General features: G+C 74.6%; 43 protein-coding genes and 1 riboswitch. Of the genes, 20 read left to right on the top strand and 23 right to left on the bottom strand.

Annotated features, from left to right (window positions below; translation table 11 throughout):
- Positions 1-55: 55 nt before the first annotated feature.
- The 12 genes from Q7L73_RS24185 to Q7L73_RS24130 form a co-directional block, all read right to left on the bottom strand.
- Positions 56-1,222, bottom strand: coding sequence for an ROK family transcriptional regulator (locus Q7L73_RS24185; protein WP_304695719.1), 1,167 nt, complete (start codon positions 1,220-1,222; stop codon positions 56-58).
- Between the two features lies 1 nt (position 1,223).
- Positions 1,224-3,101: a glycoside hydrolase family 2 protein gene (locus Q7L73_RS24180; protein ID WP_304695717.1), complete on the bottom strand. Its 1,878-nt coding sequence runs from the start codon at positions 3,099-3,101 to the stop codon at positions 1,224-1,226.
- Between the two features lie 3 nt (positions 3,102-3,104).
- Positions 3,105-3,905, bottom strand: coding sequence for a sugar phosphate isomerase/epimerase family protein (locus tag Q7L73_RS24175; RefSeq protein WP_304695715.1), 801 nt, complete (start codon positions 3,903-3,905; stop codon positions 3,105-3,107).
- A complete protein-coding gene (locus Q7L73_RS24170) occupies positions 3,902-4,975 on the bottom strand; it encodes a zinc-binding dehydrogenase (protein WP_304695713.1) in 1,074 nt (357 codons plus the stop codon). The genes Q7L73_RS24175 and Q7L73_RS24170 overlap by 4 nt, the downstream gene beginning before the upstream one ends.
- An 8-nt stretch (positions 4,976-4,983) precedes the next feature.
- On the bottom strand, positions 4,984-5,817 hold the full coding sequence (locus Q7L73_RS24165) for a carbohydrate ABC transporter permease (RefSeq protein WP_304695711.1): 834 nt from the start codon (positions 5,815-5,817) through the stop codon (positions 4,984-4,986).
- Positions 5,804-6,751 (bottom strand): carbohydrate ABC transporter permease, encoded by a 948-nt coding sequence (locus Q7L73_RS24160; protein WP_304695709.1) that lies wholly within the window; start codon positions 6,749-6,751, stop codon positions 5,804-5,806. Before Q7L73_RS24160 ends, Q7L73_RS24165 begins: the two co-directional genes overlap by 14 nt.
- A gap of 8 nt (positions 6,752-6,759) precedes the next feature.
- Positions 6,760-8,154, bottom strand: coding sequence for a sugar ABC transporter substrate-binding protein (locus Q7L73_RS24155; protein WP_304695707.1), 1,395 nt, complete (start codon positions 8,152-8,154; stop codon positions 6,760-6,762).
- A gap of 35 nt (positions 8,155-8,189) precedes the next feature.
- Positions 8,190-9,152 carry a sugar phosphate isomerase/epimerase gene (locus tag Q7L73_RS24150; protein WP_304695705.1) on the bottom strand — a complete coding sequence of 321 codons (963 nt, stop codon included), beginning with the start codon at positions 9,150-9,152 and terminating at the stop codon, positions 8,190-8,192.
- Positions 9,149-10,285 carry a Gfo/Idh/MocA family protein gene (locus Q7L73_RS24145; protein ID WP_304695703.1) on the bottom strand — a complete coding sequence of 379 codons (1,137 nt, stop codon included), beginning with the start codon at positions 10,283-10,285 and terminating at the stop codon, positions 9,149-9,151. The genes Q7L73_RS24150 and Q7L73_RS24145 overlap by 4 nt, the downstream gene beginning before the upstream one ends.
- A 161-nt stretch (positions 10,286-10,446) precedes the next feature.
- Positions 10,447-11,058: a bifunctional 4-hydroxy-2-oxoglutarate aldolase/2-dehydro-3-deoxy-phosphogluconate aldolase gene (locus Q7L73_RS24140; RefSeq protein ID WP_304695701.1), complete on the bottom strand. Its 612-nt coding sequence runs from the start codon at positions 11,056-11,058 to the stop codon at positions 10,447-10,449.
- 79 nt (positions 11,059-11,137) lie between these two features.
- The gene (locus tag Q7L73_RS24135) at positions 11,138-12,181 is read right to left on the bottom strand and encodes a sugar kinase (RefSeq protein ID WP_304695699.1); all 1,044 of its coding nucleotides are present in this window, start codon (positions 12,179-12,181) and stop codon (positions 11,138-11,140) included.
- A 2-nt stretch (positions 12,182-12,183) separates the two neighbouring features.
- A complete protein-coding gene (locus tag Q7L73_RS24130; RefSeq protein WP_304695697.1) occupies positions 12,184-13,320 on the bottom strand; it encodes an ABC transporter ATP-binding protein in 1,137 nt (378 codons plus the stop codon).
- Between the two features lie 116 nt (positions 13,321-13,436).
- On the opposite strand from Q7L73_RS24130, the gene Q7L73_RS24125 reads away from it, so the two are divergent.
- The 4 genes from Q7L73_RS24125 to Q7L73_RS24110 are packed head-to-tail and all read left to right on the top strand — an operon-like array spanning position 13,437 to position 16,988.
- Positions 13,437-14,159 (top strand): FadR/GntR family transcriptional regulator, encoded by a 723-nt coding sequence (locus Q7L73_RS24125; protein ID WP_304695695.1) that lies wholly within the window; start codon positions 13,437-13,439, stop codon positions 14,157-14,159.
- A gap of 41 nt (positions 14,160-14,200) precedes the next feature.
- Entirely contained in the window at positions 14,201-14,956 is a 756-nt protein-coding gene (locus Q7L73_RS24120; protein ID WP_304695693.1) for an SDR family NAD(P)-dependent oxidoreductase, read from the top strand.
- Positions 14,953-16,104, top strand: a complete 1,152-nt coding sequence (gene dgoD / locus Q7L73_RS24115) for a galactonate dehydratase (protein ID WP_304695691.1) — start codon at positions 14,953-14,955, stop codon at positions 16,102-16,104. The genes Q7L73_RS24120 and dgoD overlap by 4 nt, the downstream gene beginning before the upstream one ends.
- Positions 16,104-16,988 (top strand): SMP-30/gluconolactonase/LRE family protein, encoded by an 885-nt coding sequence (locus Q7L73_RS24110; protein WP_304695689.1) that lies wholly within the window; start codon positions 16,104-16,106, stop codon positions 16,986-16,988. Before dgoD ends, Q7L73_RS24110 begins: the two co-directional genes overlap by 1 nt.
- Before the next feature lie 28 nt (positions 16,989-17,016).
- On the opposite strand, the gene Q7L73_RS24105 is transcribed toward Q7L73_RS24110, so the two are convergent.
- Positions 17,017-17,817 carry a DivIVA domain-containing protein gene (locus Q7L73_RS24105; RefSeq protein WP_304694734.1) on the bottom strand — a complete coding sequence of 267 codons (801 nt, stop codon included), beginning with the start codon at positions 17,815-17,817 and terminating at the stop codon, positions 17,017-17,019.
- Between the two features lie 197 nt (positions 17,818-18,014).
- On the opposite strand from Q7L73_RS24105, the gene Q7L73_RS24100 reads away from it, so the two are divergent.
- From Q7L73_RS24100 to Q7L73_RS24070, 7 genes are all read left to right on the top strand, one after another.
- A complete protein-coding gene (locus tag Q7L73_RS24100) occupies positions 18,015-19,400 on the top strand; it encodes a rhodanese-like domain-containing protein (RefSeq protein ID WP_304694733.1) in 1,386 nt (461 codons plus the stop codon).
- Between the two features lie 91 nt (positions 19,401-19,491).
- Positions 19,492-19,620 carry a hypothetical protein gene (locus Q7L73_RS24095; protein ID WP_304694732.1) on the top strand — a complete coding sequence of 43 codons (129 nt, stop codon included), beginning with the start codon at positions 19,492-19,494 and terminating at the stop codon, positions 19,618-19,620.
- 74 nt (positions 19,621-19,694) lie between these two features.
- The gene (locus Q7L73_RS24090; protein ID WP_304694731.1) at positions 19,695-20,540 is read left to right on the top strand and encodes a carboxylesterase; all 846 of its coding nucleotides are present in this window, start codon (positions 19,695-19,697) and stop codon (positions 20,538-20,540) included.
- 113 nt (positions 20,541-20,653) lie between these two features.
- Positions 20,654-22,126: a hypothetical protein gene (locus Q7L73_RS24085; protein ID WP_304694730.1), complete on the top strand. Its 1,473-nt coding sequence runs from the start codon at positions 20,654-20,656 to the stop codon at positions 22,124-22,126.
- A gap of 17 nt (positions 22,127-22,143) precedes the next feature.
- Positions 22,144-22,893, top strand: coding sequence for a hypothetical protein (locus Q7L73_RS24080; RefSeq protein WP_304694728.1), 750 nt, complete (start codon positions 22,144-22,146; stop codon positions 22,891-22,893).
- Between the two features lie 43 nt (positions 22,894-22,936).
- Positions 22,937-23,794, top strand: coding sequence for a hypothetical protein (locus tag Q7L73_RS24075; RefSeq protein WP_304694726.1), 858 nt, complete (start codon positions 22,937-22,939; stop codon positions 23,792-23,794).
- Positions 23,795-23,811: 17 nt separating this feature from the next.
- Positions 23,812-24,045, top strand: coding sequence for a hypothetical protein (locus Q7L73_RS24070; RefSeq protein WP_304694724.1), 234 nt, complete (start codon positions 23,812-23,814; stop codon positions 24,043-24,045).
- Here Q7L73_RS24070 and Q7L73_RS24065 read toward each other — a convergent pair.
- The 3 genes from Q7L73_RS24065 to serC form a co-directional block, all read right to left on the bottom strand.
- Entirely contained in the window at positions 24,042-24,608 is a 567-nt protein-coding gene (locus Q7L73_RS24065; RefSeq protein WP_304694722.1) for a hypothetical protein, read from the bottom strand. The two genes, Q7L73_RS24070 and Q7L73_RS24065, sit on opposite strands and share 4 nt — an antisense overlap.
- 93 nt (positions 24,609-24,701) lie before the next feature.
- Positions 24,702-25,178 (bottom strand): hypothetical protein, encoded by a 477-nt coding sequence (locus Q7L73_RS24060; protein ID WP_304694720.1) that lies wholly within the window; start codon positions 25,176-25,178, stop codon positions 24,702-24,704.
- A 140-nt stretch (positions 25,179-25,318) separates the two neighbouring features.
- Complete coding sequence (gene serC, locus Q7L73_RS24055) at positions 25,319-26,437, bottom strand: phosphoserine transaminase (RefSeq protein ID WP_304694718.1); 1,119 nt, start codon at positions 26,435-26,437, stop codon at positions 25,319-25,321.
- Positions 26,438-26,468: 31 nt separating this feature from the next.
- A riboswitch (ZMP/ZTP riboswitch) is annotated at positions 26,469-26,555 on the bottom strand.
- 28 nt (positions 26,556-26,583) lie between these two features.
- Here serC and Q7L73_RS24050 point away from each other — a divergent pair.
- Positions 26,584-26,982 carry an RNA-binding S4 domain-containing protein gene (locus Q7L73_RS24050; protein WP_304694716.1) on the top strand — a complete coding sequence of 133 codons (399 nt, stop codon included), beginning with the start codon at positions 26,584-26,586 and terminating at the stop codon, positions 26,980-26,982.
- A 46-nt stretch (positions 26,983-27,028) separates the two neighbouring features.
- The gene (locus Q7L73_RS24045; protein ID WP_304694714.1) at positions 27,029-27,418 is read left to right on the top strand and encodes a hypothetical protein; all 390 of its coding nucleotides are present in this window, start codon (positions 27,029-27,031) and stop codon (positions 27,416-27,418) included.
- Positions 27,419-27,424: 6 nt separating this feature from the next.
- Here Q7L73_RS24045 and Q7L73_RS24040 read toward each other — a convergent pair whose 3' ends face one another.
- The 6 genes from Q7L73_RS24040 to Q7L73_RS24015 all read right to left on the bottom strand — a co-directional run bounded on the left by Q7L73_RS24040 (position 27,425) and on the right by Q7L73_RS24015 (position 36,995).
- Positions 27,425-32,143, bottom strand: coding sequence for a hypothetical protein (locus Q7L73_RS24040; RefSeq protein WP_304694712.1), 4,719 nt, complete (start codon positions 32,141-32,143; stop codon positions 27,425-27,427).
- Positions 32,140-32,952 carry a hypothetical protein gene (locus tag Q7L73_RS24035; RefSeq protein ID WP_304694710.1) on the bottom strand — a complete coding sequence of 271 codons (813 nt, stop codon included), beginning with the start codon at positions 32,950-32,952 and terminating at the stop codon, positions 32,140-32,142. Before Q7L73_RS24035 ends, Q7L73_RS24040 begins: the two co-directional genes overlap by 4 nt.
- On the bottom strand, positions 32,949-34,430 hold the full coding sequence (locus Q7L73_RS24030; protein ID WP_304694708.1) for a hypothetical protein: 1,482 nt from the start codon (positions 34,428-34,430) through the stop codon (positions 32,949-32,951). Before Q7L73_RS24030 ends, Q7L73_RS24035 begins: the two co-directional genes overlap by 4 nt.
- 49 nt (positions 34,431-34,479) lie before the next feature.
- Positions 34,480-35,214: a hypothetical protein gene (locus Q7L73_RS24025; protein ID WP_304694706.1), complete on the bottom strand. Its 735-nt coding sequence runs from the start codon at positions 35,212-35,214 to the stop codon at positions 34,480-34,482.
- Positions 35,215-35,299: 85 nt separating this feature from the next.
- On the bottom strand, positions 35,300-35,887 hold the full coding sequence (locus Q7L73_RS24020) for an ANTAR domain-containing response regulator (RefSeq protein WP_304694704.1): 588 nt from the start codon (positions 35,885-35,887) through the stop codon (positions 35,300-35,302).
- Complete coding sequence (locus tag Q7L73_RS24015) at positions 35,868-36,995, bottom strand: sensor histidine kinase (protein ID WP_304694702.1); 1,128 nt, start codon at positions 36,993-36,995, stop codon at positions 35,868-35,870. Before Q7L73_RS24015 ends, Q7L73_RS24020 begins: the two co-directional genes overlap by 20 nt.
- A 128-nt stretch (positions 36,996-37,123) precedes the next feature.
- Here Q7L73_RS24015 and Q7L73_RS24010 point away from each other — a divergent pair, with 128 nt between their 5' ends.
- The 6 genes from Q7L73_RS24010 to Q7L73_RS23985 all read left to right on the top strand — a co-directional run bounded on the left by Q7L73_RS24010 (position 37,124) and on the right by Q7L73_RS23985 (position 45,676).
- Positions 37,124-38,530, top strand: a complete 1,407-nt coding sequence (locus Q7L73_RS24010; RefSeq protein WP_304694700.1) for a cytochrome ubiquinol oxidase subunit I — start codon at positions 37,124-37,126, stop codon at positions 38,528-38,530.
- A gap of 120 nt (positions 38,531-38,650) precedes the next feature.
- Complete coding sequence (gene cydB / locus Q7L73_RS24005; RefSeq protein WP_304694698.1) at positions 38,651-39,952, top strand: cytochrome d ubiquinol oxidase subunit II; 1,302 nt, start codon at positions 38,651-38,653, stop codon at positions 39,950-39,952.
- 227 nt (positions 39,953-40,179) lie between these two features.
- A complete protein-coding gene (locus Q7L73_RS24000; RefSeq protein ID WP_304715688.1) occupies positions 40,180-42,087 on the top strand; it encodes an ATP-binding cassette domain-containing protein in 1,908 nt (635 codons plus the stop codon).
- The gene (locus Q7L73_RS23995) at positions 42,084-43,997 is read left to right on the top strand and encodes an amino acid ABC transporter ATP-binding/permease protein (protein WP_304694694.1); all 1,914 of its coding nucleotides are present in this window, start codon (positions 42,084-42,086) and stop codon (positions 43,995-43,997) included. Before Q7L73_RS24000 ends, Q7L73_RS23995 begins: the two co-directional genes overlap by 4 nt.
- Entirely contained in the window at positions 43,994-44,338 is a 345-nt protein-coding gene (locus Q7L73_RS23990) for a hypothetical protein (protein WP_304694692.1), read from the top strand. Before Q7L73_RS23995 ends, Q7L73_RS23990 begins: the two co-directional genes overlap by 4 nt.
- Before the next feature lie 150 nt (positions 44,339-44,488).
- Positions 44,489-45,676: an MFS transporter gene (locus Q7L73_RS23985; protein WP_304694690.1), complete on the top strand. Its 1,188-nt coding sequence runs from the start codon at positions 44,489-44,491 to the stop codon at positions 45,674-45,676.
- An 87-nt stretch (positions 45,677-45,763) separates the two neighbouring features.
- On the opposite strand, the gene Q7L73_RS23980 is transcribed toward Q7L73_RS23985, so the two are convergent.
- Positions 45,764-46,750: a zinc-binding dehydrogenase gene (locus Q7L73_RS23980; protein WP_304694688.1), complete on the bottom strand. Its 987-nt coding sequence runs from the start codon at positions 46,748-46,750 to the stop codon at positions 45,764-45,766.
- Between the two features lie 185 nt (positions 46,751-46,935).
- Here Q7L73_RS23980 and Q7L73_RS23975 point away from each other — a divergent pair, with 185 nt between their 5' ends.
- Complete coding sequence (locus Q7L73_RS23975) at positions 46,936-47,505, top strand: RNA polymerase sigma factor (protein ID WP_304694686.1); 570 nt, start codon at positions 46,936-46,938, stop codon at positions 47,503-47,505.
- The last annotated feature ends 146 nt before the right edge of the window (positions 47,506-47,651 follow it).

The following is a 47,651-nucleotide window of genomic DNA, read 5'->3' as shown; positions in this document are numbered from 1 at the left end:
CGCCGCCGCGCGAGGCGCCCGCCGCGCCCGCCGCCGGACGCGCCGCCGCCGCGCGCTACCCCGCGCTGACCGCGCGCGCGGCGAGCGCGTCGACGCGGGCGGGGTCGAAGAGGCCGTCGGTCGCCATCGTCGCGGCGCCGACGACGCCGGCCGCCTCGTCGAGCTGCGAGGTGACGATCCGCAGCTCGCGCGTGGCGAGCATCAGCGAGCGCTCGTAGACGGCGCCGCGGATGCCGGCCAGCAGCTCGTCGCCGGCGTGCGCGAGGTCGCCGCCGATCACGAGCGTCGCCGGGTTGAAGAAGTTGACCATCCCCGCCATCGCCTCGCCGATCGTGCGCCCGCTCTCGCGGATCGCCGCGACCGCGAGCGGCTCGCCGCGCTGGGCCGCCTCGACGACCGCGCGCGCGTCGTCGACCGCCAGCCCCTGCGCCGACAGCCGCCGCGCCAGCGCGCCGCCGGAGGCGACCGCCTCCAGGCAGCCGCGGTTGCCGCAGCGGCACAGCTCGTCGGCGTCGGGGACGCGGATGTGGCCGATGTCGCCGGCCGCGCCCTGCGCGCCGCGGTGGATCCGGCCGCCGGTGATGATCCCGCAGCCGATGCCGGTCGCGACCTTGATGAAGAGGAAGTCGCCGCACTGCGGCCAGTGCTCGCGGTGCTCGCCGAGCGCCATGATGTTGACGTCGTTGTCGACCAGCACCGGCGCGCCGAAGGCCGACAGCAGCCGCGGCACGTCGACCCCGTCCCAGCCCGGCATGATCGGCGGGTTGACCGGCCTGCCGCTGGCGAACTCGACCGGCCCCGGCAGCCCGACGCCGATCGCGCGCACCTGCGCCGGCGCGCGTCTGGCGCGTCTCAGCAGCGCCAGCAGCAGCGTCCGCACGCGGCCGAGCACCTGCTCGGGCCCGTCGGCGATCGGCAGCTCGTGCGAGACCTCCGCCAGCACCTCGCGGTTGAGGTCGGTGACGGCGAGGCGGCAGTGGGTCGCGCCGAGGTCGAGTGCGAGGATCACGCCGCCGTCGGGCTTGAAGCGGACGGTCGAGGCGGGCCGGCCGCCGGTCGACGGCCGCGGGCCGGCCTCCTCGACGTAGCCGAGCGCGCTCAGCAGCTCAAGCCGCTGGCCGACGGTCGAGCGCGCCAGCCCGGTCCGCTCGGCCAGCTCCGAGCGGCTCGCCTCCGGCTGGCGCCGCAGGATCTCCAGCAGCGCGCCCGCCCCGTTGCTCACCTCACGCCCCTCCATCGGGGGAGGATGGTGCCACGCCGCGCGTCGCGGCGGCGACCTGCTCGCGCGAGACGACCACCCCGCGCGTGGCGGCCGCGAGCACGGCGAGGTCCGCCTTCGGCTCGCGCGCGGCGGTCAGCAGGCCGTTGGCCTCCTGCCAGGTGTCGGTCAGCTGCGTGTAACAGAAGCCGGCCAGCCGCTCGATCGCGTGGACCTGCGCGAGCAGGCCGGCGTAGCGGTCGGCGAACTGCTCGGCGGAGGCGACGCGGTCGTAGCCCCACGTCGCGTCCTCGGCGGCGGCGGGCGTGAAGGCGATCCCGCCGAACTCGCTCAGCACGACCGGGCGGCCGTCGCGGCGGACGCCGTCGAGCAGCAGCCTGCGGCGGCTGAGCTGCTCCTGCTCCAGCACGCGGTCGAGCCCGTCGGCGTAGCGGGCGGCGAGCACGTCCGCGGTGCCGTAGTCGTGGATCCCGAGCAGGTCGCCGTCGGACAGCTCCCAGCCGTCGTTGCCGAGCGCGGGGCGGTCGCCGTCGAGCGTGCGCGCGAGCGCCTGCAGCGCGGTCACGAGCGCGCGCTGGCGGGGGCTGGAGGGGAGCGCCGGCACGCCCCACGACTCGTTCACCGGCAGCCACGCGACGATGCAGGGGTGGGAGCGGTCGCGCTCGATCGCCTCGACCCACTGCTGCGTCAGCCGCCGCGCCGCCAGCGGCGAGAAGCGGTAGGCGCTCGGCAGCTCCTCCCAGACGAGCAGGCCGTGCTCGTCGGCGAGCCGCAGGAAGCGGGGGTCCTCGAGCTTCTGGTGCTTGCGGACGCCGTTGAAGCCGAGCGCGAGCGTCAGCTCGACGTCGCGCTCCAGCGCCTCGGTCGAGGGCGGCGTGAGGCCGCTGTCGGGCCAGCAGCCCTGGTCGAGCACGAGCCGAAGCGGCAGCGGCTGCTCGTTGAGCAGGAACTGGTCGCGCTCGGCGCGGACGCTGCGCAGCGCGCTGTAGGACGCGACGCGGTCGAGCACGTCGCCGCCGCGGCGCAGCTCGACCGTCGCGTCGATCAGCGTCGGCGATCTCGGCGACCACAGCAGCAGCTCGCGCTCGGAGAAGATGCCGCGGTCGGGCAGCGCGATCGTGCGCGTCAGCTCGCCGTCGCGCAGGCGGCAGACGTCGTCGGCGAGCACGTCGTCGCCGACGCGCAGCGTCACCGCCAGCTCCAGCGGCTCGCGCGGGCGGCCGTCGGGGGAGGCGTCGGGTGCGGAGGGCTCGCGCGGGCGGCCGTCGAGCAGCGCGTCGAGCACGGTCGCCTCGATCGTCAGCGCCCAGTCGGCGACCGACGGGCGCCACTGGAGCGTCTCGATCCGCACGGCCGGCACGACCTCCAGCCAGACGCGCTGCCAGATCCCCGTCGTGCGCGGGTACCAGATCATGTGCGGCTCGTCCTGCCAGTCCTGCTTGCCGCGCGGCTGCTCCATGTCGAGCGGGTCGTCGACGGCGCGCACGACGACCTCCTGCTCGACCTCGCCCGCAAGCAGGGCGTCCGTCACGTCGGCGTGGAACGGCGTCCAGCCGCCGTCGTGGCGGGCGACCTGCTGGCCGTTGACCCAGACGGTCGCGAGCGCGTCGACGGCGCCGAAGTGCAGCAGCAGCCGCTCGCCGTCGCCCAGCGCCGGGGCGGCGAACGAGCGGCGGTACCAGCAGGCGCGGTGAGGGGTGACCTCACCGCGCCCGCTGGCCTCCGTCTCGGGCGCGAACGGGACCTCGATCTCGCTGTCCCAGCCGACCTGCGCCGGCGTGCGCCAGCCGGCGCCGCGATCCCACGCGAACGACCAGCGGCCGTCGAGGCTGCTCCAGTCGCGCCGCAGCAGCGGGCGCGGGTGGTCGGCGATCCGCTCCATCGGCTAGTTGAACAGCGCCGCGACCTGCCGCAGCGACTCCGTCTTGTCGCCGCGGATGCCGCACTCCATCGCGAGGCAGCCGTCGAACTCCAGCTCGCGCAGCGCCGCCGCGATCGCGCCGAAGTCGGTGTGGCCGCTGCCGGGGTGGGAGCGCTGCGAGTCGGCGAGGTGGATGTGCCCGAGGTGGCGACCGGTCTCCTTCAGAGCGGCCGGCAGGTCGTCCTCCTCGATGTTCATGTGGAAGGTGTCGGCGAGCACCTTCACGCGCGGGCTGCCCAGCTCCTCGATCAGGCTGACGGCCTGGTGGAGCTTGTTGAGCATGTGGTCCTCGTAGCGGTTGAGCGGCTCGAGGTAGATGTCGACGCCCTCGGCGTCGGCGTGCGCAGCCAGCTCGGCGAGCGCCTCCAGCAGCACCGAGCGGTCCTCCTCGACCGTGCGCGGCGACTTGAACGGCGGCAGCGCCTTGGAGAAGAGGCCGAAGGCGGCGGGCGTGATCGCGCCTTTGCCGCCGATCGCGGAGATCGTGCTCAGCAGCGTCTTCATGTTCGCGACCGCGAGCCTGCGCACGTCCGCGTCCCAGTCGCCGATGAATCTCTCCGAGATCAGGCAGACCGACGGCATCGGCACGCCCGCCGCGGCCGCCTTCTGCAGCTCCGGCAGCCGTTCGGCGAACGCCTGGTCGCGGCCGTGCAGCTCGATCCCGTGGAAGCCGACCTGCTGCAGCAGCTCCCACTTCTGCTCCAGGGACGAGCCCGGGATCTCGTACTCCTGGACGAGCAGCTTCAGCTCGTGCTGGGCGCTCACGCCGCCTCCTCCGTGAAGTCGATCACGACCTGGACGGCCTCCTGCGGCGACTCGTGCAGCAGCCGGAAGGCCTCGCCCGACTGCGACGCCGGCAGCCGGTGGCTGACGAGCGCCTCCGCGTCGACGCGCCCCTCGGCGCACATGCGGATGAACGTCTGCGCCAGCCGCAGCTCGCTCCAGCGGTGGTCGAGCTCGCGCGAGACGCCCGAGATCTGCGAGCAGCGCAGCTCGATCCGGTTGTGGTGGAACTCCTCGCCGAGGAAGAGGTCGCTCGCGCCGCCCTGGAAGAAGCCGGAGGCGACGACGCGCGAGTTGTACGCCGTCGCGCGGATCGCGTCGTTCAACGCGCCCGCGAAGCCGGTGATCTCGATCGAGACGTCGGCGCCGCGGTTGGCGGTCAGCGCCTTCACCTGCTCCGGCGCGGACTCCTGCGTGATGTCGATCGTGTGGCGGGCGCCGAGCTTGGCGGCCAGCTCCAGCCGCGCGGCGATCCCGTCGATCGCGATCACGTCGCCGCCGTTGACGCGCGCGAGCTGCGCCGCCAGCAGGCCGGGGACGCCCTGGCCGAAGACGGCGACGTCCTCGCCGACGTGGATGTCGGCGTCGAGCACGGCGTTCAGCGCGATCGCGCCGATCTGGCTGAAGATGCCGACGATCGGGTCGACGCCGGCGGGCAGGATCCGCGGCGCGGCGTAGTTCGCGCGGCAGACGTGGTGGCTGCGGTGGCCCCAGGCGCCGTAGACGATGTCGCCGACGACCGGCGACTCGACGTCGGAGCCGACCTCGATCACCTCGCCGACCTCCTCGTAGCCCCAGCCGTCGATCGGGAAGGTGAAGTTCGGCTTCGTGTCGGCGTTGGCCTCGAACAGGCGCGTGGTCTCGTTCCAACGCTTGCTGAGGTAGGGGTTGGAGCCGCGGTAGGCGGTCAGCTCGGTGCCGGCCGAGATGCCGGAGTAGAGCGTGCGGAGGCGGACCTGATGCGGCTCCAGCGGGCGCGTCGAGCGGTCGTCGGGGTCGGGGACGAGCGTGGCGTTGAGCGCTTCTTCGAAGCGGACGACGGTGGACGGCATGGGACGGGTCAGCCTTTCAGTCCGGTCATGGCGATGCCTTGGATGAAGTACCGCTGCGCGATCGCGTAGATCAGCATCAGCGGGGCCAGCGAGATCACGTCGCCAGCCATCAATCGAGCCCAGTCGGTGTTGTACGAGTTGCTGAGGTAGTTGAGGCCGACGGTGAGCGTCATCTTGTCGGGCGTGTTGGTGACGATCAGCGGCCAGAGGAAGTCGCCCCACATCCCGATGAAGGAGAAGACGCCGAAGGCGAGCAGCGACGGCTTGGCCAGCGGGATGATGATCGTGCGGTAGATGCGCCAGTAGGAGGCGCCGTCCAGTCGCGCCGCCTCCTCCAGCTCCTTCGGCAGCGTCATGAAGAACTGGCGCAGCATGAAGATGCCGAACGGGGTCGACAGCTGGGGGATGATCAGCGCCTTGTAGGTGTCGATCCAGCCGAGCTTCGAGATCAGCACGAAGGCGGGGATCAGCGTCACCTGGTACGGCACCATCAGCGAGGCGAGGAAGACGTAGAACAGCAGGTCGCGGCCTCTGAACGTCATCCGCGCGAAGGCGTAGGCGGCCATCGAGCAGAACAGCAGCTGGCCGAGCACGACCGCCGTCGAGATGAAGGCCGTGTTCAGCAGCCAGCGGTTCATCGGCAGGTCGTCCCACAGCGACGTGTAGTTGGAGAACTTCCAGTCGTGGGGGATCCACTGGGGCGGGTAGGAGAAGACGTTGCTGTTGCTCTTGAGCGAGGTCGAGAGCATCCACAGCAGCGGCGCGGCGGCGACGACGGCGAGCGCGATCAGCGCCGCGTAGCCGACCACCCGGCGCGCCAGCGACGCGTTAGCCGAGCTCATAGTTCACTCGCTTGTTGAGGAACTTGAACTGCAGGAAGGTGACGATCCCGATGATCGCGAACAGCACCCACGACAGCGCTGCGGCATAGCCCATGTTGTTGTAGCGGAAGCCCTGCTGCCAGATGTAGAAGTTGTACGTCGTGGCATGCGAGCTGGGCGTGTCGCCGAGCATCAGGTAGATCGAGTCGAACACCTGGAAGGAGCCGATCACGCCCATCACGACGAGGAAGAAGGTCGTCGGCGTCAGCAGCGGGAAGGTGACGTAGCGGAAGCGCTGCCAGGCGCTCGCGCCGTCCAGCTCCGCCGCCTCGTAGTAGTGCGCCGGGATCGCCAGCAGGCCGGCGGTGAAGAGCGTCACGCTCCAGCCGAGGTTCTTCCAGACGTCCATGATCCCGGCGGCGACGATCGCCAGTCTCGGATCGCCGAGCCAGTCGATGTTGACGTCGCCGGGGAGGATCCCGGAGAGGAACCAGTTGAGGATCCCGTACTGCGTGTTGTACATCCATCTCCACAGCAGCGCGACGGCCGCGACCGGCGCGACGTAGGGGATGAAGTAGACGAAGCGGAAGGTCGCCATCCCGCGCAGCTTCTGGTTGAGCGCGAGCGCGATCAGCATCCCCAGCACGATCCCGCTCGGGATCGTGATCAGGCAGTAGATGCCGGTCACGCCGAGCGAGGTGAAGAACTGCGGGTCGTTGACGAGCGCCGTGTAGTTGTCGACGCCGATGAACTGGTGCTCGGTGACGAGGTCCCACTGCCAGGTCGAGATCACCAGCGAGGCGATCAGCGCGCCGACGGTGAAGACGACGAAGTGGAGCGTGCTGGGGGCGAGGAACAGCCAGGCGGCGAGCGTCTCGCGCGACCGCTGGGAGCGCCCCCGGCCCCGCCCGCGCGACTGCGCGCGGGCGGGCGGGGGTGACGAGACGACGCTCATCGCTCAGGTCACTTGGCCGAGGCGAAGACGGCGTCGACGTCCTTGCAGACCTTCTCGGCCGCCGCCTGCGGCGTCGTCTTGCCGCGCCACAGCGGCAGCAGGTCCTCGTCGACTCTGTCCTGGTAGCGGTTGAAGTCGGTCAGCTGCGGGGCGCGGCGGGCCGTCGGCAGCGAGTCGAGGAACGGCTGCAGCGCGTTGTGGTCCTTGACGATCGGCTCGTCTCTCAGCTCGGCCGAGGTCGCGACCGACTTGATCGCCGGCACGCCCTGGCTCTCGGCCAGCCCCATCATCACGCCCTCTCTGGAGGTCATGAAGCGCAGGAAGGCCCAGGCGAGGTCGGGGTTCTTCGAGTTCGACGGGATCGAGTAGGCGGCGAGGTGGAAGAAGTTCGAGCGGCCGGCCGGGCCTCTCGGCAGCTCCGCCACGGCCCAGTCGAGGTCCTTCGCCTCGTTGAAGGCGTAGGCGCCCCAGCGGCCGTCGCCGACGAGCATCGCGGCCTTGCCGGCGGCGAAGATCTCGTCCGGCTCGCGGCCGAGCACGCGGTCCTCGGTCGCGCCCGGGTCGACGCCCGCTCTGCGCAGGTCGTCGAGGAAGGTCAGCGCCTCGATCCCCTCCGGCTCGGTCAGCGTGCATCTTCTGCCGGCCTCGTCGTAGACGGAGCCGCCCGCCGCCGCGACCGCGTCGGCGACCGGCACGAACCACTTCTGCCAGAAGGAGCCCCAGACCTTGTCCGGGCCCTCGCCGCTGGTCAGCTTCTCGGCGGCCGCTCTGTAATCGTCCCAGGTCCAGTCGGCGGTCGGCTCGGCGACGCCGGCTGCTCTGAACAGCGCGCGGTTGTAGTAGAGCGCCTGCGTGTCCCAGTTGTCGGAGAGCCCGACGACCTTGCCGTCGTAGGTGAGCCCTCTGAGCACCTCCGGGTACCAGTCGGAGCTGTCGAACTCTCTGTCGGCCTCCATGTACGGCGACAGGTCGAGCGCGAAGTTGCGGTTGACGAGCGTCGGGATCTGCACGTCGCCGGTGCCGATCACGTCCGGCGCCGAGCCGCCCGCGATCTGGGTCATGATCTTCTGGTCGTACCCCTGGCGCGGGATCACCTGGATGTTGACCTTGGTGCCAGGGTATCTCGCTTGAAACGCCTCCGCCTGCTTCTTGCGCAGGGCGATGTCGCCGGGCGCGTCGGACGCCGCGGCGACCGAGATCGTCCCTCTCGGGGCGGCGCTGACGTCGACTCTCACCGTGCTGGCGACCGTCTTGGTCGGCATCTCGGTGCCGTCTCCGGCAGGGCCGCCCGACGGGCCGCCGCCACTGCCGCTGCCGCAGGCGGCGAGCGCCGCGGCGCTCACGGCCAGGCCGATCGCGGCGCCGACCCGGGGGAGCCGGCGCAGGCTCAGATCGATGCTCACTTCGCTCTCTCCTCTCAGTTACGACAGCGGGCCGGTCAGGCCCACCAGATCGAGCCAGTCGGCTCGGCGGGGACGATCGCCTGCAACAGGTCGATCGCCTTCCGCAGTCCTTCGTCCTTCGACAGCAACGCGTCCTCGTGCTCGATCGAGACGACCCAGTCGTAGCCGACCAGCCGCAGCGCGCTCACGATCTCGCGCCACGTCTGCTCGCCCTGACCGAATCCGATCGTGCGGAAGTACCAGGAGCGCTCCGACAGGCGCGTGTAGCTCTTCGTGTCCAGCACGCCGTTGACGGCGACGTTGCCGCCGTCGAGAAAGGTGTCCTTCGCGTGCACGTGGTGGATCGCTCTGCCGAGCGCCTTGATCGAGGCGAACGGGTCGATCCCCTGCCAGAAGAGGTGGCTCGGGTCGAAGTTGCAGCCGACCTCCTCGCCCGTCGCCGCGCGCAGCCTCAGCAGCGTCTCCGTGTTGTAGACCGCGAAGCCGGGGTGCGGCTCGATCGCGACCTTCACGCCGTGGCGCCGCATCGGCTCCAGCTGCGCGCTCCAGTAGGGGATCAGGACATCGTCCCACTGGTAGTCGAGCGCGCGCGCGAAGTCGTCCGGCCAGGTGCAGGTGATCCAGTTCGGCGTGCGGTCCTGCGGGCTGCCGCCGGGGCAGCCGCTGAAGGCGTTGACGACCTCGACCTCCAGCAGCTCGGCGAGCTGCAGCGTCTTGACCCAGATCGCGTGGTCGTGGGCGGCCGTGTCCGGGTCGGGGTGGACCGGGTTGCCGTGCTGGGAGAGCGCCGAGATCGTCATGCCGCGCGCGTCGAGCTTGCGCTTGAAGGCGGCCGCCTTCGCCGGCTCGGCCAGCAGCTCGTCCATCCCGACGTGCTTGTCGGCGGCGCTGTTGCCGGTCCCCAGCTCCAGCGCCTCGACGCCGAAGCCGGCGAGCTTGTCGAGCATCTCGTCGCAGCCGCGGTCGGCGTAGACCGCGGTGAACACGCCGACCTTCATCGTGGCGCTCCTCCGTTGGCGGTGGTGGTGTGCGTGCGCGCGCCGATCTCGCTCCAGCCGCCGCTCTCGGCGGCCTCGAGCACGGCGTCGGTGACGGCCGCGGCGCGCACGCCGTCGGCCAGCTGCGGGGTGCCGTCGGGCAGCTCGCCCGCCGCGATCCCGGCGTAGACGTCGCGCACGAAGGCGTCGAAGCAGTCGAGGTAGCCCTGCGGGTGGCCGCCGGGGACGACCGCGAAGCGCTTGGCGGCGGGCGCCAGCTGCTCGGGGTCGCGCGTGATCAGGCGGGCGCCGTCGCGGGCGCCGAGCCACAGCGTCTCCGGCTGCTGCTGGTCGAACGCGACGCTCTGGAGCGAGCCGTCCAGCTCCAGCCAGAGGCGGTTCTTGCGGCCGGGCGAGACCTGCGAGACGACGACGTTGGCGAGCGCGCCGCGGTCGGTCCGCAGCGTCGCGACCGCGACGTCCTCGGTCGCGGCGGGCGTGCCGTCGCGCTCGGGCACGGTCGTCTCGGTCGCGCCCTGGACGGCGGTGAAGCGATGGCCGCTGACGAAGCTCGCGAGGTCGCACCAGTGCGAGCCGATGTCGGCGAAGGCGCGCGAGCGGCCGCCGAGCGCGACGTCGACCCGCCAGTTGGTGTCCGACGGCTGCAGCAGCCAGTCCTGCAGGTAGGTGCCGTGCATCAGCCGCACGTCGCCGAGCGCGCCGTCGGCGACCAGCGCGCGGGCGTGGCGGACGACGGGGTGGTAGCGGTACACGAACGGGACCGCGACGAAGCGGCCGGCGTCGGCGGCGTCGAGCGCGAGCTGCTCGGCCTCGGCGCGGTCGAGCGCGACCGGCTTCTCGCAGACGACGTGCTTGCCGTGCTCCAGCGCCAGCTTCGTCAGCGGCGCGTGCAGGTGGTTCGGCGTGCAGACGTGCAGCACGTCGACGTCGTCGGCGGTCGCCAGCTGCTCGGCGGTCGCGGCGGCGCGCTCGGCGCCCAGCTCACGCGCGGCCTGCTCGCCGCGGGCCGGCGTCGAGGCGGCGACGGCGACGAGCGTGGCGCCGGCCAGCCGCGCCGAACGGGCGTGGATGCTGCCGATCATGCCGGTGCCCGCGACCGCGATCCGCAGCGGCTGCGTTCTCTCTCCCTCCATGGCGCGGCACTGTCGCACTTACGTCGAGCGTCGACAAGAGTTTTGGCGAGATTGACGAAAGTGATGTCACTTCGCCCCATCTCGGGGTTTTGAGGTGAATTGAGCGCGCGCCGCGACGCCGCCCTCTGCGGGCGGCGTCACGGGGAGCGGCGAGAGGCGCCTCAGGCGACGGCGGCGAGCAGCGCGGCGGCGGTGGCGCCGGCCGTCGCGGGCTCGCGCGTGAGCGAGCCGCCGACGCCGAGCGCGACGGCGCCGGCGTCGAGCCAGGCGCGCGCGTTGGCGGCGCCGATGCCGCCGGTCGGGACGATCGGCGCCTGCGGCAGCGCGGCGCGGACGGCCTTCAGGTAGCCGGGCGTGTGCTCGTCGGCGGGGAACAGCTTGATCAGGTCCGCGCCGGCCTCCAGCGCCTGCACGACCTCGGTCGGCGTCTGCACGCCCGGCAGCACGGCGGCGCCGTAGCGGTGGCCGGTCTGCAGCACGTCGGCGTGCAGCGAGGGGGAGACGAGGAAGCGGGCGCCGGCGAGGATCGCCAGCCGCGCGCTGGCCGCGTCGAGCACCGTGCCGGCGCCGATCAGCGCCTGCGGGTGGCGGCGGCTGAGCCGCTCGATCGCGCCGAGCGCGTCGGGCGTCGTGAGCGGGACCTCGAGCACGTCGAGCCCGGCCTCGATCACCGCGTCGCCGACCTGCTCGGCGACGCTCGTGTCAGCGTGGCGGACGATCGCGACCAGCCTGCGCTGCGCGATCCGCGCGCTCGCCTCCCAGCGGTAGCTCATGCGGACGGCTCCCGGCGCGCGGCGGCGGCCGGCGCCGCCTCCGGACGAGCGGCGGCGGGCGCGGCGGGCGGGTGCGGGCTCATCGATCTGCCTCTCTCGTGTCGCTCAACAGGTCCTCCAGCTCGGTGCGCGTCGGCAGGCCCTCGAGGTCGCCGGCGACCTGCACGACGGCCGCGCCGCAGGCTGCCCCGCGGCGGGCGGCGGCGGGCGCGTCGAGGCCGTCGAGCCAGCCCGAGAGGAAGCCGGCGTCGAAGGCGTCGCCGGCGCCGACGGGGTCGGTCACCGCCGCGACGGCGAGCGCCGGCACGGCCCCGCCGCGGCCCTCGTCGCTGACCCAGGCGCCGTCCGCGCCGCGCTTGACGACGACGATCGCCGCGCCGCGGGCGTGGAACCAGGCGGCGATCTCCTGCGCGAGCGCGTCGGCGTCGCGCGCTGGGGCGCCTCTCACGCCGGAGGCGTCGCCGTCGCGCGCGGGGGCGGCCGCCGCGTCGATGCCGGCGAGCCACGCGCCCTCGTCCTCGCTCGTCAGCACGATCGTCGCGCCGGCGGCCAGCTCGCGCAGCGCCGGCAGCGCCTGCTCGCGCGACCACAGCCGCGCGCGGAAGTTGGGGTCGAAGGCGATCGGGACGCCGGCGGCGCGCGCGCGGGCGGCGGCGTCGGCGGTCGCGCGCGCGGCCGACTCGCTCAGCGCCGGCGTGATCCCGGTCAGGTGCAGCAGCCGCGCGCGCTCGATCGGCAGCGCGGCGAGGTCGTCGGCGGTCAGGCGGCTGCCGGCCATCCCGGCGCGGTGGTAGACGACGCGGATCCGCCGGTGGCCGTCGCGGTCGCGCGTCAGCAGGCCGGTCGGCACGTCGGGGTCGACGTGCAGCGCGGCGGCGTCGATCCCCTCGGCCAGCAGCGTCGCGCGCACGTCCTCGCCGAACGGGTCGTCGCCGACGCGGCCGCCGTAGGCGACGCGGTGGCCGAGCCGCGCGAGCCCGACCGCCGTGTTCAGCTCCGCGCCCGCGAGCGTGCGGCGGAACTGCCGCGCCCGCCGCAGCGGCAGGCCGTCGTCGGCGAGCAGCAGGCCCATCGTCTCGCCGCAGGTGACGACCTCGGGCGAGGCGGGCGCGGAACCCTCCATCGCTACGCGTTCACCGTCAGCGACTCGCCGCTGTCGGCGTCGAAGACGTGCAGCTTCTCGCCGTCGAGCCACAGCTCGACCGGCTGGCCGACCTCGATCACCGCGTCGCCGGGCAGCTTCGCGACGGCGAGGCCTCTGGTCGAGACCGGCGTGTGGGTCGACAGCGCGCTCTCGCCGAAGGCGAAGTGGATCTGCACCTCGGAGCCGAGCGACTCGACCACCTCGGCCGTCGCGGTGAAGCGGTAGCCGGGCTTCTCGGCCGTGTCGCGCTGCAGCGCGAACGCCTCCGGCCGCGCGCCCAGCACGACCTCGCGGCGGCCGCCGCCGGCCTCGACCGCCGTCCGCAGCCGGTCCGGCAGCGGCACGACGCCGATCGCCGTCTGCACGCCGCCGCTCGTCAGCTCGCCGCGCGCGAAGTTCATCGCGGGCGAGCCGATGAAGCCGGCGACGAACAGCTTCGCCGGGCGCTCGTACAGCTCTCTCGGGGAGGCGAACTGCTGCAGCACGCCGTCGCGCAGGACCGCGACGCGGTCGCCGAGCGTGACGGCCTCGATCTGGTCGTGGGTGACGTAGATCGTCGTCGTGCCGAGGTTCTGCTGCAGCCGCGCGATCGCCGTGCGCATCTCGACGCGCAGCTTCGCGTCGAGGTTGGAGAGCGGCTCGTCCATCAGGAACGCCTTCGGCTCGCGCACGATCGCGCGCCCCATCGCGACGCGCTGGCGCTGGCCGCCGGAGAGCTGGCCGGGCTTGCGGTCGAGGTGCTCGACGAGGTCGAGCACCTCGGCCGCCTCGCGCACCTTCTGCTGTATCTCGCTCTTGGGCGTCTTCGCCAGCTTGAGCGCGAAGCCCATGTTCTCCGCGACCGTCATGTGCGGGTAGAGGGCGTAGTTCTGGAAGACCATCGCGATGTCGCGATCCTTCGGCGCGGTCTCGTTGACGCGCGCGCCGTCGATCCGGATCTCGCCGTCGGAGATCTCCTCGAGGCCGGCGATCATCCGCAGCGCGGTCGTCTTGCCGCAGCCGGAGGGGCCGACGAAGATCACGAACTCGCCGTCGCCGATGTCGAGGTCGAGCTGCTTCACGGCCTCGTAGCCGTCGCCGTATCTCTTGCTGACCCGATCGAGCGTGATGCCTGCCATCCGAATCTCTCTCCTACAACGTCGCTGATAGGTTGCTGGCGCGAGGACGCGTGGCGAGAGTCTACAGACGCTGAAAGCGGTTGCAATCGCAAAAGGTATCAGATAGGTTCTCGAACATGGCTGAGAGACCTGCACAACCGGCCGGTGCCGTCGGCACTGCCGTCGAGGAGCTGGAGCGGCTCGCGCTCGACGAGCTGCGGCCCGGCGAGGCGCTGCCGTCGGAGGGCGAGCTGGCGCGGACGCTGTCGATCAGCCGCCTGACCGTGCGCGAGGCGGTCCGCTCGCTGGAGGCGCGCGGGCTGGTCGAGCTGCGCAAGGGCAGACGGCCGACCGTGCGCGAGCCGAACGGCTCGCTCGCGGGCGACTACTTCCGCATCGCCGTGCGGCGCGATCCGTCCGCTCTGTTCGAGCTGACCGAGGTGCGGCTGGCGCTGGAGGTCCGCAACGCGGCGCTGGCGGCGACGAACGCCCCGCGCAGCGCGATAGCGGCGATGGCGGGCGCGATCGACGCGATGCGCCGCGCCGAGGACGAGGACGGCTTCCACGACGCCGACGTGCGCTTCCACGAGGCGCTCGCCGCCGCCACCGGCAACGGCATGCTGACGCAGCTGATCGAGCAGCTGGCCGAGCCGTTGCGCACCAGCCGCCGCCACAGCCACCGCGGCCGGCTGCGCGAGGGGCGCCCGTTCGACGAGGTCGTCGAGGCGCACCGCGCGATCCTCTACGCCGTCGAGCGGCGCGACCCGCAAGCTGCCGCGCACGCGATGGAGACCCACCTGCGCATGACCGAGCGCGACCTGCGCGCCGCGCTCGAACCCCTGGAGGAGACAGATGCCTGACCTTGCCCGCCGCCACGCGCGCGGCGCCCTGGAGCCCCGCGATGCCTGACCTCGCCGACCGTGTCGCGATCGTGACCGGAGGCTCGCGCGGAATCGGCCGCGCGATCGTCCACCGCCTGCGCGAGGAGGGCGCGCGCGTCGCCTCCTTCGACGTGATCCCGCCCGACCCGGGCGAGCCGTTCGACGCGCCCGACCTGCACGTCGACTGCGACGTGACCGACGGCGCCGCCGTCGCGGCCGCGACCGTCCGCGTTGCCGAGCAGCTCGGCGCCCCGGCGACGATCCTCGTCAACAACGCCGGCGTCAACGCCTACGCCGACGCGGCGACGATGGGCGACGAGGAGTGGGACGCCTTCTTCGCGCTCGACCTGAAGGCCTGCTGGCTGACCGCGCGCGCCGCGCTCCCGCAGATGCGCGCCGCGGGCCGCGGCGCGATCGTCAACGTCAGCTCGATCCACGCGACGCTGACGCAGCGGGGCCGCTTCCCGTACGCCGCCGCGAAGGCCGGGATCGTCGGCCTCACGCGCAGCCTCGCGCTCGACGAGGGTCCTAACGGGATCCGCGCCAACGCCGTCTGCCCGGGGCTGATCGACACCCAGCTGGCGCGTGAGGGGTTCGCGCGCGACGGCGGCCACGTGACCGTCGAGCAGCTCGCCTCCGACCAGCCGGTCGGCCGCGTCGGCCGGCCGCTCGACGTCGCCCACACGGTCGCGTTCCTCGCCAGCGACGAAAAGGCCGGCTTCGTCAACGGCGCCTCGATCGCGGTCGACGGCGGCGTCGGAGCGCGGCTCTCATGAGCGCGAAGATCGCCCGTTTCGAGACCTTCCTCGTCCCGCCGCGCTGGCTGTTCCTGCGGATCGAGACCGACGACGGCGTCGTCGGCTGGGGCGAGCCGGTCGTCGAGGGCCGCGCCGCGACGGTGCGGACGGCCGTCCACGAGTTGATGGAGGGCCTGATCGGCGCCGATCCGCTGCGGATCGAGGACCACTGGCAGACGCTCACGAAGGGCGGCTTCTACCGCGGCGGGGCGATCCTCGCCAGCGCCGTCGCCGGGATCGACCAGGCGCTGTGGGACATTCACGGCAAGGTCCGCGGCGCGCCCGTGCACGCGCTGCTCGGCGGCCACGTGCGCGAGCGCGCGCGGATCTACTCGTGGATCGGCGGCGACGACCCGAGCGAGTCGGCCGAGCAGGCGCAGCGGCAGGTCGAGGCGGGCCTGACGGCGGTCAAGATGAACGCGACCGGGCCGTTCGGCTTCATCGAGACGCGCGCGCAGGTCGCCGCCGTCGTGCGGCGCGCCGAGGTCGTGCGCGAGGCGCTGGGGGAGGAGCGCGACCTCGCGCTCGACTTCCACGGCCGCGTCTCGGCGCCGATGGCGAAGCGGCTGATGGCGGCGCTGGAGGAGGTCGCGCCGATCTTCGTCGAGGAGCCGCTGGTGCCGGAGCTGGGCGAGCGGCTGCCGGGCCTGATCGCGGCCTCGCCGATCCCGGTCGCGACCGGCGAGCGGCTGTTCTCGCGCTGGGAGTTCAAGCATGCGCTCGACGCCGGCGTGACCGTCGTCCAGCCGGATCTCTCGCATGCCGGCGGGATCTCGGAGGTGCGGCGGATCGCGGCGCTGGCCGAGCTGTATGGCGCGGTGCTGGCGCCGCACTGCCCGCTCGGGCCGATCGGCCTCGCCGCCTCGTTGCAGGTCTCGTTCGCGACGCCGAACTTCCTGATCCAGGAGCAGAGCCTCGGGATCCACTACAACGTCGGCAGCGACCTGCTCGACTATCTGGTCGATCGCTCGGTGTTCGCCTTCGCGGACGGTACGATCGCGCGGCCGACGGCGCCGGGGCTCGGGATCGAGGTCGACGAGGCCGCCGTGCGCGCGGCCTCCGCGCGCGGGCACGACTGGCGGAACCCGATCTGGCGCACGTCCGACGGCGCCTTCACGGAGTGGTGATGAGCAGCAGCAGAGCAGCGGTCTTCAGCGAGGTCAGAGCGCAGCTGGGGGAGGGCCCGGTGTGGGACTCCGACGAGCAGCGGCTGGTGTGGGTCGACATCGACGGACAGCTCGTCCACGTCACCAGCGCCGACGGCGGCTCGACCCGCTCGTACGCGACCCCGGCACCGGTCGGCGCCGCCGCGCTGCACCGCGGCGGCGACCTGCTGCTGGCGGTCGGGATCGGCTTCGCGCGGCTGTCGCTCGACGACGGCGCGATCAGACCGCTGGTCGACGCGCCCGGCGTCGACGCGGCGATCGCGCGCATGAACGACGGCGAGGTCGACCCGGCCGGCCGCTACTGGGCCGGCACGAAGGCCTACGACAACACGCCCGGCGGCGGCACGCTGTTCCGGCTCGACGCCGGCGGCCACGTCGAGACGGTGCTGGCGGGCGTGACGATCTCCAACGGCCTCGCCTGGTCGCGCGACGGCGGCACGCTCTACTACGTCGACACGCCGACCAGATCGATCCAGCGGTTCGCCTTCGAGATGGCCGGCGGCACGCTCGGCGCGCGGGCGGTCCACGCCGACACGAGCGCGCTGAGCGGCTCCCCCGACGGGATGACGATCGACGCCGACGGCAATCTCTGGGTCGCCTTCTGGGGCGGCTGGTGCGTGCGCTGCTTCTCGGGCGCGGACGGGTCGCTGCTGGAGGAGATCGCGCTGCCGGTCGAGCAGTGCTCGTCGGTCCAGTTCGGCGGGCCGGAGCTGCGCACGCTGTTCGTCACCAGCGCCTCCGTCGGGCTCGACGCGCAGCAGCTCGCCGGCCAGCCCGACGCCGGCCGCGTCCACGTCGTCACGCCGGGCGCCGAGGGCGTCGCGACGCGGGCGGCGACGGTCTAGCCGGCGCGGCGGCCCGGCGTCGCGCGCGTCAGGCGGGCGGCGCCGGCGGCTCGGCCGCGTCGGCGGCAGCCGGCGGCGGGGCGGCGGCGGGCGGGAAGCGGGACTCGCCCTCCTCGGCGACGGCCCTGAGCCGGTCGGCCAGCTCCTTCGTCGCCTCGATCAGTCTCTGGCGCTCCTCCCACAGCCGCTCGACGTCGTCGTCGAGCGCCCGCACGCGCGCGACCGCGTCGTCGTGCAGCTCTCTCGCCTCGCGCTCGGCCGCCTGCACGCGGTCGTCGGCGGCGGCGCGCGACTCGTGCGTCGTCTCGTCGGCGGCCTGCTGCGCCTGCTGCAGGATCGCCGCCGTCTGCTCGCCGACCCGCTCCAGCGCGCGCTGGACGGCGACGGTCGGCGCGGTGCGCTGCTCGAAGGTCTCGATCGCGGCGGTCACGTCGGCGACGTAGGCGTCGACCGCCTGCACGTCGTAGCCGCGCCAGACGACCGGGAAGTCGGGCGCGCGCAGCGGCTCGAAGTCGGGTGCCTCCGGATCCAGCCGCGCCAGCGCCTGCGTCGGCGCGAGCGCGTCGAGCGGGTGCAGCGGCGCCTCCTCCGCGACGCTCTCGCCGCTCGTCAGCGGGTGGGCGGCCGTCGGCGGCTCCGCGCCGGGCGGCGGGGCGTCGGCGGCGGGCGGCGGCGCGTCGGCGAACGGCGGGGCGTCCGGGCTCGGCGCGTCCGCGACCGGCGCGTCGGCGTCGTCGGCCTCCGCGAGCGCGTCGAACGGGGCCGTCATCTCCTCGGTCGACTGCGGGTCGACCGGCTCGTCGTCTCTGTCGTGCGCATCGAGGTCCACGGATGGACCTTATCCCCTCGGGCGGGCGGGCTGACACCCCGCCCGCACTCCTGCGCGCCCGGCCTGCGCGCGACCCGGCCGCACGCGAGCCGCTTGTGAAGATCGCGTGAGAATCGCCGCCGCAAACCGCTTCCTTCGTGGCACGCCAGTGTTCGATCGGTCAAACTTGACTTTCTCGCTCCATAAAGGAAACAAGAATGATCTTCCGGCAGCTGATCGATCGCGACCTCGGGTGCGCGTGCTACCTCCTCGGCGACCACGGCCGCGGCGTCGTCGTCGACCCGGGGCTCGACGTCGAACGGATCCTCGCCGTCGCGGAGGAGGAGTCGCTGCAGATCGAGCTGATCGTCGAGACGCACGTCCACGCCGACCACGTCTCCGGCCGCGCGCTGCTGGCGGCGCGGACCGGCGCGAGCGTGCGGCTGCCGGCCGGCGGCGGCTACGACGAGGGCGCCGGCGAGCCGCTGCACGACGGCGACGAGCTGGCCGTCGGCGACCTGCGGCTGACGGTGCTCGCCGCTCCCGGCCACCGCCCGGAGCACATCGTCGTGCTCGTCGCCGACAGCTCCCGCGACCCGCGCCCGTGGCTGCTGCTGAGCGGCGACTCGCTGCTCGTCGGCGATCTCGCCCGGCCCGACCTCGCCGTCGACCCGCACGACGGCGCCGCCGCGCTGCATGCGACGCTGACCCGCCTCGGCGCGCTCGACGGCGCCGTCGAGCTGTGGCCCGGCCACGTCGGCGGCTCGCTCTGCGGCGGCCCCGGGCTGTCGCGCAAGACCAGCTCGACGCTCGGCTTCGAGCGCGCCGTCAACCCGCTCCTGAACGTCGCCGCCGACGAGTTCGCGAGCCGCCTGATCGCCGGCCTGCCGGCCCGCCCGCCGACCGTCGCCGCCGTCGTCGCGCGCAACAGAGGCCGCGTCCCGGCCGCGACCGCGACCGCCGCGCTGCCGCTGCTCGACGGCGCCGAGCTGGCGCGCGCGCTGCAGGCCGGCGCGACGCTGCTCGACGGCCGTCACGCCGACGCCTTCGACGCCGGTCACCTGCCGGGCGCGCTCAGCCTCGCGCTCGGCGGCAGCGGCCTCGGCACGCGCGCCGCCTGGGCGGTCGACCCGACCGACGAGCTGGTCGTGCTGGCCGACGACGAGGCCGGCGCGCTGCGGCTGGCGCGGTTCGTGCGCGCGGTCGGGCTGGAGCGCGTCCGCGGCGTCGTGCCGGTGAGCGACGGCGGCGGCCTGCCCGCCCTCGCCGCCGCCGCCGGCACGCCGCTTGCGCAGACGCCGCCGATCGTCGTCGCCGAGCTGCCGCGCCTGCTGGCCGGCGAGGCGGTCACGCTCGTCGACGTGCGCGACGCGCCGGAGTGGGGCAGAGGCCACCTCGCGCGCGGGATCCACCTGCCGCTCAGCCGCCTGAGAGCGGAGGCCGGGGCGCTGCCGGCCGGCCCGCTCGCGGTCGCCTGCGCCTCCGGCGGCCGCGCCGCCTTCGCCGCCTCGTGGCTGCGCGCGCAGGGCCACGACGCGCGCCGCGTCAGCGGCGGCGGGATCCCCGACCTGCCCATGCTCGGCGTGGAGCTGGTCGCGGCGTAGCGGGCTCGCCGGCCGCGACGGGAGTGCGGCGCGACGCGCCGCGCGGACGCCGCCGCTGACGATCGCCGACGGCACCCGCAAGCTGCTGCGGATGAAGGTCGGCGCCTCGATCAGGCTGACGAAGAGAGTCACCAGAGGCGAGTGCAGACGGCTCAGAGGGCCGGGGGTGCGGACCTGCTGGCAGCGGACGGTCGTCGTCAGAGCGACCCGCTTCGGCTGAGCCGCCGGCGGCGCGATTCGATCTCGTTGCCGGCTCTAGGCGCAGGGCCGGTCGGCGCGTAGGATCGCGCAATCATGGCGACGATCACTGAGCACGAAGCGGCGCAGGTCGAGGCCGCAAACAAGACCGGCAAGACCCCGGTCGTCTTCGTTCACGGCCTCTGGCTGCTGCCGAGCAGCTGGGACAACTGGGCCGAGCTGTTCGCGGCCGCCGGCTACGCGCCGCTGACGCCGGGCTGGCCCGACGACCCCGAGACGGTCGAGGAGGCCAACGCCAACCCCGACGTGATGGCGAAGAAGACGGTCGGCGACGTCGCCGACCACTTCGAGGACGTGATCTCGGGGCTCGACAAGAAGCCGGCGATCGTCGGCCACTCGTTCGGCGGCCTGCTCTCGCTGATCCTCGCCGGTCGCGGCCTCGCGCAGGCGTCCGTCGCGCTGTCGCCGGCGCCGTTCCGCGGTGTGCTGCCGCTGCCGATCTCGGCGCTGAAGTCCTCCAGCCCGGTGCTGAAGAACCCCGCCAACCGCAACCGCGCGGTGCCGCTCACCTACGAGCAGTTCCACTACGCGTTCGGGAACGCGCTGGAGGAGGACGAGGCGAAGCAGCTCTACACGCAGTACGCGGTCCCGGCCGCCGGCATCCCGCTGTTCCAGGCGGCGACGGCCAACCTCAACCCGTGGACCGAGGTGAAGGTCAACAGCAGAGCGGAGAACCGCGGACCGGTGCTGATCGTCGGCGGCGAGCACGACCACACCGTCCCGTGGGCGGTCTCCAACGCCGCCTACAAGAAGGAAGCGCGCAACGAGGCGGTCACCGAGATCGTCAGAGTCGACCGCGGCCACTCGCTCACGATCGACGCCGGCTGGCGCGAGATCGCCGAGCTGTCGCTGAGATTCGTCACGAGACACGCGAAGCCGTAACGCGTCGTCGTCGTCGTCGCCGGCGGCGGCGGGGCGCTACCCCGCTCCGCCGCCGGCCGCACGCAGGGGACCTCCCCGATGCGCCGTGAGCGGATCGCCTGCACGATCGGGCGATGCCTTCACGGACCCTGTGCGCGACGCTGGTCGCGCTCGCCACGACCGCGGCCGAGCTGCCGGCACCGGCCGCCGCGACGATGCTCGTCTACCGCGACGGCAACGACGTCTGGGCCGCCTCGCCGGACGGCGCGATCAAGCAGCGCGTCACCAGCGACGGCAGAGCCGACCTCTACTACGCGTTCCCGTCGGGCGACGACGCCGGCACGATCACCGCGATCAAGGGCTTCTCGACCAACCGCGTGATCTGGACGCTGCCGCGGGGCGCGGCGGGGCCGACCGTCAACGTGATGCCGTGGCGGATCTCCGGCGGCGTCAACATCGGGCCGCTGTGGGCGCGCGTGAAGCCGACGATCGGCTCGCAGCTCGCCTACACCTACTTCCTCAACCACGGCGTCTGCAGCGGCTGCGGCCTGGAGGAGCGGGTCGCGGTCGTCAACCCGGCCGCGCCCGGCAGCCCGACGATGCCGGCGGTCGACCAGCCGGCCAACAGCCGCCCGACCTGGTTCGGCGACCGGCTCGTGACGGCGAGAGGCGGCGCGATCTGGTTCGAGACGCAGCCGCTGCAGTTCAGCAGCTGGCTGAGCGACCCGAACAACCCGATCCTGACCGGGGCGGAGGTCGACCGCGCCGGCACGCGCCTGCTCGTCACGCGCTCCGACGGCCGCGTCGTCTACGCCCACTGGCGCGGCACCGTCGGCAGCACGAGCGGCAGCGTCACCGCCCAGTGCCTGCTGCCGTCGGCGACGGTCGAGTGGGCGGCGCTGTCGCCCGACGGGGCGCAGGTCGCCTGGAGCGACGGCAGCGGCCTGCGCGTCGCGACCGTCGGCGCGACCGGCGCGACGACGTGCGCGACGAGCGGCACGGTGCTGCTGTCGGCGACCGGCACGACGCCGGCCTTCTCGACCGCGACGCTGACGCTGCCGAGAGATCCCGATCCCGGCAGAAGAGAGCCGCAGGACCCCGGCAGAGACCCGGCCGACCCGGGCAGAGACCCCACCGATCCCGGCAGAGACCCGGCCGATCCGGGCAGAGATCCCACCGACCCCGGCGAGCAGCCCGCCGATCCGGGCAGAACCCCCACCGATGTGGGCAGAGTCCCCACCGGCCCCGGCGACCTGCCTCAGAGAAGACCCGAGCTGACGCCGACCGGCGCGGTCACCGTCGCCGTCGCCAGAAGCGCCCGCGCGAGCGCGCTCAGAGGCGGCCTGCGCGTCACCGTCAGCGCGCCCGCCGCCGGCAGGCTCGCCGCGACGCTGACGCTGAAGCCGGCCGGCAGAGGCGCACGCAGCGTCCGCGCCGCCGGCGCCACCGTCACGCTCGCCGCGCCCGGCCGCCGCGCCTTCACGCTCAAGCCCTCGCGCGCCGCCGCCCGTCAGCTGCGCCGCGGCGCGCGGCTGACGCTGCGGATCGCCTTCGCGCCCGCGAGCGGCCGCGCGGTCGTCCGCACCACGACCGTCACCGTCAGATGATGAGAGGACCACGCCAGATGACCCGCACCCCGCTCGCCGCGCTGGCCGCGCTGGCGCTGCTGCTGACGTTCGGCGCCGCGAGCGCCGTTGCCGCCCCGCCGCCGAAGTTCAGCGTCTCGCTCTACGTCAGCTCCGTCGAGGAGTCGAACCTCGAAGAGGGCGGCTATCCGGACAGATGCAAGAGCTGGACGCAGGGCAGAAGCACGCTCGTCTACGACATCGAGGCGGATGCGCCGTTCACGCTCGGGCTCGTCGTCAGCGGCCTCGACGACTCGGTCTTCGCGCTGATCCCGCGCGGGCCGGTCTGGATGAACGACACCCGCCGCTTCTGGAAGACGAGAACCCACGTCGGCGACAACACGTCCGAGTGCTCGCCCTGCGGCCCGCTCAGCGAATACGGCCTCTGCACCGGCGCGCTGCCGGACAGAGTCGAGTCGGACCAATGCGGCGGCGACCGCAAGACGCGCGGCGGCGCGCTCGCGCTGACGGTCAGCGGCAGCTCGATGATCGTCTCCGGCGGGCCGATGGCGGACCTGTCGAGATGCAAGGCACCGCGCAACGGCGTCGTGCCGATGTTCTCGGCCCAGCCGAAGTTCACGCCGATGCGGATCCCGGGCGCGACGAAGCGGCTGCTGCGGCTGAAGCCCGGACAGCAGACGAGATTCCAGCAGAAGCGGAGAAGAGGCGCCTGCGACAGACTCAGAGGGCCGGGGCTGAGAACCTGCTCGGAGCAGGTCGTGATCATGCGCGCGAAGCGCCTGCGCTGAGCGGCCGGGTGAGGGCGGCGGTCGGCCGGCTAGGCTCGACCGCATGCCCTCCGATGCGATCGTCACGATCTTCACCGACCCCGGCTGCCCGTTCGGCTTCAACGCCCAGCGGCAGGATCTCCAGCTGCGCTGGACCTACGGCGAGCACGCCGACGTGCGCGTGCGGATGATCGTGCTGAAGTCGAGACCGCTGGAGTTCGAGCCGGGCGGCTTCCTGTCGCCGGCGAAGCTGGTCGCCAACGGCACGCACCTGCGCGACGAGCACGGGATGCCGATGGAGGTGCGCGCGCCCGAGCGGCTGCCGGCGACGCGGCCGGCCTGCAAGGCCGTGATCGGCGCCCGCCTCGACGGCGGCGAGGCGGGCGGCGACCGGCTGCTGCGCGCGATCCGCGTGCGCGTCCACTCGGCCGGCGAGCTGATCGACCAGCCGGCGACGCTCGCGGCTGCCGCGGCCGACGTCGGCGTGGGCGAGCCGACGCTGCGCGGCTGGCTGGAGAGCGACGCCGTCGAGGCCGAGCTGGTCGAGGAGATGGCGGCGGCGCGGACGCCGGTGCCGGAGGCGCTCGCGCTGCCGCACAAGCTCGCGCGCGAGGGCGAGGACGGCTGGCGCTACACGGCCTCCTCGACGGTCGTCGAGTCCGGCGAGCGGCGCGCCGCCGCGCCCGGCTTCCAGCCGTGGGCGGCGTACGAGGTCGCGTTCGCCGCCGCCGCGCCGCAGCTGCCGCGCAGAGCGGCGCCGGAGTCTGCCGAGGAGCTGCTGGCGTGGGCGCCGTATCCGCTCGCGACCGCCGAGGTCGCCGCCGTCCGCGGCGTCTCGATCAAGCACGCCCGCGCGGAGCTGGAGGCGTCGCCGGCGACGCTGGCGCCGTACGCCAACGACGGCTACTGGTCGCTGCCGTAGCCGCTACCGTGGGCGGTATGGAGGAGTGGAAGCGAGCGGCCCTGCGCCGCGCGATCGTCCCGCTCGTGCTGATCGTCGCCGGCGCGGTCGTCGCCTCGGTCACGAGCGACACCGCCCAGGCGGTCGGCTTCGGGATCTTCGGCGTCGGCTGTGTCGGCGCCGTCTCGCTCTTCTTCCTCGAGGTCGGCTACAGCGAGGATCGTGCCCGCGCCGCCGAGAGACGCGAGCGCGAGGGCGGCGGCCGCTCCTAGGTCGGCGTGCCCGGCGCGGCCGGGGCGCCTTCGAGGTCCTCGACGCGCAGCCAGTGGTCGATCAGGCCGTCGCTGACGTGGAAGGCGGCGCGGGCGGTGTTGCCGGTGCCGCTGCCGCAGGCGCCGCCGGGGCGCTCGGTCAGCCTGAACGTGACGATGAAGAAGCCGTCGCGGGCGGGGCGGGCCGAGATCACGTCGGCGCCGCACGGCAGCGAGCGGTTGAAGGCGCGCGCCTGCGCGCGCGTCTGCAGGGCGACCGGTCTGGTGCCGTTGGCGACGGCGCTGGGGAGGGCGAAGAAGCGGGCGGCGCCGGCGACGTCGCCGCGCTGCAGCGTCGCGGCCCAGGCGCGCACGACGGCGAGGTCTCTCGCGTCGACCGAGCGCGCGCCGCTGCCGCCCGGCGTGGTGCCGGTGGGGCCGGGCGTCGTGGTGCCGCCGCCGGGCGTCGTGCGGAGCGCGTCGGGCGCGCCCGTCGCGCCGTCGTCTCCGCCTCCGCCGCAGCCGGCGAGGCAGAGCAGGAGCGCGGCGAGCAGGGCGAGCGGCGTGAGCGGTCGGCGTGCCATCACTGATGACAGTACGCCGCCCGCGTGCGCGCGGATGCGCCGGGCGCGCCGCCTGGTCGCAGCGCGCACCGTCGCGAGGGTGCTGCGGGTCGGTTACGGCGTGACCGCGATGTCGACCGGACCGGTGACGGTCGGGTCGCAGTACTGGTCAGGCCCGGACGTCTTCGTCGCGGTCGCCGAATCGGTGTGGTATCTCCACGTCGGCGGTCCTGCGGCGACGAGCGGCACGTTGACGTTGCTCGCCGCGTAGCTGCACGTGACTCTCACGAATATGAGGATCGTCGCGCTGAGCGTGACGTTGATCGTGTCCGCGGTGACCGAGCTGTCCGGCTGCGTCGTGAGCGTCGTGTTGCCCGACGTTCTCGCCGTGCCGGCGATGCCGCTGACGGTGCAGCTGCCCGAGGTCGGGCTGACGATCACGTTCGCGGGCGGCGTGCCGGTCGACGACGCGTTCAGCGTGCAGCCCGAGATCGTTATCGCCGTCGTGCCGGCGGAAGCCGGCGCGGCCGCGATTGCGGCGGTGGTCACTACAGCGGCGACGAGCGCCGCGAGCCGTGCTGGACGAAGCATGGCATCTCCCCTGAATCGGATGACTCCGGTCCCCGGCGCGACGATAACACCACTAATCAGGATTTCTCAACTGGTCAGAAAAGACTAGGGCGGCGCGGTGGCCGCCCCAGTCGTCCGATCGGTGGAGGCCGCTCGCCGAGCTAGCCGAGCTGGTCGACGACGTAGTCGACGCAGGCGGTCAGCGCCTTCACGTCGTCCGGCTCGATCGCCGGGAACATCGCGACGCGCAGCTGGTTGCGGCCGAGCTTGCGGTACGGCTCGACGTCGACGATGCCGTTGGCGCGCAGCGTCGCGGCGACCGCGGCGGCGTCGATCTGCTCGTCGAAGTCGACCGTGCCGACGACCAGCGAGCGCTTCGCCGGGTCGGCGACGTAGGGCGTCGTGAACGAGGTCGCCTCGGCCCACTGGTAGAGGTGCTGCGAGGAGGCGGTCGTGCGCGCGACCATGCCGTCGAGGCCGCCGTTGGCGTTCATCCACTCGAGCTGGTCGTTCAGCAGCACGAGCGTCGCGACCGCCGGCGTGTTGTAGGTCTGGTCCTTCTTCGAGTTGTCGAGCGCGGTCGTCAGCGACAGGAACTCGGGGATCCAGCGGTCGCTGGAGCCGATCTCGGCGATCCGCTCCTGCGCGGCCGGCGACAGCAGCGCAAGCCACAGGCCGCCGTCGGAGGCGAAGCACTTCTGCGGCGCGAAGTAGTAGACGTCGGCGTCGGCGGCGTTCACCGGCAGGCCGCCGGCGCCCGAGGTCGCGTCGATCAGCACGAGGCCGTCGCCGACGCGCTGCACCGGCACCATCACGCCGGTCGAGGTCTCGTTGTGGGCCCAGCCGATCACGTCGGCGTCGGGCTGCGCGGCGGGGGCGGGCGCGTCGCCCGGGTCCGCTCTCGTGACGATCGAGTCGCCGAGGAACGGCGCGTCGTCGGTCGCCTTCGCGAACTTCGAGGAGAACTCGCCGTAGACGAGGTGGGCGGCGCGCTCGCGCACGAGCCCGAAGGTGGCGGCGTCCCAGAAGGCGGTCGTGCCGCCGTTGCCGAGCATGACCTCGTAGCCGTCGGGCAGCTGGAACAGCTCGCGCAGGCCGGCGCGGACGCTGCCGACGAGGTTCTTGACCGGCTTCTGGCGGTGCGAGGTGCCCATGATCGCGGCGCCGTCGCCGCTGACGAGGCGGGCGAGCTGCTCGGGGCGGACCTTCGAGGGGCCGCAGCCGAAACGGCCGTCGGCCGGCTTCAGATCGTCGGGGATCGTGACGGTGGTGTCAGACATGCGGGGTCCTCTCGCGTGGATGGAACGACGACGGGCTTGCCCAGGCGCGCGGCGGAGAGAACCACGTCGCCGGTCCCCGGTGGTGCTCCACCTGTGAACGCCAGTCCCGGCGACAGGCGCATCCTAGCGCGTGCGATCATCCGCAGATGGAGTCGTTGGAGTCGATGCGCGTCGACAGATGGCTGTGGGTCGCGCGCCTGGTCAAGACCCGCGCGATCGGCGCGGAGGCGGTCAAAGCCGGCCGCGTGAAGGTCAACGACGTGCAGGTCAAGCCGGCCAAGGAGGTCAGAGCCGGCGACCGCCTGGAGCTGCGCAACGGCGAGCTGCGGATCGCGGTCGTGATCCGCGGCGTCGCGAAGATGCGCGGCTCGGCGAGAGTCGCCGCCGTCCTCTACGACGAGACCGAGGAGAGCGTCGAGCTGCGCGAACGGCTCGCGCTGGAGCGCAGAATGGCGGCGCTGGGACAGCAGCACGACGGCGGCGGACGGCCGACCAAACGCGACCGCCGTCGCTTCGAGCAGGCACGCGAGCGCGACTTCCAGTAGCCGCTGGGGGACGCGTCCGGAGCCGTTCGGTGCGAGGATCTGCGGCATGAGAAAGAGCCTGGAAGCGGTGCCCGTCGAGCTGTGGCTGTGGGCCGCGCGGATCGTCAAGACGCGCGAGGCCGCCGCCGCGGCGGTCGCGGAAGGGCGCCTGCTGCTGGACGGCTCGCCGGCCGCGGCGGGCGCGCTCGTCCGTCCCGACGCGCGCCTGGAGCTGACCGAGGGCGAGACGACCACCCGCCTGCTGGTGCGCGCGACCTCGCGCCTGCGCGGCCCTGACAGCGTCGCGGCCGGTCTGTACCAGCCGCTCGACGAGGACGGCAGACCGATCGGCCGCGCCGGCGCCGTCGGCGCCTCGAAGGTTGCCCGCCGCGCCGCCGAGGACGCCGCCAACTCCCGCCGCGTCGCCCCCCGCGGCGGCGGTGGGCGCGGGCGCTAGGAGCCGCTAGCCCTCGCCGCCGCTGCCGGCGGCGCGGGCGGCGTCGGCGAGGGCGTCGACGTCGACCCTGGGGGTGTAGGAGACCGCGCTGACGACGGCCGCCTCGGGCGGTGCGTCGGCGGGGCGGGGCGGCAGCAGCGGGGCGGGGGAGCCGTCGGCGAGCTTGACGTAGCGCATGCCGCCGAGCAGGTCCTTGTCGTTGGTCAGCGCGACCGCGGTCGCGAAGCGGCCGGTCACGTTCAGCTCGCCCTCGAGGCCCGTGAAGGGGATGAACTGGGCGTCGAGGTGGCGGGCGAGGCGCAGCTGCAGGTCGACCAGCGACTCGCGCGAGGCGGTGCCGATCGGGTTGTCGATCAGCAGCGGGCCGGCGCGGCGGACGCCGCGCGTGCGGCCGGCGCGCTCGGCGGTGCGGACGGCCGAGACGGCGCAGAACAGCACCAGCTTGATCGTCAGCTCCTCGCCGCCGGAGAACTCCGGGCCGACGACCTCGATCGGGTGGTACTGGTCGTCGGGCTGCGGGTGGGGCTTCAGCACGGTCACCTCGAGGCCGTCGCGCAGAAGCGCCATCGTCGCGCCGAAGGCGAGGTCGAGGCCGCGCCGTCTGGCGCCGCCGGAGACCGCCTCGTCGAGCACGCGGCCGAGCGCCGACTCGCGTGCGGCGTCGTCGGCGAGCGCGTTGTGGCGCACGCGCGCGAACTGCTTGCCCGACCAGGCGCCGAGCGCGCTCTCGCGCGGCAGCGTCGTCGCGGCGGCGACCTTGTCGAGCTTGCGCACGCCCTCGGCGCCGACGGCCAGCAGCTGGGCGACGAGCGCCTGGCGATGGCGCTCCAGCTCGCCGACGGTGCGGTCGAGCTCGCCGGCGCGGGTGCGCAGCTCGCCCTCCAGCCGGCCGGCGTCGCCGGCCAGCGCCTCGCCCGCGCGCAGCGGCGCGGTGATCCCTCTCGGGATCCGCTCGTCGGCGGCGGCGACCGCGTCGTCGATCGCGCGCAGCCGCTCGGCCACCTGCTGGCGGGCGCTCGACTGGTCGCGCGTCGCCTGCTCGGCCGCGCGCACGACCTCGGTCACCTGCTCGTGGACCCGCTCGCGCCGCCGCACCCACGCCGGCAGCTCGCCGACGTGCGGGCGCGCGCCGGCGCTTGCGCCGCGGCCGGTGGCGGCCGCCGCGGTGGCGGCACGGACGCGGTCGGGCACGTCGAGGCGGTCGCGGCCGGCGCGCAGCTCGCCTAGCAGGTCGCGCTCGGTCTGCACGCGCTCGTCGCTGTCGGCGAGCTTGGCGCGCGTCGCGGCGGCGTCGGCCTCGCGCGCGGCGCGCAGCTCGTTCAGCTCGCCGAGCAGGACGGCGCCGTGGGCGGGATCCTCGGGCGTGAGCGTCGCCAGCAGCTTCGGCTCGCGCGTGCGGTCGGCCGGCGACAGCGCCTCGTTGGCGAGGTAGAGCCGTTCGGCCGCCTGCTCCTCGACGGTCGCCGCCTCGCCCTGGCGGCGCATCGCCTGCTCGTAGGACTCCTTCGCCTCGCGACGGCCGCGCGCGAGCGCCTCGGCGTCGATCCCGGCGCCGGAGCCGGCGAGCGCACGGGCGCGCTCGCGGACCTGCTCGCCGGCCCGTTCGAGGTCGGACCGCTGCGCGGCGGCACGCGCCTCGGCGCTGGCGAGGCGGGCGCGCAGCTCGCCGTCGGAGATGCGCGACTCCAGCAGCTGCTCGCAGACGAGCAGCCGCTCGGTCAGCTCCGGCAGCGCGCCGGCCTGCGCGGTCGGCTCGGCGCCGTCGAGCGGCAGCGCGGCGGCGCGGCGGCGATGCGTGTCGGCCTGGCCGCGGATCGTCGCGACGCGATCCTCCAGGCCCTTCGCGTCGCGGATCAGCTCGTCGCGCTCGCGGCGCAGGCCCTCGGCCTCGCCGGCGAGTCCGTCGACGCGCTCGGCGAGCCGCTCGAACTCGGCCTTCAGCGCGGACACGTCGAGGTCGTCGACGCCGTCGAGCCGCTCCAGCGCGCGCTCGCAGCGGCGCTCGGCTCTGTCGACCTCGGCCCGCTGCTGCTCCAGCTCGCGCAGCCGCGCGTTGTGGGCGCTGAGGACCCGCTCCTGCTCCTCGACGCGGCCGCGCGCGGAGGCCGCCTGCTCCTCGCGCCGGCCCAGCTCGCGCTCGACGGCGGCGAGCAGGCGGCGCTCGTTGCGGCCGGTCGCGGGCAGCAGCGCGCGCAGCGCCTCGGTCTCGCCGACAAGCACGGCCGCGAGCCGCCCGAGCCGCGCCGACAGCCTGCCCTGCGCCTCGCGCGCGAGCTTCAGCTCGGCGACGGCGGCGGAGATCTGCTCCAGCTCGCCCTCGGCCGCCTCGGCGTCGTAGGCGCCGGCGGCGGGGAGGAGGACCGCCGGACCGGCGGCGGCCTTCGCGGCGGTGGCGTCGCCGTTCGCGGCGGCTTCCGTGCGACCTGCGGCGGACGCGCCTCTGCGGGCGCGCGGCGCTCTCGTCAGCACCTCGTCGGCGTGCGCGAGCAGCAGCGGGCGGCGGGGCGGGCGGACGCGGGCGGCGGTCAGCTCCAGCAGCGCCTCGGCCGGGTCGCCGTCGAGCAGCACGATGCCGGCGGCGAGGCCGGGCTGGGCGGCGATCAGCGCCGGCAGCGCGTCGGCTCTGATGCGCTCGGCGAGGTGGCGCAGGGCCGGCTGCGCCTGCATCCCGATCGCCTCCAGCTCGTCGCAGATCCGCTCGACGTCGGACTCGACCGCGAGCAGCCCGTCGCGCTCCAGCGCGCGCTCGTCGGCGGCGCGCGCGTCGATCTCGTTGGCGAGCGTCGCGCGGCGGCCGTCCGCGGCGGCGCGCGCCCGCTCCAGCGCGCGCTCGGCGCCGGCCGGCTCGTCGAGCGGCTGCCAGTCGGCGGCGACGTCGAGCGCGTCGAACAGCGAGACCTCGGCATCGGCCGCGCCCGCGCCCGCTCCGCCGGCACCCGCGCCGTTCGCGTTCGCAGCGCTCGCGGAAACCCCGCGAGCGCCATTCGCGCCAGCGGCGGCGGCCGCGGCCGCGGCTCGGCGTCTCGCGGCTCTCTTCGGCGGCGCCGGGCGATCGCCGATCTCGCCAGCGAGGCGCGCGAGCGCGGCGTCGCGGCGGCGGGTCAGCTCGGAGGCGGCGGCGGCCTGCTCGGTCGCCTCGGCGGCAGCGGCCTCCAGCCGCTGTCTCGTCGCGACGCGGCGGACCTCCAGCTCGCGCAGCCGCTCGGCCAGCTCGTGGCGCTGGCCGATCAGGTCCTCGCGCTCGGCCTCGAACCGCTCGGCAGCGGCGGACGGCCGCTCGCCGTCACGCAGCAGCTCGTCGGCGCGCAGCCGCTCGGTCGCGCGCGCGAAGCCGTCGAGCTGCGCCTCCAGCGTGCCGCGGCGCTGCTTCAGCTCGCCGCTACGGCCGCTCAGCGACTCGATCTCGCCGCGCAGCCGCTCCTGCGCCGACTCGGCGTCGGCGAGCCTGCCGGCCAGGGTGTCGGCCTCGGCCTCGCGCGCGGCGGCCTCGGCCAGCAGCGCGCCGGCGAGCGCCAGCGCGGCGTCGCGCCGTTCCAGGCGCGCGTCGGCGACGCCGCGCTCCTGCTTCTCGACCCGCTCGGCCAGCCCGGCCAGCTCGCCCTCGCTCTCCGACAGCGCGACGAGCGTCTCGACCAGCTGCCAGGCGGTGTGCTCGGCGTCGGCGGCGCGGGCCGCGTCGGCGGCGGCGCGGACCGACTCGGCGGCGGCGTCGGACAGCAGCCGCTCGGTGCGGGCGCGCACGAGCTTCGTCTCGCCGTCGAGGTCGCGCTCGCGCGCCTCGAGGTCGCGGCGGCGGGTCTCCAATGGCTCGCGCTGCTCGGTCAGGCGGTCGAGCCGCTCCTTGCCCGTCGCCAGAGCGGCGTCGAGCACGCCCGCGAGCTGCTGCTGCGCGACCTGCGCCCGCTGCTGCTCCTCGCCGGCCTCCTCGCCGGCGCCGTGGGCGGAGGCGAGCTGCAGCAGCAGCGCCGCGACGTCGCGGCAGAAGTCGGCCTCGGCGGCGAGCGCCTCGCGGCGCGCGAGCTGCTCGGCGTGCGTCTGCACCTGCTTCTGCAGCTTCGCGAGCGGCTCGTCCTCCAGCACCATCTGCAGCACGAAGCGCGCGAACGACTCCGGCGAGTTGAAGCGCAGCTCGTCGTCGTCACCGCCCTCGGAGCGGTTGAGGCGCGCCTGGTAGCGCAGGATCGCGGGGTCGATCCCGGTCTCCAGCAGCGCGTCCTCCCAGCCTCTGACGCCGCCGACGGTGCGGAAGGCGAGCTGCGGATGCTGCTGCCCGAGCGCCTCCAGCGCCTTCACGAGGCCGGCGCGCGTGCGCCGCCGGCCGCCGTCGCGCAGCGGCAGCGTGTCGAGCCCGAGCACGCCCTCGGCCGGCTCGAAGATCCAGCGCGTCTCCTCGCCGTCGCCGCGCTCGAAGCTGTGGCCGGTGACGAGCAGGCGGTCGTCGTCGCGGTTCTGCCACTCGATCGCGACCGTCGCGCACTCGTCGCCCAGCACCAGCGGGCGCGAGGCGCGCTGCTGCTCGGCGGTCTTGGTGCCGTCGGTGCGGCGGGGGAGGAGCGCCTTGAACAGCAGGTACAGCAGCAGCGACTTGCCGCCGCCGTTGCGCAGCAGCACGACGGCGTTGGGCGCGGCGCGGCCGTCGGCGACGAACGACAGCGTGACGTCGTCGTAGCGGGCGTCGGTCGGCCCCGCGGCCTCAAGCCGTGCGCGGCGGATGCGCCAGTTCATGCGCTCGCCTCCGCGCTGCCGTCGCCGGCCGAAGCGCGCGCGACGGCGGCCTCCGCGGCGGCGTCGGCGTGCTCCGGCGTCTCAGGATGCGATGGGGCGACCTGCGACCACGCCAGCGAGCCGACCAGCTCGCGCGCCATCGCCTGCATCCGCCGCGTCGAGGCGTACGTCTCGCCCTTCACGATCGTGCGCAGCAGGCCCTGCTCGGCGAGCAGGTCGAGGCAGCGGACGACGACCTGGCGGGTGCCGACCTCGCGCTCGCGGCCGTCAGCGCCCTTCTTCGAGTTCGAGGTCTGGCGCCAGACGGTCCAGGCGCGCGCCAGGTCGGGCTCGTCGATCGGCGGGTCCAGCTCCTCGCCGCGCTCGCGCGCCTCCGCGTCGAGGCGGGCGGAGACGTCGCGCACGAGCCGGTCGACGTCGTCGACGTCGCGCCGCCGCAGCCGCTCGTTCGTGTCCTCCAGGTCCTCCGGGCGAGGGAAGAAGGCGACGAACGAGGCGACCATCGCGCAGGCGAGCAGCATCCGTCTCTGGACGCCGGTCGTCTGGCGCGGGAAGTAATCGGCCAGGCGCATGCGGAAGGGCGAGTCGGCGCCGGCGCTCGTCAGCAGCAGGCCGCCCTCCTGCGAGGCGTTGACGAGCCGCAGCCCGAGGCCGTCGATCGTCGCCTCGGTCGCGCCGCGCAGGGCCGGCTCGGCGAGGAAGCGGCCGACGAGCGCGGCGTGGTCCTCGCTCAGCGGCCCGCTGCGGGCGTTGAGCGACATCCGCACCAGCAGGCCGGCGTCGGCGGACAGTTCGGCGGTCGGGCTCATGCGGCCACCTCCACGGGCTCGTCCGCTTCAGCGGCGGTCTCCTCAGGCGCGGGCTCCGTCAGCTCGACCCGCTGCAGCAGCAGGCCCGGCGACGTCAAGGCGTCGTCGCCCTCCGCCGGCACCGCCAGCAGCGCGCTGCGCGCGCCCTGGCCGTGCAGCGTGCCCAGCTCGGGCGAGCGGTGGGCGAGCGCCAGCAGCGCGAGCGCGTGCGCCGTCTCCGGGTCCGCGGCTCTGCGCGCGAGCGCCGCCAGCGAGACCGGCTCGGCGCCGACCTGGTCCAGCAGCGCGCCCGCGGCGGCCACGCGCTCAGCGCTGAACAGCAGCGGCTCGCGGTCGGGCGTCAGCTCGATCTCGGCCACCTCGCGGCCGGTCTCGGGCGGCGCGGAGGGCTCGATCGCGAGCTGGTCGACGCCGGCCCACTCGCTCAGCAGCCGCGGCGCGCGCGCTCCCAGCGCGACCTCGACGAGCGCCATCAGCTCGTCGGCGGCGGAGCACTGCCACGACAGCACCTTCGTCAGCACCTCGTTGACGGGGTGGGCGTAGGCGCGGCGGGTGCGCGGCTGCAGGTGCTGGCGCTGCTGCTCCAACAGGAACGTGTCGCGCGCCTCGGCGATCACCTGCTGCAGCGACATGTGGCGGTCGAGGCATTCGTCGAGCAGCTCCACGGTCCGCGGGATCCAGCGGAAGTCGTCGTCCTCGGCGCGGTCGACGGCCGAGTCGATCAGCTGCTTGAGCCGCTCCTCGGCGCGGATCCGCTCGACGATGTGGTCGAGCGCGGCGCTCAGGCGCGGCGAGACGGTCGAGGACCAGTGCTCGCTGCGGAGGTCGCGCTCGGCCTCGCGCAGGTCGTCGCGGACCTGCTCCATGAAGCGGATCGACTGCATCCGGCTGTCGCGCGCGGCGAGGAAGGCCTCGTGCTGGCGGCCGCGCTTGACGAGGTGCTCCAGGCGCGCCTCGGCGGCGTGCTGGGCGGAGTCGATGTCGAGGTCGAGCGCGTCGACCAGCACGTTGATCGCCTGGTCGCGGGCGCGCAGGTGGTGGAGGCCGGCCTGCTCCGTTTCGTACAGCAGGAAGACGCGGTGGGTGCGGCGCACGCTGGTGCCGTCGGCGGCGCTGTCGAGCCACTCGGCGTCCTGCTCGTCGGTCAGCTGGCGCAGCAGCCACTCGGCGACGTGGCGGTGGTCGTCGTCGCTGCCGGCCGGGTTCTGGCGGGCCGCCTGCGCGGTCACCTCGGCGCGCGCCTGCTCCCACGTCGCGCCCGACTCCAGGTCCATTCGCACGGCGACGGCGTCGATCGCGTGCAGGCACAGCTCCGGCGCGCGGTAGGGCCGCAGGCGCGCGTCCTGCGAGCGCTGCCGGGCCTCCTCGATGTGCCCGATGCGGGCGGCGTAGAGGAGCGCGCGGGAGCGCCGCCCGACGGCTTCGTCGAGCGCACCGCCGAGCACGGCAGAGGGCGATGTCACAGCGACCTGGGACATGAAGGTCGAGCACCATAGCCGTCGCCGCCGACGGCCTGTTTTTGCCTGCTCAGCGGGTGCGGCGGAAGACCAGCTGCGCTCTGACGACGACGCAGGAGTGGATCCCGGTGCTGTTGATCCGGCTGCATCTGCCCGCGCGTCTGAGGACGTTGACGCGCCGCTCGGCACCGACCCGCAGCCGCAGCAGCGCGGCGCCCATCCCGGGGATCGCGGTGCGCTCGACGTAGATGTCGGCGCTCGGGCCGGCGTCGCCGCGGCGGTAGTCGAACTGCGGGCAGTCCTGGAGCGCGGTCGAGTCGACGCCGCCCTGCCAGTACAGCCCGCGTCCGCTGATCAGGATGTGCAGGCCGAACGTCTCGTCGCGGGGCCCGCACGAGCTGACGTAGTCGTCGTCCGGTCTCGGCGCCTCGTCGCAGCGGCCGTACTCGGTGTCGCAGGGGACGCACGGTCTGACCTGCGGGACGAGGTGGTGACGCCAGCCGACGACGCGCTCCAGCGACCCGCGCAGCTTTGCGTCCCGGTAGGCGTACCAGCCGCTGTCGAACCGCTCGGCGGTGAGCGTGCCGCTCGCCGCGCCCGCCTCCTGCACGATCCGGCCCTCGCCCTTCGTCCACAGTCTGCATCTCTGCGGCCACGGCTTGCTCTGCTCGCTCCAGCGGTGCGTGACGCTCGCGGAACGGAGCGTCCAGTCGAAGCTGCGGGTCTGGCGGTCGGCGGCCGGCGCGGGTGACGCCGTCGCGAGCAGCAGCAGCGCCGCGAGGGCGGTGCAGATTCGTGTGCGCATGGCCGCGATCATCGGCCGCCGGCGGCCGCGCGTCATCGCCCGAACGACCGCGACCGCTCGCCCGAAGGTCGGACCCGCGGCCGCGTCAGCCCTCGCCGCTCTCCAGCAGCGATCTCTGCTCGACGATCCGGCGCGCGACCTCGACCAGTCTCAGGTTGCGGTCGCGCGCGGCGCGCTGGATCCGCCGGAACGCCTCCGGTTCGGTGATCCCGGTCGCGGCGATCAGCAGGCCCTTCGCCTGCTCGATCGTCTTGCGGTCCTCCAGCGCCTGCTGCGCCTTGCTGACCTCGGCCTCGAGCGCGCGGAACTCCTCGTGGCGGCTGGCCGCGAGGCGGATGCCGGCGTCGAGCGCGCGGTCGTCGATCGGCTTCGTCAGGTAGGCGGAGACGCCGCTGGCGATCGAGCGCTCGATCAGCTCGGGGTCGTCGACGCCGGTGATCACGACGATCGGCCGCCGCAGCCCGGCCTCGCTCAGCTCGCGCGCGGCGGAGAGGCCGTCGAGGCGCGGCATGTCGACGTCGAAGAGGTAGAGGTCGGGCGGGTCGTCGTGCGCCAGCTCGACCGCCTGGCGGCCGTCGGCGGCGGGGCCGAGCGGCTCGTGGCCGAGGGCCTTCAGGCGCGCCGTCAGGGCCATCGCGATGACCGGGTCGTCCTCAGCGATCAGGATCCGCATCGCCGACATTGAAGCGCAGGACGGCGCTGGTCGAGCCGTCGAGCAGCGTCTCCAGCTCGAATCTGCCGTGCAGACCGCGCTCCGCGATCTGCCGCACGAGCGTCAGCCCGAGGCCGCTGCCGCCGATCGCCTCCGCGTCGTTGCCGCCGCCGTCGCGCACCTCCAGCCGCGCGATCCCGCCCTCCTCGCCGGCGAAGACGACCGTCACCGGCGGGCGGCCGTGGCGCAGCGCGTTGGCGACCAGCTCGTTCGCGATCACGCCGAGCTGCTGGGCGCGGGCGGCCTCCAGCCGCAGCTCGTCGGAGACGACGACGACCTCGTCGCCGGGCGAGGAGAGCGCCTCGACGACCGTCCGCAGCAGCCGGTCGGTCGCGACCGTCCCGCCGCGCTCGCCGGCCAGCAGGTGGTGGACGGCGGCGATCGAGCGGATCCGCGCGCCGGTCGCGTCGAACGCCTCCGCCGACTCGGGGTCGGCCGGGCGGCCGAGCAGCAGCAGGTCGGCGACCGTCTGCAGCGAGTTCTTGATGCGGTGGTGGGACTCGGCCAGCAGCGCCTGCTCCAGCTCGGCCGCGGCGGCGGCGCGCGCGGCCGCGGCGGCGGTCGCGCGGGTGGCGCGCGCGAGCGCCAGCGCCAGCACGACCGAGGCGCTCAGCAGCACCGCGGTGAGGACGACCTCGGCGGCGGACAGCGAGGCCGGCGCGACCGCCATCGCGGCGGCGTAGACGACCGCGGCGAGGCTCAGCCACAGCCACAGTCTGAGGTTCTCGTGCGTCAGCGCGATGAAGGGGAGGACGAGGAACAGCAGCAGGTCGAAGCGCGCCTCGCCGCCGCCGACGACGATCAGCGCGGCGACGAAGACGAGCAGCCCGCCGGCCCACAGGTCGAGTCGGATCGCGTGGCCGTGGCCGCCCGGCAGCTTGCTCCACGGCAGCAGGCCCATCCCGAGGTTCGCGACCGCGCCGGCGAGCGCGAGCGCGACGACGAGCGCCGAGTGGCGGGCGCCGACGTCGAGCGCGACCGCCAGCAGCACCGCCGCGACCGACAGCCAGCCGAGCAGCAGCCCGGCGCGGATCGCCTCGCGGCGCGCGGTCTGCGGTGAGGGGTCCACGTTCGAGAGCCTACGCGCTACCCTTGGGCTCGACGCGCTGTTCACGACGACGCTCGTCACCGGGTCCTGTTCGCCCGTTGCTCGCCGCCTTTGCTCGAGGCGGATCCCGCGACAGGAGCCCCGTCCACGTGAACAGTCTCGACCTCGCCCGTTGGCAGTTCGGCCTGACGACGCTGCTGCACTTCGCCGTCGTCGGCATCTCGATCGGCCTCGTGCTGCACGTCGCCTGGCAGCAGACCCGCTGGCACCGCACCGGCGACGAGAGATACCTGCGGCTGACGCGCTTCTACGGCAAGCTGATGCTGCTGTCGTTCGCCGTCGGCGTCGTCACCGGCATCCTGCAGTCGTTCCAGTTCGGCATGAACTGGTCGCGCTTCTCCGCCTACGTCGGCGACGTCTTCGGCGCCCCGCTGGCGCTGGAGGGGCTCGGCGCCTTCTTCGTCGAGGCGGTCTTCCTCGGCTTGTGGATGTTCGGCTGGGGCCGGCTGCCGAGACGGCTCCACCTGGCCTGCCTGTGGATCGTCGCGGGCGCGGCGGTGCTGTCGGCGTACGCGATCCTCGTCGCGAACACGTGGATGCAGCACCCGGTCGGCTACGAGCTGGTCGACGGCAGAGCGCAGCTGACGAACGTGCTGCCGGTGCTGTTCAACCTGAACCTCGGGCTGACGGTCGCGCACGTCCTGTTCGGTGCGCTGCTGGCGGGGACGACGGTCGTGCTGGCGGTGGCGGCGCTGCAGCTGCTGCGCGGGCGCGACGTCGAGGTCTTCCGCCCGTTCATGGCGTTCGGGCTGAAGGTCGGCCTCGTCGCCGCGCTCGGCGCGGCGACCTTCGGCCACTTCCAGGGGATGCTGGCGCTGAAGCAGCAGCCGATGAAGATGGCGGCGGCGGAGGCGCTGTACGAGACCGAGTCGCCGGCGGGGCTGTCGCTGTTCGCGCTCGGCGGCGTCTCGACCGACCCGGGCAGGCTGCTGCTCGACATAAAGCTGCCGGTCGCGCTGTCGGTCCTGAACGACTTCTCTCTCAGCTCGACGGTGCGCGGGATCGACGAGCTGCAGGCCGAGGCGGAGGCGAGATACGGCCCCGGCAACTACACGCCGGTCGTCGGGCTCATGTACTGGAGCTTCCGCACGATGGTCGGCGGCGGGACCGCGCTGATCGGTCTGCTGGCGTTCGGTCTGTGGCTGCTGTGGCGGGGCACGCTGTTCCGCTCCCGCCGCTACCTGAGGCTGCTGCTGATCGCGCCGGCGCTGCCGCTGCTGGCGCAGGCGGGCGGCTGGATCCTGCGCGAGGGCGGTCGGCAGCCGTGGATCGTCGAGGGCCTGCTGCGGACCGACGTCGCCAACTCGCCCAACGTCGGCGTGGTCGTGGTCGCGTTGTCGCTGGCCGGCTACCTGGCCGTCTACGGCCTCGCCTTCTTCTTCGCGGGCCGGACTGCCCTGCACGAGGTCGACGAGGGGCTGGAGGGCGAGCACTCGCTCACCCCCGCACCCGGTGCGGCCCGCCGCGCCTCGTCCGACCTCGCGCTCACGTACTAGGAGGCGCCGGCTCGATGCCCGATCTGACCGTCCCCGCGCCCGCCCTCGCTGCGTTCGCCGCGTCCATCGCGCCCGTCGCGTTCGCCGCCCCTGTCTTGCCTGCCGCCAGGAGAGCCGCCGATGCCTGATCTGACCGTGCTCCAGACGATCTGGTTCGTCGCGATCGTCCTGCTGTGGGGGCTCTACTTCGTGCTGGAGGGCTTCGACTTCGGCGTCGGCATGCTGATGCGCCGGGTCCGCCGCGACCACGACGACCGCCGCGTCGCCCTGCACGCGATCGGCCCGACCTGGGCCGCGAACGAGGTCTGGGCCGTGATCGCGGTCGTCGCGATGTTCGGCGCCTTCCCCGGCTGGTACGGCGCCTGGGCCTCGGCGCTCTACGTCCCGCTGACGCTGATCCTGCTGTCGCTGATCCTCCGCAACCTCGCGATCGAGCTGATCGGCAAGCGCGACGACCCCCGCTGGCGCCTTGCGTGGGAGCGCGTGCTAGTCGCCGCCTCGACGCTCGCGCCGTTCCTGTGGGGCATGGCCTGGAGCGCGGTCGTGTGGGGGATCGCGATGAAGGCGCCCGGCTCGGCCGATGCCGCCTCGGCTGCCGGCGCCTCCGGGGGTGCGGCGGCCTCGGCCGCTGGCGCCTCCGCGGGTGCGGCGGCCGATGCCGCCCGCGCGGCGGCCGGCTCGCTCGACGTGACCGCCGGCCCGCTCGACGTGATCTCGCTGTACTCGGTGGCGGGCGGCCTCGCCTACGTCCTGCTCTCGCGCGCGGCGGGCGCGGCCTTCCTGACGCTCCGCACGGCCGAGGACGTCCACGCCGCCGCCGCTCGCCAGCTCCGCCTCGCCGCCCCGCTCGCAGCCGTCGCCGTCGGCGGCTTCCTCGCCTGGACCCTCGCCGCCGCCCCCGGTACGCCGGGAGTCGTCGGCTGGCTCGCCGCCGCCGGCTGCTTCGTCGCGCTTGCGACGCTCGCGATCGCCGGCCTCCGCGTTGCGGCATCCGCCGCGAATCCGGGCGCGGCTGTCGCGAATCCGGGCGCGGCTGTCGCATTCGGCGCGGCGTGCGCGGCGGTGGCGCTGTTGCTTGTGAGCTGGTTCGCGCTGCTGTTCCCGGCGGGCATCGCCGGCGCTGACGGCGGCCCGGCGCTCGCGCTCGCCGACGTGGCCTCGGGCAGCTACTCGCTCTGGCTGATGACCGGTGTGACTGTGCTTCTGCTGCCGCTTGTGGGCGGTTTGCAGGCGTGGAGCTACTGGCTCTTCCGCCACCGGATCACGCGCGCCGACGTCGGCGCCCCGCCGCCGAGCCCGGTCGATCTCGTCGCCCGCCTCGCCGGCGGTCGTACCAGCGCTGACCCCGCCGCCGCCGGCCCGACCGCCGACACTCCCGCGGTCCCGCACGGCCCGGGCTTTCGTCGCCGGAGATCGTCGTGACACCCGCGCCCGCCGGCTCCGAGCCTGCCGGTCCCGAGCCTGCCGGTCCCGAGCCTGCCGGTCCCGCGCCTGCCGGTCCCGCGCCTGCCGGTCCCGCGCCTCCCGGTCCCGCGCCTGCCGGTCTGGCGTCCGCCGGCTCCGCGTCGGCCGCCTCCGCGCCCGCCGACCCAGCGCCCGCCGAAGCGACCCTCGACCCCAGAGCGGTTCATCGGCGGCTGCTGACGCTCGTGCCGCGGGCGCGGCTGCTGCTCGGCGGTGCGGTCGCGGCGGGGCTGGTGGGGGCGGGGCTGTTGGTCGTGCAGTCGCTCGCGCTGGCGCACGCCGTCGCTGGTGCTGCCTTCGACGGGCGTGACCTCGCCTCGCTGACGACCACGCTGCTGCTGCTCGCCGCGGCGGTCGTGGGGCGGGCGCTGCTGGCGGCGGCCGGCGACTGGCTCGGCCGGCGCGCGGCCGAGCACGCGATGGCGGAGCTGCGCCACCGGGTCGCGCGGGAGCTGCTGGCCGCACGGCCGCGGCGGGTCGAGCAGGCGCGCCGGGGCGAGCTGGCGACGGCGGCCGTCCACGGCGTCGACGCGCTCGCCGACTACTACGCGACCGCGGTTCCGCAGATCGCGCTCGCGGCCGCCGTGCCGCCGGCGCTCGTCGGCGTGGTGCTGTGGCACGACCCGCTCGTCGGCGTGCTGCTGGGGCTGACGCTGCCGCTGGTGATCGTCTTCATGGTCCTGGTCGGTCGCGAGAGCGCGGCCCGGATCGCCGAGCGGCGCCAGGCACTGGGCGTGCTCGGGTCGCACTTCCTCGACGTCGTGCGCGGCCTGCCGACGCTGCGCGCCCACGGCCGCGCCGAGGCGCAGGCGGCGACGCTCGGGCAGATCGGCGAGCGCTACCGGCTGGAGTCGGTCGCGGCGCTGCGGGTCGCCTTCCTGTCGGCACTGGTGCTGGAGCTGCTGGCGATGGTCGGGACGGCGGTCGCCGCGGCGGTCGTCGGCGTCCAGCTCGCCCAGGGAGCACTCGGGTTCGAGGCCGGCCTCGTCGTGCTGCTGCTCGCGCCCGAGGTCTACGCGCCGCTGCGCCGCGCCGGCCAGCGCTACCACGCCGCCGAGGACGGAGCCCACGCCGCCCAGGCGCTGCTGGAGCTGACCGCTGTGAGGTCGCAGCCCTCTGAGGGCCCCGATTTCACAGAGACCGTTTCGTTGCCCGCGGCGCTGACGCTGCGTGGGGTCCGGGTCGCGGGCGGGGACGGGCGGGCGGCGGCGCTCGGCGGGGTCGACCTGCAGTTCGCACCTGGGCGGCTGACCGCGCTCGTCGGGCCGTCCGGTGCCGGCAAGTCGACCGTGCTGCGGCTGCTCGCCCGCCTCGGCGAGCCTGACGCGGGTGCGATCGATGTCGGCGGCGTCGACCTGCTCGCGCTCGATCGCGGGCGCTGGTGGCAGCAGATCGCCTGGCTGCCGCAGCGACCGGCGCTGCTGCGCGGCCCGCTGCGCGAGACGCTCACGCTCCAGCACCCGGCCGCGACCGCCGCCGAGATCGAACGCGCCCTCCGCCGCGCCGCCGCGTGGGAGGTGATCGCCGAGCTTGCGCCGAAGGCCGATGAGGACGCGCTCCTGGACGGCGGTGCGTGGGCCGGAGCCACGGAGACACGACTTGCGCGTGCGCTTGCGACGCCCGTCGGCCCCGGCGGGCGGGCCGGCGCCGCGGAGACGCGGCTGACGCGTGCGCTTGCGGCGCCTGTCGGTGCCGGCGGGCGGGCCGGCGCCGCGGAGACGCGGCTTGCGCGTGCGCTTGCGACGGCCGTCGGCGCCGGCGGGCGGGCCGGCGCCACCGAGACGTGCCTGACGCGCGCGCTTGCGACGCCCGTCGGCCCCGGCGGGCGCGGGTTGTCGGGCGGGCAGACGCAGCGGCTGGCGCTCGCCGGCGCGCTGCTGTCGCCGGCGCCGCTGCTGCTGCTCGACGAGCCGACCGCCCACCTCGATCCCGGCAGCGCGGCAGCCGCCGCGGCCGGCATCCGCGCCGCCGCCGCGGGCCGAACCGCGATCGTCGCGACCCACGATCCGGCCGTGATCGCCGTCTGCGACGAGGTCGTCACAGTCCGTGACGGTCGTGCCGCCGCCTCGGCCGTGCTCGGAGCGGCCGCATGAGCGCGCTGGGCCGGCGGGGCGTCGCGGGCGGCCGCGAGCGGCTGCGGATCGTGCTGCTCGGCGCCGCGGCGGCGGTCGCCGGGACGGTGCTGCTGGCAGCCTCGGGCTGGCTCGTGACGCGCGCGGCCGAGCGGCCGCCGGTGCTGGCGCTGCTGGCGGCGATCGTCGTCGTGCGGGCGCTGGGGCTGGTGCGCGCCTTCGGCCGCTACGGCGAGCGGCTCGCGGCCCACGACCTCGCCTTCCGGCAGCTCGCGGAGCTGCGCGTCGGCTGGTACCGGCGCCTGATCGCCCGCCCGCGACGTGACCTCCGGACGTTTGACCCCGTCAGAGGGGGTCAAAGGTCCGCAGGTCATGACGGCGGGCCTGCCGGCGACGCCGCGGCGCTGCCGGCGGCCGACCTGCTCAGCCGCTTCGTCGTCGACGTCGACGAGCTGCAGCATCGCGACGTGCGCGTGCGCGGGCCGCTGCTGGTCGCGCTCGTCGCCTCCCTGACCGCAACCGCGCTCGCCGCCGTGGTGCTGCCGGTCGCCGGCATGGTGCTCGGCGCGGGGCTGCTGGCCGGCGCGATCGTGCCGTCGGCGCTCGCGTTCGTCTCCGCGCGCGGCGCGCTGCGCCGGCAGGGGGAGGAGCGGGCGGCGCTGGTCGACGAGCTGGTCGAGACGATGGACGCCGCGCCGCAGCTCGCGCTCGCCGGCCGCGGCGCAGAGCGGCTCGGCCGGCTCGATGCCGCGTCGGCGCGCCTGTCGCGCATCGCCCGTCGCGATGCTGCCGCCTCGGCGCTGGCGCAGGGGCTCGGCACGCTGATCGCCGGGGTGACGCTGATCGCCGTCCTCGCCGTCGCGATCGATCCCGCGGCCGCCGGCACGCTCGACCCGGTCTGGCTCGGCGCCCTCGCGCTGCTCGCGCTCGGCGCCTTCGAGCCGCTCGCGCCGCTGCCCGAAGCGGCGACCCGCGCCGTCTCCGTCGCCGCCGCCGAACGCCGCCTCGCGCAAGCCGCGCCGCCGATTGCGCAGGGTGCGCCACCAACCGCGCAAGCCGCGCCGCCGATTGCGCAGGGTGCGCCACCAACCGCGCAAGCCGCGCCGCCGATTGCGCAAGCCGCGCCGCGATTTGCGCAAGCCGCGCCGCCGTTTGCGCAAGCCGCGCCGCCGAGTGCGCAAGCCGCGCCGCGATTTGCGCGAGCCGCGCCACGGAGTGCGGAAGCCGTGGCGGAGGCGGCGGTGCTGCTGACTGCCCGCGGGATCCGGCACCGGCCGGGCGGAGCGGGGGCGGCGGTCGTGCTCGACGGGGTCGACCTGACGCTGCGGGCTGGCGAGCGGGCGGCGCTGATCGGGCCCAGCGGCGCCGGCAAGACCGTGCTCGTGCAGCTGCTCGCCGGGCTCACGGCAGCGGACGAGGGCGAGATCGCGCTCGGCGGGCGGCCGCTCGGGGTGCTCGCACCGGAAGAGCTGCGGGCGGGGGTGCGGCTCGCCGGGCAGGACGCCCACCTGTTCGCGACCTCGATCGCCAACAACGTCCGCATCGGGGCGCCGGAGGCGGACGATGCGCAGGTCGAGGCGGCGCTGCGGGCGACTGGGCTCGGGCCGTGGCTCGACGCGCTTCCCGACGGGGTTGGGACGCTCGTGGGGGAGGAGGGGTTCGCGGTCTCGGGCGGGCAGCGCCAGCGGATCGCGCTGGCGCGCTGCCTCGTCTCGCCGGCTCGCCTGCTGCTGCTCGACGAGCCGACCGCGATGCTCGACCCGCCGGCCGCCCGCGCCTTCCTCACGGATCTCGACCGCGCCGTCGGCGACCGCGGCGTGCTCGTGATCACCCACGAGCGGATCGGCCTCGACCGCTTCGACACCGTCCACGAGCTGCGCGACGGCCGGCTGGTGACGGTGACCGGAGGCCGGGTAGCTCCCACCACGTGAGCGCGATCGAGTTCCACGACGACCACGGCCGGCTCCACCGCGACGACGGCCCGGCGCGGATCCTGCCGAGCGGCCGCCAGGAGTGGTGGCGGCACGGGCAGCTCCACCGCGAGGACGGACCCGCGATCGTGCACGCCAACGGCTCGGTCAAGTGGTACCGCAACGGCAGACGGCACCGGGTCGGCGCACCCGCGTGCGTCTATGTCAACGGCACCGAGAAGTGGTACGAGAACGGGCTGCGCCACCGCCTCGACGGGCCCGCCGCGACCTACCCCGACGGCCGCCGCAGCTGGTTCGTCGACGGCGTCGAGGTGAGAGCGCCGCAGCGGCCACGCCGCTGACTGTGCACCCCGCCGCATCTGGGCGCGCGGCGCACGGGCCACGGCCGACGCGCGGGGCTCGTAGGGCGCACGCGCCACTGTGTGACAGGCGTCACCACGTCGCGCCACGAGCGGCCGCTACGGTGCACAGCCGTGTCGCCTTCTGGTCGCTTGCGCTTTCCCCTGGTCATCTTCGCCTTCGCGCTCTGCTCGTTCGCGATCGGAACGACGGAGTTCGTCACGATCGGCCTGCTGCCGGAGGTCTCTGACGCGCTCGACATCTCGACGCCGATGGCGGGGCATCTCGTCTCCGCGTACGCGCTCGGCGTCGTCGTCGGCGCGCCGCTGATGATCGCGATCGGGGCGAAGGCGCCCCGGCGCGCGCTGCTGCTGTCGCTGATGACGCTGTTCGTGCTCGGCAACATCGCCAGCGCGCTGGCGCCGAGCTTCGGCACGCTGTTCGTCGCGCGCGTGATCACCGCCCTGCCGCACGGCGCCGTCTTCGGCCTCAGCGCCGTCGTCGCCGCGCAGCTCGTGCCGGCCGAGCGCCGCGCCGCCGCGATCTCGCTCGCCTTCCTCGGCCTGACGCTGTCGAGCTGCATCGGCGCGCCCGCCTCGACGCTCGTCGGCCAGCAGCTCGGCTACAGAGCCGCGTTCGTGATGGTCACGGGCCTCGGCCTCGTCGGTCTCGCCGCGCTGCTGGTGACGATGCCGCGGCTGCCGCGGCCGGAGGGCGTCACGCTCAAGCGCGAGGCCGGCGTGCTGCTGAAGCCGCGCGTGCTCGTCTCGTTGTCGATCGCGATCGTCGGCTTCGCCGGGATCTTCGCCGCGATCGGCTACCTCGCGCCGATCCTCGAGAACGTCACCGGCTTCAACGAGTCCTCGGCGATCTGGGGACTGTCGGTCTTCGGCGTCGGCATGACCGCCGGCAACCTGCTCTCCGCCCGCCTGCAGCGCCACGTCGAGACGCCGCGCGACAGCGCGGTCCTGATGGCGCGCGTGCTGGTCGTCTTCACCGTCGTGCTGGCGGCGTTCGTCGGTACCTCGCACGTGCCGGTGCTGGCGGTGCTGAACGTGCTCGCGATCGGCGTCGTCGGCTTCAGCGCCGTGCCGATCCTGCAGGCGCAGCTGCTCGACATGGCCGCCGCCGCCCCGACGATGGCCTCCGCGACCGTCCACTCGGCCTTCAACATCGGCAATGCGCTCGGCCCGTTCGCCGGCGGCCTCGCGATCGACGCCGGCCTCGGCGACGCCTCCGCCGCCGGCGCCGGCGCGCTGCTCAGCATGGCCGGCCTGCTGATCGCCGTGCAGGCGATACGGATGGCGCCGGCGACGCCGATCGCGGCGCAGCCGGCGTAGCGTCGGCGGCACGTCACTCGCCCGCCGCACCGCCCGCAGCCCGCGGCGCCGTCGGCGACGCGGCTCCGCGCGCCGCCCAGCGCGGCCTCACGGCACCAGCACGACCTTCCCGACCGTCCGCCGCTCCTCCAGCGCGGCGTGGGCGTCGGCAGCCTGCGCGAGCGGGAACGTCTGCACGGCCGGCGTCAGCTCGCCGCGCGCGGCGGCCGCCAGCGCCTCCGTCTCCAGCCCGCGGATCCCGCCCGGCCGGCCGAAGACCGCGTGCCCGATCTCGAAGCCGGCGCGGATCCCGCGCCGCTCCAGCTCCTGCGCGCCGAGCGACAGCGGCTCGCCTGAGGACCAGCCGTAGGTGACCAGCCGCCCGCCCGGCGGGAGCAGCCCCACGGCCTCGTCGGCGATCGTCCCGCCAACGCTTTCGAAGACGACCGACAGCTCGTAGCCGCCGAGCCGCTCGCGCACCGCCTCGGCCCAGCCGGGCACGCCGTAGTCGACGGCGATCTGGGCGCCGAGCGCGCTCGCGCGGGCGACCTTCTCGGGCCCGCCGGCGACCGCGACGACGAGCGCGTCGGCGCGCAGGGCGGCCTGCACCAGCAGCGTCCCGAGCCCGCCGGCCGCCGCCGTCACGAGCACGACGTCGTCGGCGCCGAGGCGCGCGGTCTCGAGGATCGCGAGCGCCGTCCGCCCGGTGCCGATCATCGCGACCGCCTCGCCGGCACCGAGCCCGTCGGGGAGCGGGTGCAGCGAGGAGGCGGCGGCGATCGTCCGCTCCGCATAGCCGCCGTGGCGCGGCTCGCGCCCGAGGTGGACGACGACCCTGCGGCCGAGCCACGCCGGCTCGACGCCCGGCCCGACCTCCTCGACCTCGCCCGCGACCTCGCGGCCGGGCACGTGGGGGAGCGCCGGCAGCGGCGTCGGCGGCCCGACCTGGCCGGCGCGCAGCGAGGTGTCGAGCAGGTGGACGCCCGCGGCCTCGACCCGCACGGCGACCTCGCCGTCGCCGGGCTGCGGCGCGTCGATCCGCTCGTAGCGGAGGTTCCCGGGCGGGCCGAACTGATGGAGGCGGATGGCGTGCATGCGCGCCACCGTACGTCTTCAAGCGCGCTTGAAGTCAAGGGCCGCGCCGCGGGGCGCATCACGCGAGGCGAGTGGACGGCGTCACGCGGGGCGGCGCGGGCCGCGCCAGGCCGCCGCGGGACCTCCCCGATGTGCGCCCGGCGGCGGCGCCGTAATTTCGGCCTCGCTCCCGGCAGAGAGGCAGTGTGACCATCCTCAGACGCAGTGACGAGCGCGACGACGGGCGTTGGGCCGTCTACGACCGCCACGTCGGCGCGATCCGCGCCTATGCGGCCCGGCGGGTCGAGCGCGACGCGGTCGACGACGTCGTCGCCGAGACGTTCGCGGTCGCCTGGCGGCGGCTGCCGCGCGAGGCCGATCCGCTGCCGTGGCTGTACGGCGTCGCGCGCAAGGTCGTCCACGGCCACCGCCGCAGCCACGCGCGCCGCGGCGCGCTCGTGCAGCGGGTCGCCGGCAGCGGCGCGGCGCAGGCGACCGCCCCGCCCGACCCGGCCGAGGCGATGAGCGGCGATCCTGCTCTGGCGCGCGCCTTCGCGACGCTGACCGAGCAGGAGCGCGAGGCGATCCGCCTGGCCGCCTGGGAATGCCTCGACAACGACGCCGCCGCACGCGCCGCCGGCTGCTCGCGCGCGACCTTCGCCGTCCGCCTCTCGCGCGCCCGCGGTCGGCTGCGCAAGGAGCTGGAGGCAGCGCCGCCCGCCCCCGCCGCACCCCCGCACGCCTCGCCCCTCCCGACCCTGGAGCCCGCCCGATGAGCCTCGACCATGACGACGACCTGATCGCGCGCATGCGGCGCTGCGACCCCGCGCAGGCGACGCAAACGCGCACCGCGACGGCGCCCGCCGCGCGCGCCGCCGTCACGGAGGCCCGCGCCCGCCGCGGCGCCCGCGCGCGCCGCCGC

It is taken from the genome of Conexibacter sp. CPCC 205762, assembly GCF_030646155.1.
Lineage (GTDB): Bacteria > Actinomycetota > Thermoleophilia > Solirubrobacterales > Solirubrobacteraceae > Conexibacter.
This window is presented reverse-complemented; position numbering and strand designations above follow the sequence as displayed.

Bases quoted from the DNA above. Each gene is read 5' to 3' on its own strand.
- Q7L73_RS24140 (WP_304695701.1), bottom strand. From the start codon at position 11,058: ATGAGCTACCGCTGGGAGGCGAGCGCGCGGATCGCGCAGCGCAGGCTG.
- Q7L73_RS24040 (WP_304694712.1), bottom strand. From the start codon at position 32,143: ATGAACTGGCGCATCCGCCGCGCACGGCTTGAGGCCGCGGGGCCGACC.
- Q7L73_RS24050 (WP_304694716.1), top strand. From the start codon at position 26,584: ATGGAGTCGTTGGAGTCGATGCGCGTCGACAGATGGCTGTGGGTCGCG.
- Q7L73_RS24180 (WP_304695717.1), bottom strand. From the start codon at position 3,101: ATGGAGCGGATCGCCGACCACCCGCGCCCGCTGCTGCGGCGCGACTGG.
- serC (WP_304694718.1), bottom strand. From the start codon at position 26,437: ATGTCTGACACCACCGTCACGATCCCCGACGATCTGAAGCCGGCCGAC.
- Q7L73_RS24150 (WP_304695705.1), bottom strand. From the start codon at position 9,152: ATGAAGGTCGGCGTGTTCACCGCGGTCTACGCCGACCGCGGCTGCGAC.
- Q7L73_RS24060 (WP_304694720.1), bottom strand. From the start codon at position 25,178: ATGCTTCGTCCAGCACGGCTCGCGGCGCTCGTCGCCGCTGTAGTGACC.
- Q7L73_RS24030 (WP_304694708.1), bottom strand. From the start codon at position 34,430: ATGTCCCAGGTCGCTGTGACATCGCCCTCTGCCGTGCTCGGCGGTGCG.
- Q7L73_RS24080 (WP_304694728.1), top strand. From the start codon at position 22,144: ATGACCCGCACCCCGCTCGCCGCGCTGGCCGCGCTGGCGCTGCTGCTG.
- Q7L73_RS24035 (WP_304694710.1), bottom strand. From the start codon at position 32,952: ATGAGCCCGACCGCCGAACTGTCCGCCGACGCCGGCCTGCTGGTGCGG.
- Q7L73_RS24020 (WP_304694704.1), bottom strand. From the start codon at position 35,887: ATGCGGATCCTGATCGCTGAGGACGACCCGGTCATCGCGATGGCCCTG.
- Q7L73_RS24160 (WP_304695709.1), bottom strand. From the start codon at position 6,751: ATGAGCGTCGTCTCGTCACCCCCGCCCGCCCGCGCGCAGTCGCGCGGG.
- Q7L73_RS24085 (WP_304694730.1), top strand. From the start codon at position 20,654: ATGCCTTCACGGACCCTGTGCGCGACGCTGGTCGCGCTCGCCACGACC.
- Q7L73_RS24095 (WP_304694732.1), top strand. From the start codon at position 19,492: ATGAAGGTCGGCGCCTCGATCAGGCTGACGAAGAGAGTCACCAGAGGC.
- Q7L73_RS24125 (WP_304695695.1), top strand. From the start codon at position 13,437: ATGGCTGAGAGACCTGCACAACCGGCCGGTGCCGTCGGCACTGCCGTC.
- Q7L73_RS24120 (WP_304695693.1), top strand. From the start codon at position 14,201: ATGCCTGACCTCGCCGACCGTGTCGCGATCGTGACCGGAGGCTCGCGC.
- Q7L73_RS24145 (WP_304695703.1), bottom strand. From the start codon at position 10,285: ATGGAGGGAGAGAGAACGCAGCCGCTGCGGATCGCGGTCGCGGGCACC.
- Q7L73_RS24100 (WP_304694733.1), top strand. From the start codon at position 18,015: ATGATCTTCCGGCAGCTGATCGATCGCGACCTCGGGTGCGCGTGCTAC.
- Q7L73_RS24130 (WP_304695697.1), bottom strand. From the start codon at position 13,320: ATGGCAGGCATCACGCTCGATCGGGTCAGCAAGAGATACGGCGACGGC.
- cydB (WP_304694698.1), top strand. From the start codon at position 38,651: ATGCCTGATCTGACCGTGCTCCAGACGATCTGGTTCGTCGCGATCGTC.
- Q7L73_RS24090 (WP_304694731.1), top strand. From the start codon at position 19,695: ATGGCGACGATCACTGAGCACGAAGCGGCGCAGGTCGAGGCCGCAAAC.
- Q7L73_RS24165 (WP_304695711.1), bottom strand. From the start codon at position 5,817: ATGAGCTCGGCTAACGCGTCGCTGGCGCGCCGGGTGGTCGGCTACGCG.
- Q7L73_RS24170 (WP_304695713.1), bottom strand. From the start codon at position 4,975: ATGCCGTCCACCGTCGTCCGCTTCGAAGAAGCGCTCAACGCCACGCTC.
- Q7L73_RS23995 (WP_304694694.1), top strand. From the start codon at position 42,084: ATGAGCGCGCTGGGCCGGCGGGGCGTCGCGGGCGGCCGCGAGCGGCTG.
- Q7L73_RS24065 (WP_304694722.1), bottom strand. From the start codon at position 24,608: ATGGCACGCCGACCGCTCACGCCGCTCGCCCTGCTCGCCGCGCTCCTG.
- Q7L73_RS24025 (WP_304694706.1), bottom strand. From the start codon at position 35,214: ATGCGCACACGAATCTGCACCGCCCTCGCGGCGCTGCTGCTGCTCGCG.
- dgoD (WP_304695691.1), top strand. From the start codon at position 14,953: ATGAGCGCGAAGATCGCCCGTTTCGAGACCTTCCTCGTCCCGCCGCGC.
- Q7L73_RS24135 (WP_304695699.1), bottom strand. From the start codon at position 12,181: ATGGAGGGTTCCGCGCCCGCCTCGCCCGAGGTCGTCACCTGCGGCGAG.
- Q7L73_RS24045 (WP_304694714.1), top strand. From the start codon at position 27,029: ATGAGAAAGAGCCTGGAAGCGGTGCCCGTCGAGCTGTGGCTGTGGGCC.
- Q7L73_RS24075 (WP_304694726.1), top strand. From the start codon at position 22,937: ATGCCCTCCGATGCGATCGTCACGATCTTCACCGACCCCGGCTGCCCG.
- Q7L73_RS24110 (WP_304695689.1), top strand. From the start codon at position 16,104: ATGAGCAGCAGCAGAGCAGCGGTCTTCAGCGAGGTCAGAGCGCAGCTG.
- Q7L73_RS23980 (WP_304694688.1), bottom strand. From the start codon at position 46,750: ATGCACGCCATCCGCCTCCATCAGTTCGGCCCGCCCGGGAACCTCCGC.
- Q7L73_RS24070 (WP_304694724.1), top strand. From the start codon at position 23,812: ATGGAGGAGTGGAAGCGAGCGGCCCTGCGCCGCGCGATCGTCCCGCTC.